The organism is Paenibacillus sp. FSL E2-0201, assembly GCF_037963325.1.
Lineage (GTDB): Bacteria > Bacillota > Bacilli > Paenibacillales > Paenibacillaceae > Paenibacillus_AQ.
Map to the genome: position 1 here is coordinate 5,651,413 of NZ_CP150154.1, position 57,671 is coordinate 5,709,083.

Annotated in this window: 59 protein-coding genes, 2 riboswitches and 1 other annotated feature (2 of these 62 only partly in view); of the genes, 17 read left to right on the forward strand and 42 right to left on the reverse strand. The window is 44.2% G+C overall.

Features of this window, described 5'->3' with window-relative positions; translation table 11 throughout:
• The 3 genes from NSU15_RS25400 to NSU15_RS25410 all read right to left on the reverse strand — a co-directional run.
• Positions 1-739 carry the start of a DEAD/DEAH box helicase gene (locus NSU15_RS25400; protein WP_339287990.1) on the reverse strand. 764 nt of this gene lie to the left of the window's left edge, so only the first 739 of its 1,503 coding nucleotides appear in the window; its start codon is at positions 737-739; the stop codon falls past the left edge of the window.
• A 97-nt stretch (positions 740-836) separates the two neighbouring features.
• Positions 837-1,613, reverse strand: a complete 777-nt coding sequence (locus NSU15_RS25405; protein ID WP_339287991.1) for an SDR family oxidoreductase — start codon at positions 1,611-1,613, stop codon at positions 837-839.
• A gap of 28 nt (positions 1,614-1,641) precedes the next feature.
• Positions 1,642-2,097, reverse strand: coding sequence for a chemotaxis protein CheX (locus tag NSU15_RS25410; protein ID WP_042130872.1), 456 nt, complete (start codon positions 2,095-2,097; stop codon positions 1,642-1,644).
• 253 nt (positions 2,098-2,350) lie between these two features.
• Between NSU15_RS25410 and NSU15_RS25415 the strand changes: the two genes are divergently transcribed.
• Together NSU15_RS25415 and NSU15_RS25420 are read left to right on the forward strand one after the other, a co-directional pair.
• Entirely contained in the window at positions 2,351-3,253 is a 903-nt protein-coding gene (locus NSU15_RS25415) for a LysR family transcriptional regulator (protein WP_042130873.1), read from the forward strand.
• Positions 3,254-3,323: 70 nt separating this feature from the next.
• Complete coding sequence (locus NSU15_RS25420; protein ID WP_339287994.1) at positions 3,324-4,133, forward strand: histidinol-phosphatase; 810 nt, start codon at positions 3,324-3,326, stop codon at positions 4,131-4,133.
• Between the two features lie 98 nt (positions 4,134-4,231).
• Here the strand turns inward: NSU15_RS25420 and NSU15_RS25425 are convergent, their stop codons facing one another.
• The 7 genes from NSU15_RS25425 to NSU15_RS25455 form a co-directional block, all read right to left on the reverse strand.
• Positions 4,232-4,972: an NADPH-dependent oxidoreductase gene (locus NSU15_RS25425; RefSeq protein ID WP_042130875.1), complete on the reverse strand. Its 741-nt coding sequence runs from the start codon at positions 4,970-4,972 to the stop codon at positions 4,232-4,234.
• 175 nt (positions 4,973-5,147) lie between these two features.
• Positions 5,148-5,690 carry a GNAT family N-acetyltransferase gene (locus NSU15_RS25430; protein ID WP_339287996.1) on the reverse strand — a complete coding sequence of 181 codons (543 nt, stop codon included), beginning with the start codon at positions 5,688-5,690 and terminating at the stop codon, positions 5,148-5,150.
• Positions 5,691-5,723: 33 nt separating this feature from the next.
• Entirely contained in the window at positions 5,724-6,668 is a 945-nt protein-coding gene (locus NSU15_RS25435) for a metallophosphoesterase (protein ID WP_339287998.1), read from the reverse strand.
• Between the two features lie 19 nt (positions 6,669-6,687).
• Positions 6,688-7,479: a DUF3891 family protein gene (locus NSU15_RS25440; protein WP_042130876.1), complete on the reverse strand. Its 792-nt coding sequence runs from the start codon at positions 7,477-7,479 to the stop codon at positions 6,688-6,690.
• A 187-nt stretch (positions 7,480-7,666) separates the two neighbouring features.
• Positions 7,667-8,431, reverse strand: a complete 765-nt coding sequence (sdhB, locus tag NSU15_RS25445; RefSeq protein WP_042130877.1) for a succinate dehydrogenase iron-sulfur subunit — start codon at positions 8,429-8,431, stop codon at positions 7,667-7,669.
• 74 nt (positions 8,432-8,505) lie between these two features.
• Positions 8,506-10,248, reverse strand: coding sequence for a succinate dehydrogenase flavoprotein subunit (gene sdhA, locus NSU15_RS25450; RefSeq protein WP_042130878.1), 1,743 nt, complete (start codon positions 10,246-10,248; stop codon positions 8,506-8,508).
• A 67-nt stretch (positions 10,249-10,315) separates the two neighbouring features.
• Positions 10,316-10,981, reverse strand: a complete 666-nt coding sequence (locus NSU15_RS25455; RefSeq protein ID WP_339288002.1) for a succinate dehydrogenase cytochrome b558 subunit — start codon at positions 10,979-10,981, stop codon at positions 10,316-10,318.
• Positions 10,982-11,383: 402 nt separating this feature from the next.
• Here NSU15_RS25455 and NSU15_RS25460 point away from each other — a divergent pair, with 402 nt between their 5' ends.
• Positions 11,384-12,286, forward strand: a complete 903-nt coding sequence (locus NSU15_RS25460) for a LysR family transcriptional regulator (protein ID WP_042130880.1) — start codon at positions 11,384-11,386, stop codon at positions 12,284-12,286.
• A 71-nt stretch (positions 12,287-12,357) separates the two neighbouring features.
• Here NSU15_RS25460 and NSU15_RS25465 read toward each other — a convergent pair whose 3' ends face one another.
• Complete coding sequence (locus NSU15_RS25465) at positions 12,358-13,026, reverse strand: TrkA family potassium uptake protein (RefSeq protein ID WP_339288004.1); 669 nt, start codon at positions 13,024-13,026, stop codon at positions 12,358-12,360.
• Positions 13,027-13,039: 13 nt separating this feature from the next.
• The gene (locus NSU15_RS25470) at positions 13,040-14,335 is read right to left on the reverse strand and encodes a TrkH family potassium uptake protein (RefSeq protein WP_339291462.1); all 1,296 of its coding nucleotides are present in this window, start codon (positions 14,333-14,335) and stop codon (positions 13,040-13,042) included.
• Between the two features lie 136 nt (positions 14,336-14,471).
• Positions 14,472-14,651: riboswitch (cyclic di-AMP (ydaO/yuaA leader) on the reverse strand.
• A 314-nt stretch (positions 14,652-14,965) separates the two neighbouring features.
• Here NSU15_RS25470 and NSU15_RS25475 point away from each other — a divergent pair.
• The gene (locus NSU15_RS25475; RefSeq protein WP_339288006.1) at positions 14,966-16,651 is read left to right on the forward strand and encodes a CPBP family intramembrane glutamic endopeptidase; all 1,686 of its coding nucleotides are present in this window, start codon (positions 14,966-14,968) and stop codon (positions 16,649-16,651) included.
• Positions 16,652-16,740: 89 nt separating this feature from the next.
• On the opposite strand, the gene uvrC is transcribed toward NSU15_RS25475, so the two are convergent.
• The gene (gene uvrC / locus NSU15_RS25480) at positions 16,741-18,693 is read right to left on the reverse strand and encodes an excinuclease ABC subunit UvrC (RefSeq protein ID WP_269321972.1); all 1,953 of its coding nucleotides are present in this window, start codon (positions 18,691-18,693) and stop codon (positions 16,741-16,743) included.
• A gap of 218 nt (positions 18,694-18,911) precedes the next feature.
• Positions 18,912-19,229: a thioredoxin gene (gene trxA / locus NSU15_RS25485; RefSeq protein ID WP_042130884.1), complete on the reverse strand. Its 318-nt coding sequence runs from the start codon at positions 19,227-19,229 to the stop codon at positions 18,912-18,914.
• A gap of 358 nt (positions 19,230-19,587) precedes the next feature.
• On the opposite strand from trxA, the gene NSU15_RS25490 reads away from it, so the two are divergent.
• Positions 19,588-19,743: a YqzM family protein gene (locus NSU15_RS25490; protein ID WP_094871648.1), complete on the forward strand. Its 156-nt coding sequence runs from the start codon at positions 19,588-19,590 to the stop codon at positions 19,741-19,743.
• 169 nt (positions 19,744-19,912) lie between these two features.
• Here the strand turns inward: NSU15_RS25490 and dnaI are convergent, their stop codons facing one another.
• The 3 genes from dnaI to NSU15_RS25505 form a co-directional block, all read right to left on the reverse strand.
• The gene (dnaI, locus tag NSU15_RS25495; protein WP_339288010.1) at positions 19,913-20,869 is read right to left on the reverse strand and encodes a primosomal protein DnaI; all 957 of its coding nucleotides are present in this window, start codon (positions 20,867-20,869) and stop codon (positions 19,913-19,915) included.
• A gap of 18 nt (positions 20,870-20,887) precedes the next feature.
• On the reverse strand, positions 20,888-22,426 hold the full coding sequence (locus NSU15_RS25500; RefSeq protein WP_076119498.1) for a DnaD domain protein: 1,539 nt from the start codon (positions 22,424-22,426) through the stop codon (positions 20,888-20,890).
• Positions 22,427-22,714: 288 nt separating this feature from the next.
• Positions 22,715-23,011: a YuiB family protein gene (locus NSU15_RS25505; protein ID WP_042130887.1), complete on the reverse strand. Its 297-nt coding sequence runs from the start codon at positions 23,009-23,011 to the stop codon at positions 22,715-22,717.
• Between the two features lie 347 nt (positions 23,012-23,358).
• Between NSU15_RS25505 and hemQ the strand changes: the two genes are divergently transcribed.
• Positions 23,359-24,111 (forward strand): hydrogen peroxide-dependent heme synthase, encoded by a 753-nt coding sequence (gene hemQ / locus NSU15_RS25510; protein ID WP_339288012.1) that lies wholly within the window; start codon positions 23,359-23,361, stop codon positions 24,109-24,111.
• 50 nt (positions 24,112-24,161) lie between these two features.
• Here hemQ and NSU15_RS25515 read toward each other — a convergent pair whose 3' ends face one another.
• Both NSU15_RS25515 and NSU15_RS25520 read right to left on the reverse strand, forming a co-directional pair.
• The gene (locus NSU15_RS25515; RefSeq protein WP_042130889.1) at positions 24,162-24,440 is read right to left on the reverse strand and encodes a hypothetical protein; all 279 of its coding nucleotides are present in this window, start codon (positions 24,438-24,440) and stop codon (positions 24,162-24,164) included.
• Position 24,441: 1 nt separating this feature from the next.
• A complete protein-coding gene (locus NSU15_RS25520) occupies positions 24,442-25,635 on the reverse strand; it encodes an NAD(P)/FAD-dependent oxidoreductase (RefSeq protein WP_042130890.1) in 1,194 nt (397 codons plus the stop codon).
• A 304-nt stretch (positions 25,636-25,939) separates the two neighbouring features.
• Between NSU15_RS25520 and NSU15_RS25525 the strand changes: the two genes are divergently transcribed.
• Positions 25,940-26,941, forward strand: coding sequence for an NAD(P)/FAD-dependent oxidoreductase (locus NSU15_RS25525; protein ID WP_042130891.1), 1,002 nt, complete (start codon positions 25,940-25,942; stop codon positions 26,939-26,941).
• Positions 26,942-27,072: 131 nt separating this feature from the next.
• Here the strand turns inward: NSU15_RS25525 and sda are convergent, their stop codons facing one another.
• On the reverse strand, positions 27,073-27,216 hold the full coding sequence (gene sda, locus NSU15_RS25530) for a sporulation histidine kinase inhibitor Sda (RefSeq protein WP_036685584.1): 144 nt from the start codon (positions 27,214-27,216) through the stop codon (positions 27,073-27,075).
• 314 nt (positions 27,217-27,530) lie between these two features.
• A complete protein-coding gene (locus NSU15_RS25535) occupies positions 27,531-28,193 on the reverse strand; it encodes a YheC/YheD family protein (protein WP_076119499.1) in 663 nt (220 codons plus the stop codon).
• A 332-nt stretch (positions 28,194-28,525) separates the two neighbouring features.
• Between NSU15_RS25535 and NSU15_RS25540 the strand changes: the two genes are divergently transcribed.
• The gene (locus NSU15_RS25540) at positions 28,526-28,735 is read left to right on the forward strand and encodes a hypothetical protein (protein WP_042130893.1); all 210 of its coding nucleotides are present in this window, start codon (positions 28,526-28,528) and stop codon (positions 28,733-28,735) included.
• 67 nt (positions 28,736-28,802) lie between these two features.
• Here the strand turns inward: NSU15_RS25540 and NSU15_RS25545 are convergent, their stop codons facing one another.
• A complete protein-coding gene (locus NSU15_RS25545; RefSeq protein ID WP_042130894.1) occupies positions 28,803-29,255 on the reverse strand; it encodes a GNAT family N-acetyltransferase in 453 nt (150 codons plus the stop codon).
• Between the two features lie 104 nt (positions 29,256-29,359).
• Positions 29,360-29,719 carry an iron-sulfur cluster assembly accessory protein gene (locus NSU15_RS25550; RefSeq protein WP_042130895.1) on the reverse strand — a complete coding sequence of 120 codons (360 nt, stop codon included), beginning with the start codon at positions 29,717-29,719 and terminating at the stop codon, positions 29,360-29,362.
• A gap of 372 nt (positions 29,720-30,091) precedes the next feature.
• On the opposite strand from NSU15_RS25550, the gene mqnE reads away from it, so the two are divergent.
• Positions 30,092-31,198 (forward strand): aminofutalosine synthase MqnE, encoded by a 1,107-nt coding sequence (gene mqnE / locus NSU15_RS25555; protein WP_042130896.1) that lies wholly within the window; start codon positions 30,092-30,094, stop codon positions 31,196-31,198.
• 49 nt (positions 31,199-31,247) lie between these two features.
• Positions 31,248-32,309, forward strand: a complete 1,062-nt coding sequence (locus NSU15_RS25560; RefSeq protein WP_042130897.1) for an FAD-dependent oxidoreductase — start codon at positions 31,248-31,250, stop codon at positions 32,307-32,309.
• A gap of 85 nt (positions 32,310-32,394) precedes the next feature.
• Here NSU15_RS25560 and NSU15_RS25565 read toward each other — a convergent pair whose 3' ends face one another.
• The gene (locus tag NSU15_RS25565) at positions 32,395-32,649 is read right to left on the reverse strand and encodes a YuzB family protein (RefSeq protein ID WP_042130898.1); all 255 of its coding nucleotides are present in this window, start codon (positions 32,647-32,649) and stop codon (positions 32,395-32,397) included.
• A gap of 81 nt (positions 32,650-32,730) precedes the next feature.
• Between NSU15_RS25565 and NSU15_RS25570 the strand changes: the two genes are divergently transcribed.
• Positions 32,731-32,979 carry a NifU family protein gene (locus NSU15_RS25570; RefSeq protein ID WP_042130899.1) on the forward strand — a complete coding sequence of 83 codons (249 nt, stop codon included), beginning with the start codon at positions 32,731-32,733 and terminating at the stop codon, positions 32,977-32,979.
• Between the two features lie 156 nt (positions 32,980-33,135).
• Here NSU15_RS25570 and NSU15_RS25575 read toward each other — a convergent pair whose 3' ends face one another.
• The 13 genes from NSU15_RS25575 to NSU15_RS25635 form a co-directional block, all read right to left on the reverse strand.
• The gene (locus NSU15_RS25575; protein ID WP_339288018.1) at positions 33,136-33,993 is read right to left on the reverse strand and encodes a MetQ/NlpA family ABC transporter substrate-binding protein; all 858 of its coding nucleotides are present in this window, start codon (positions 33,991-33,993) and stop codon (positions 33,136-33,138) included.
• 58 nt (positions 33,994-34,051) lie between these two features.
• Positions 34,052-34,711 carry a methionine ABC transporter permease gene (locus NSU15_RS25580; RefSeq protein WP_339288020.1) on the reverse strand — a complete coding sequence of 220 codons (660 nt, stop codon included), beginning with the start codon at positions 34,709-34,711 and terminating at the stop codon, positions 34,052-34,054.
• Complete coding sequence (locus NSU15_RS25585) at positions 34,711-35,727, reverse strand: methionine ABC transporter ATP-binding protein (RefSeq protein ID WP_339288021.1); 1,017 nt, start codon at positions 35,725-35,727, stop codon at positions 34,711-34,713. Before NSU15_RS25585 ends, NSU15_RS25580 begins: the two co-directional genes overlap by 1 nt.
• A 101-nt stretch (positions 35,728-35,828) precedes the next feature.
• Positions 35,829-35,968: riboswitch (SAM riboswitch) on the reverse strand.
• A gap of 99 nt (positions 35,969-36,067) precedes the next feature.
• Positions 36,068-36,802, reverse strand: coding sequence for a Cthe_2314 family HEPN domain-containing protein (locus NSU15_RS25590; protein ID WP_042130903.1), 735 nt, complete (start codon positions 36,800-36,802; stop codon positions 36,068-36,070).
• 108 nt (positions 36,803-36,910) lie between these two features.
• Positions 36,911-37,894, reverse strand: a complete 984-nt coding sequence (locus NSU15_RS25595; protein WP_076119503.1) for a heme A synthase — start codon at positions 37,892-37,894, stop codon at positions 36,911-36,913.
• 91 nt (positions 37,895-37,985) lie between these two features.
• Positions 37,986-38,330, reverse strand: coding sequence for a thioredoxin family protein (locus NSU15_RS25600; RefSeq protein WP_042130904.1), 345 nt, complete (start codon positions 38,328-38,330; stop codon positions 37,986-37,988).
• A gap of 78 nt (positions 38,331-38,408) precedes the next feature.
• Positions 38,409-40,037 carry a polysaccharide biosynthesis protein gene (locus tag NSU15_RS25605; RefSeq protein WP_042130905.1) on the reverse strand — a complete coding sequence of 543 codons (1,629 nt, stop codon included), beginning with the start codon at positions 40,035-40,037 and terminating at the stop codon, positions 38,409-38,411.
• Positions 40,038-40,064: 27 nt separating this feature from the next.
• Positions 40,065-40,550 carry a DUF456 family protein gene (locus NSU15_RS25610; protein WP_042130906.1) on the reverse strand — a complete coding sequence of 162 codons (486 nt, stop codon included), beginning with the start codon at positions 40,548-40,550 and terminating at the stop codon, positions 40,065-40,067.
• A 61-nt stretch (positions 40,551-40,611) separates the two neighbouring features.
• Positions 40,612-41,379, reverse strand: a complete 768-nt coding sequence (locus tag NSU15_RS25615; RefSeq protein ID WP_042130907.1) for a Cof-type HAD-IIB family hydrolase — start codon at positions 41,377-41,379, stop codon at positions 40,612-40,614.
• Between the two features lie 77 nt (positions 41,380-41,456).
• The gene (locus NSU15_RS25620; protein WP_339288024.1) at positions 41,457-43,562 is read right to left on the reverse strand and encodes a penicillin-binding transpeptidase domain-containing protein; all 2,106 of its coding nucleotides are present in this window, start codon (positions 43,560-43,562) and stop codon (positions 41,457-41,459) included.
• A gap of 134 nt (positions 43,563-43,696) precedes the next feature.
• Positions 43,697-45,772: a penicillin-binding transpeptidase domain-containing protein gene (locus NSU15_RS25625; protein ID WP_339288025.1), complete on the reverse strand. Its 2,076-nt coding sequence runs from the start codon at positions 45,770-45,772 to the stop codon at positions 43,697-43,699.
• Positions 45,773-46,038: 266 nt separating this feature from the next.
• Positions 46,039-47,184, reverse strand: coding sequence for a transglutaminase-like domain-containing protein (locus NSU15_RS25630; protein ID WP_339288026.1), 1,146 nt, complete (start codon positions 47,182-47,184; stop codon positions 46,039-46,041).
• A gap of 62 nt (positions 47,185-47,246) precedes the next feature.
• Positions 47,247-47,684: a hypothetical protein gene (locus tag NSU15_RS25635; RefSeq protein ID WP_042130909.1), complete on the reverse strand. Its 438-nt coding sequence runs from the start codon at positions 47,682-47,684 to the stop codon at positions 47,247-47,249.
• Between the two features lie 270 nt (positions 47,685-47,954).
• On the opposite strand from NSU15_RS25635, the gene NSU15_RS25640 reads away from it, so the two are divergent.
• Positions 47,955-49,139 carry an MFS transporter gene (locus NSU15_RS25640; RefSeq protein ID WP_339288028.1) on the forward strand — a complete coding sequence of 395 codons (1,185 nt, stop codon included), beginning with the start codon at positions 47,955-47,957 and terminating at the stop codon, positions 49,137-49,139.
• 131 nt (positions 49,140-49,270) lie between these two features.
• A complete protein-coding gene (locus NSU15_RS25645; protein WP_339291464.1) occupies positions 49,271-49,618 on the forward strand; it encodes a DNA primase in 348 nt (115 codons plus the stop codon).
• A gap of 192 nt (positions 49,619-49,810) precedes the next feature.
• Here NSU15_RS25645 and NSU15_RS25650 read toward each other — a convergent pair whose 3' ends face one another.
• Positions 49,811-50,434 (reverse strand): SCO family protein, encoded by a 624-nt coding sequence (locus NSU15_RS25650; protein ID WP_231573923.1) that lies wholly within the window; start codon positions 50,432-50,434, stop codon positions 49,811-49,813.
• 17 nt (positions 50,435-50,451) lie between these two features.
• Entirely contained in the window at positions 50,452-51,384 is a 933-nt protein-coding gene (gene cyoE, locus NSU15_RS25655; protein ID WP_042130912.1) for a heme o synthase, read from the reverse strand.
• Positions 51,385-51,625: 241 nt separating this feature from the next.
• On the opposite strand from cyoE, the gene NSU15_RS25660 reads away from it, so the two are divergent.
• Both NSU15_RS25660 and NSU15_RS25665 read left to right on the forward strand, forming a co-directional pair.
• Positions 51,626-52,627 (forward strand): metal-dependent hydrolase, encoded by a 1,002-nt coding sequence (locus tag NSU15_RS25660; RefSeq protein ID WP_042130913.1) that lies wholly within the window; start codon positions 51,626-51,628, stop codon positions 52,625-52,627.
• Between the two features lie 108 nt (positions 52,628-52,735).
• Positions 52,736-52,924, forward strand: coding sequence for a hypothetical protein (locus tag NSU15_RS25665; RefSeq protein ID WP_042130914.1), 189 nt, complete (start codon positions 52,736-52,738; stop codon positions 52,922-52,924).
• A gap of 1 nt (position 52,925) precedes the next feature.
• Here NSU15_RS25665 and trpS read toward each other — a convergent pair whose 3' ends face one another.
• Complete coding sequence (gene trpS, locus NSU15_RS25670) at positions 52,926-53,912, reverse strand: tryptophan--tRNA ligase (protein ID WP_076119512.1); 987 nt, start codon at positions 53,910-53,912, stop codon at positions 52,926-52,928.
• A 61-nt stretch (positions 53,913-53,973) separates the two neighbouring features.
• Positions 53,974-54,213 (reverse strand) — a binding site (T-box leader).
• Between the two features lie 134 nt (positions 54,214-54,347).
• On the opposite strand from trpS, the gene NSU15_RS25675 reads away from it, so the two are divergent.
• A complete protein-coding gene (locus NSU15_RS25675; protein ID WP_076119513.1) occupies positions 54,348-55,322 on the forward strand; it encodes an aldose 1-epimerase in 975 nt (324 codons plus the stop codon).
• Between the two features lie 207 nt (positions 55,323-55,529).
• A complete protein-coding gene (locus NSU15_RS25680; RefSeq protein WP_042130917.1) occupies positions 55,530-55,760 on the forward strand; it encodes an alpha/beta-type small acid-soluble spore protein in 231 nt (76 codons plus the stop codon).
• Positions 55,761-55,905: 145 nt separating this feature from the next.
• On the opposite strand, the gene NSU15_RS25685 is transcribed toward NSU15_RS25680, so the two are convergent.
• Positions 55,906-56,316, reverse strand: coding sequence for an O-methyltransferase (locus tag NSU15_RS25685; RefSeq protein ID WP_339288031.1), 411 nt, complete (start codon positions 56,314-56,316; stop codon positions 55,906-55,908).
• Positions 56,317-56,680: 364 nt separating this feature from the next.
• A protein-coding gene (locus NSU15_RS25690) for a M3 family oligoendopeptidase (protein ID WP_339288032.1) crosses the window boundary here: on the reverse strand, positions 56,681-57,671 show its 3' portion. The gene runs 809 nt beyond the window's last position; 991 of the gene's 1,800 nt are visible here — the last part of the coding sequence; its start codon lies off the right edge, out of view — the gene reads right to left on this strand; it ends in the stop codon at positions 56,681-56,683.

Below are 57,671 nucleotides of genomic sequence, written 5' to 3' on the forward strand. Positions count from 1 at the left end.
CAATCGCTTTATCCGGATTGTAATGACGGATGACTCGACGCAGCATGTCTATTTTGTTACGTTCTTCAGCGACAACATAATGATGCTCCAAGCTCTCAGCCGTCATTACACCAGGAGCGATGCCAACTTCTGCCGGGTTCTTCATTTCACGATTAGCCAAGGCCTTCGTCTCCGGTCCAATCGTTGCTGACAGCATCACGAGCTGGCGTGAACGCAGCGCACTGCTAACAATTTTCGTTACCTCACCGGCCCCGCTTAACTGGAACATTTGATCCGCTTCATCTAGAACAATCGTGCTGACTTCATGCATCTTCAGCTTGCGAAGTCCGATCAGCTCCCGGATTCGGCCGGGCGTTCCCACAACAAGCTGTGGATGCTCACGCAGTTTGTCGATCTGGCGTTTGATAGCTGCTCCGCCAATGAGGCCCATCACCCGAATCCCGCGGTGTTCACCATAACGTTCTGCCTCGCGTAAGATTTGCATCGCCAGTTCCTGTGTAGGGGCAAGCACCAGCTTTTGGACCACCTTCTGCTCCGGGTTAATCGTTTGAAGCAGGGGCAACAGATAGGCCAAGGTCTTACCCGTTCCAGTCTGGGAAGCAGCAATAACATCTCTTCCCTCCAGCAGAAGTGGAATTGTCTGCTCTTGTACCGGGGATGGGGCGTTAATGCCGAATTCCGACAATCGGGTAACTAGGTCTTCTTGAATGCCGATAGCCGCAAAAGAAGCTTTATTCATAAGTGTAATTCATCCTTTTCGCTTGAGATAATATCTTCATTATATGCCAAAAAGGCCTCTCCACCAAATGGAAGGCCAATAATGCTGACAATAGGCTCTATTTTCTGTTCATCGCGTTATAAGTAAGCTTGTCCGCCAGACGAGGAAACAGTCCATAAAGCCGAATACCAAACCCCGCTAGACCCGGAAGATCAATCTCTTCTTTGCCAGTTTCCATGACCTTTACGATCTTGGAAGAGACATGTTCTGGTGTCATCATCATCCGAGCTACGCTCTTTTGATAATTGCCGGATGGGTCAGCTATTTTGAAAAAATCAGTCGCAATGGGGCCAGGGTTCACAGCCGAAACGATAATTCCGCTCTTCCGTAGTTCCTGACGGAGTGCATTCGTGAATCCGAGAACAGCATGTTTGGTAGCTGTGTAAGCCACAGATTTGGCTGTGCCGATCTTTCCTGCCATAGAAGCCACATTTACGATTTGGCCGCTTCCCCGCTCTAGCATATGTGGAACAACAGCCTTCGTACAGCGAACAATCCCCATGTAGTTAACATCCATCATCTCATCAAACTCATGAGGCTCCATCTCTGTAAAAGAGGCGAATTTACCGTACCCAGCATTATTTAGCAAAATATCAATTCTGCCGTAAGTCGCCAAAATTTGAGCAAAGGTCTCTTGTACACCGTCGGCATCTGTTACATCGCAAGTATACAGTCCAAAAACGCCCGGAATACCGGCCGCCGTTTCTTTCAGCTTCGCTTCGGAACGTGCCACTAGGATCGGAATTGCCCCCCGCTTACTAAGCATTTGTGCTGTTAATGCACCAATACCGCTTGACGCTCCAGTAATCACAACAACCTTATCTTTGAGTACCATAAAAAGTATTTCAGCTCCTAACTCTTGCCTAAGAGATCATCACCTGAATGTCCATCTCTCCAACCCCATCCATCAACAATGGAATACTAAGTGCTCTGCGAGGCAAAAAAGACATGCTCTCAAGCTTCATAATTTGAGGCGGGCTTATATCCACTGACACTCCCTGATTATAAAGAATCGTACTAGCATTCCCACTGATCATATTGCCAAGCTCTGAAATTGCACTCTGACCCATCTCATCCATCTCCGTAATCACATAGCCACCCATCATAATCGATACCATTCGCAAGGCTACCTGCTCCGCGATACCAAATATAATATTTCCGCTCAGCTGGCCAGTCATTCCCACTTGAATCCATATATGATTATCGATCAGTTCAATTTCTTTAATGCCTAAATTCCCAGTGGAAGGCGAGACCTGAATCACTTGTTCTATAACAGTCCGTGCAGATTCTAAAAACGGATTAATTACTTCTGCTTTCATTAAAGTCCAGTCTCCCCCTATATCGTGCTTTAGTCATATACCAAAAGTCCCAAGTAATATGGATTTATTATACTTTATATATCGGCACAATTCAGCAAAAATTAATGTATATGTCGAATTCCAACCCAAGTTTGTTTATGCAGTAACATTGCTCTGTCGGGTATTATCTCCTATAATTTAAATCAAATGCCAACATGGAACGTAAAATATCACCCCATCACTTTCATATTCGCTTGTCCAAAGGAGGTATTACATGAACATCAGCCAGCTGGAGACACTAATAACGATCTCCAAAACGATGAGCTTTCGCAAGGCCGGAGAACTGCTTAACTTGACCCAACCAGCGGTTTCAGCACAAATCAAGAGCCTTGAAGAAGAGTTCAAAACACAGCTGGTTGACCGGAACCAGCCTGTTACACTAACCGATCGAGGGACTGTATTTCTGGAGCATGCGGAACAAATTGTGACGATTGTCGAGGAGCTTAAACAAAGACTTGCGGACCTTGAAGATAATCCCCAAGGACATATTATTCTCGGCACGACTACCTCAATCGCCATTCAAATTTTACCGCGTATTTTATCCTATTTTAAAGACCAGTTCCCTCATATCAAAACATCCATTTCCTCTATGTCCTCGTCTCAAATTTATCAGCATGTCGAGAGTGGCATTGTCGATGTCGGCATCGGCTATTTGATCGGACGTAGTCCGAGCATGACTACTTCCATTCTTTATTATGATACGTTCGAGTTGGTGGTCTCACCGAGACACCCCCTGGCTCAAGTTAAGACCGCAGGTATAGAAGCCCTAAACAAAATCCCGCTAATTCTGCTCTCTCCAGATACAGTGGGCCGTAAATTTGCCGATGAGGTATTCGCCAAGCATGGCATAGAGCCACAGGTAATTATGGAACTGACCAGCAGTGAGGAAGTGAAACGGATGGTCGAGCTCGATTTAGGTGCAGCCATTATTTCCAAGCAGTCAGTAACCGCTGAGGTTCGAGCCGGTTCCCTCAAAATTGTGCCTATTATTGAATTGGAAGTCACACATCCTGTAGGTGTCATAACGAAGTCTGGGAAATACGTGAACTCTGCCATGAGACAGTTTCTTAGTGATCTCAAAGGTATGCCGGAGACACAATTTATTGGCTCTGAGTAACACACACCCAGAAAGTGGAATCGATACTTCTGAGCGTATTGCATAACCTTGTTTAAAGGAGTTGATCTTGATGAAATTTGACCTGCATACACATCATTTTCGCTGTGGTCATGCCGATGGAACGATTAGAGACTATATCGAAGCTGGAATTTCAGCGGGTCTAGGGGTAATAGGCATTTCTGACCATACCCCCTATTTCGGAAGTCCTTCCGAACAGGCTTTTCCTCAAATTGCTATGGGTAAGTCTGAATTCTCAAATTATGTTGAGGAAGTCCTCTCCCTCAAAAAAGAATACGAAGGTGTAATCGACGTTCTGCTAGGCATCGAATCAGACTATTTCCCTGAGCATGCCGAGCTTTACCGCAAAACATTATCTGCCTACCCTTTTGATTATGTGATTGGATCGGTACATAGTGTTGGCGGCGTTAGTATCTTTAACAAAGGTCGCTGGAAAGGGCTTAGCAAGAATGAACAGATTCGTGTGAAGTCTGATTATTACCGATTGATTGCTGATTCAGCCCGCAGTGGCATGTTCCAAATTCTTGGACACATTGATGCGATGAAAGGGAACTACCCGGCCTTTTCCGATATTCCTGCACCCAAGCCCATTGATGATTGTCTGAAGGTGATTAGTGAATGTGGCGTGGCGATCGAAATTAATACCTCAGGCGGAACCAAGCTGGTTGGCGGCTGGTATCCATCAGAAGAGATACTGGAGCGCGCGCACCATTTTGGCGTAGAGGTTACTTTTGGTTCGGATGCGCATAAGCCATCCCGAGTCGCTGAAGACTTAGATGCGGTAGCCACACAGCTTAAAGCGATAGGCTTTACACATTGGGTTTACTACAAGCAACGCGAGAAAATCAAAGTTTCTCTGTAATACTTTCTTATATTTAAATAAATGCACCAAGTGTTATTGGTTTAGTGGTGGGGTTACCCTCCGTTAAACCAATCTCCGCTTGGTGCATTGTCGTTTATTTATAGGTTATCGCAGGTAAACCCTTGCTGCTTCAGGGTGCGCTTCGCATCTCCGTATTCCGGATTAATATCATAAAAATGAGCAATTGTGCTCGTCCAATCCCTCTCCGTTAATCCCTGCTGCTGCATATATTCACGGTGGGTTTGATTATACGCCTCCAGGAGACCTTCCACATCCGGATTGTATTGCTCCTCATGAAACACTCCTTCCATCGGCAGCCGCGGCTTCTGTGCAATCTCTTCCGCTGGATATCCGACACAGAGGCCGACGATAGGGAATACGTACTCAGGCAGTTTCAACAGATCAATAACACCTGCTGTATTGCGGCGAACACCCCCAATAGGAATAATCCCGAGTCCCATGGATTCTGCCGCTGCAATCGCGTTAGCCAATGAGATACCGACATCTGTAGCGCCAACGAGCAGAGCATCTACATCTTTTACCGCTTCAAAAGACTTACCTTCCAGCTCACTAGCTAATTTTGCCCTATAGAAGTCCATACAGAACACCAGAAAGACGGGTGCTGCTGCTACATGCTTCTGATTGCCGCACAAGACCGAAAGCTGCTCCTTACGCGCAGGATCTTTAATAGCTATAATTGAGACCTGCTGTCCATTTACCCATGAGGGCGCTGCTTGGGCGGATTCGATCATTATCTTTAACTTCTCCGGCTCCACTTGTAAATCAGAATACTGCCGGAAAGAACGGTGATTCATTAACGTCTGGATTACATCATTCAAAATGTTACGCCTCCTTCTCAATTCATTCGACTGTTTGTTAATCATAAACGATCGGATAAGGTCCTGACAAAAAAAATGGACCCGAATCATCGGGTCCCAAAGCATTTATATTTTTAAAAGGGGGTCATGTACTTAGTTTAACCGGACACTGTTAGAGTTTCATAACGGCATTATTTCATTTGTGTAACAATGTGAATACTTTCATTACATCGTCCAAGGACCCTACTCTGGGCAACACTCGCTCCAGCATCATACCGTTCTTAAGCATCACACGTTCGGATCTAATATTATCTCCTCGGCAGCGTCCTTCAATCCGTGTTATCCCAAGCTTATGAACACTGTAATTCAAGAATAAGCCAACCGCCTCTGTCGCCAGTCCGCCTCCCCAGTACGCCGGGTCTAGCATGTATCCTAAAGTGGCCTTTCCCTCACGACGGTTCCAATGCTGTAAAGCAACTATACCAATCAACTTCTGCTGCTCTTTCAAATAGATACCCGCATGTAGTGCACAAGGATCAAATGCAAATAACATCCGGTTCACCAGCTTCTCCACCTGAGCAGGATCTGATCCAGCGCCATTGCGTATTTGAATATGTGCCTGCACTTCTGGATGGGAGAGCAGCTGCTGCAAAGCAAAAGCATCCTCAGGCAGGATCAGCCTCAGGTCGACCGCCATACCTAATTGCGTCTGGAACGATACTGCCTCATAGGTGCTCATACTCTCTCCCCTTCATACAGTTAAAAGTCCAGCCTATTCATCCGATGAATGGTGCAGCGTTAGCACCGTTAATTCAGGTCGACATAAAAAACGAAAAGGCATGACTGTTTCGCCAAAGCCTCTATTCACATATACTGGCATTCGCTTGGCATCTGTATAATACAATCCATTTATGTATTTTTGGGATCCGTAAGGGGTGAATGGCGCACCTACAAACGGCAGGCGAATTTGTCCCCCATGACTGTGTCCGGATAGCTGCAGGTGAAAAGAATGAGTCTCTGCTGTATCAGCATAGTCCGGTTCATGCATCATCAGAAGGGCAAAGGTTCCTGTTGGCACACCACTGAGTGCCTTCACAGGATCAGGCTCGCCATGTAGCAGATCATCCAGTCCCGTCACAGCCATAACGGCTCCGCCTCTTTTTAGAAGATAGGATTCATTCCTTAACACTCGAAAGCCTGCCGACGTAAGCAGATCGATGATCCGCTTCGTATTTTTGTAATCATGATTGCCTAAAACCGCATATTTCCCTAGCGGAGCACTCAGCGATGCCAATACAGGTATGGCGTCTACAAGATCCTCAGGATTGCTGTCTACGATGTCACCGGTAAAGCATATAAGATCTGGTTCTGCCTTAGCTATACGTTCTGCAAGCCGTTCCAAATCACGGGCATCTTTATTAAACCCAAGATGAGTATCACTAAAATGGACAACCTTCATCCCTGAAAAAGCAGAAGGAAGATCTTTGAAAGACAGCTTCAGTTTAGTAACCTCAATCCAGTTTGGCTCCCCTTGCCAAGCGTAACCACTTGTAAGCAAACCAGCGCCGATTACAGTAGCCGCACTTCGAGCCAGGAATTGCCGGCGGGTCATTGTTGTCTTGCCCTTAGATCGCCGTCCAGAGGTGCTAGAATGGGTGTCTTTACCCGAATTAGTATGTCCCTTATTGGGAGAAGCCCCAGACGATTGAATCTTCATGCGGAGTTTCTCCTTCCGTTCAGCTTTCGTTTCGAGCCGTCAGTACAATTCTACATTCTTCTTCCGGTGTATCACTATATGCGGGTGCAATGCCTCTCTTAGCAATTTCTGTTTTTGGGACTCGTTTCATCGTAAATGCTACTTCTACCGTCTTCTTAAATGGAAAAGGATCCAGCACTAACGTTGACTTATCTTTCCACTCCACGGTTATCGTACGACCTGATGTAAAACTGAAATCTTCACTTCCGGAGAACCCTTCACGCCACCATGGATGCTCCTCTGATTTCGGGCTCCCCGGCTCATTTAAGGCCAAATATAGGGATAAATCATCACAGAACTCTAAAAGACGGGCATCATAATAGAGTTCATCTTCACCAATTGGCTTGGATACTTCTAGCTCTCGGTGAATACGGGATCTACGTTCTTCCTCATGCTCTTGATATAAAGTCAGTTCTGGATAATCCAATCCTGAAATCTTAATGAGTCGTTCAAAATGCAAGCTGCACAAAAGCGCTCCATACGGTGTTCGCGCCTCAATCTCGTCAAGTCCTCGCTTATAAAAGGTTAGCTTCGGCACTACAGGAAAATCAATAAAGCTGTAAGGCGCATGCTCCGCATCGTTCCAGAAGGGTGTCTCATCCAAGTCAATCCAGCCCCGGTCATGTTCGGCTACCGCCCAGAGCACCTCATCTCGGCGCCCTTCTTCCGGCACATGCTCTTCCTTGAACCAAATGGCAAGCTCTCCAGCTAACTTCCCGTGATCATGCTGTTTAACCATTACAATTGCTCCATCATGCTCCCGACAAATCACGATTATTCCTCCCTGTTGTTCCACACTAACGTACGTTAACAATGGACATTATAGCATACACTATTCCTTATTCTGAGAAATACCAATTTCCTATTCCCTACCAATTATAAACAAAAAAGCTATCCCCAGCGAATTAAAATCCACCTTTGAGGATAGCTCAATATTAAAGATCTGGCGGTACTACTTATTACACACCTAACCAGCGTTTGAACATATGTTTTGTCGTCTGCTTGTTAATTTCTGCAATGGAGGTAGTAAGAGGGATACCCTTCGGACAAGCGCGTACACAGTTCTGTGAGTTACCACAACCATCAATACCGCCATCTTCCATCAGAGCGTCCAATCTTTCATCAGCATTCATTTCACCCGTAGGATGAGCATTGAATAGGCGTACTTGTGAGATGGCTGCGGGTCCGATAAAATCCGTCTTCTCGTTGACATTCGGACAAGCTTCCAAGCATACGCCGCAAGTCATACACTTAGATAATTCATAAGCCCACTGCCGTTTCTTCTCCGGCATACGTGGTCCCGGCCCAAGGTCATACGTACCATCGATTGGAATCCAGGCCTTTACTCGTTTAAGTGCGTTGAACATCCGAGTACGGTCAATCACTAAGTCACGCACCACCGGAAATGTCTTCATTGGCTCAATGCGTACAGGTTGTTCCAGATTGTCTATAAGCGCTGCGCAGGCTTGGCGAGGTTTGCCGTTGATCACCATCGAGCAAGCTCCGCATACTTCTTCTAGACAGTTGGAATCCCAGCATACCGGAACGGTGCTGTCACCTTTGGCATTCACAGGGTTACGCTGAATTTCCATCAAAGCACTGATTACATTCATACCCGGACGATAAGGGAGCTCAAATTCCTCAACATAAGATGAGCTTTGTGGATCGTCCTGGCGGGTGATGATAAACTTTACGTTTTTGGGAGCTGTAGCAGTTTCCGCCATAATGGTTCCCTCCTCAAATTGCCTAATTTTATTTCATTAAGCTTGCCTCGCAAGCTGTTTCGCTGCTTAAAAAATTAATCCTTCGAGTAATCACGTACCCGTGGAGGGATCAGTGAGACATCGACTTCATCGTAGGAGATTTGTGGACCGTCTGCAGTCCAGGTTGCTTTCGTGGTCTTCAAGAACTCCTCATCATTACGATCCGGGAATTCCGGCTTGTAATGAGCACCGCGGCTTTCATTGCGCATTAGAGCGCCCAATGTCATCGCTTCGGAGAGCTCCAGCATGTTCCACAGCTGGCGGGTGAATGCCACACCTTGGTTATTCCAGCGTGACGTATCATTCATATTGATATTGCCGTAGCGCTCTTTAAGCTCTTTAATTTTGCCAATGGTCGCTTCCAGCTTCGGATTGTGCCGCACAACCGTCATATTGGCGGTCATCCATTCGCCCAGCTCCTTGTGAATCACATAAGCATTCTCTGTACCTGACATCCCTAGCAGAGACTCATATTTGTCTGTCTGCTTTTTGTGGAAGTTATCGTATACCGTTGAAGAGATATCCTGTGATGATTTCTTCAGACCTTTAATGTATTCAACAGCCTTTGGTCCTGCGACCATACCACCGTAAATGGCAGATACCAGAGAGTTAGCGCCTAGACGATTCGCTCCATGATATTGATATTCACATTCGCCTGCAGCAAACAGACCAGGAATATTCGTCATTTGGTTGTAATCAACCCACATACCGCCCATAGAATAATGCACAGCCGGGAAGATTTTCATCGGTATTTTACGAGGGTCATCCCCCATGAATTTTTCATAAATTTCTATAATCCCGCCAAGCTTCACATCCAGCTCTTTTGGGTCCTTGTGAGAGAGGTCCAAATACACCATGTTCTCACCGTTAATGCCCAGCCCTTGATCCACACACACATTAAAAATCTCACGTGTAGCAATATCACGCGGCACCAGGTTACCGTAGGACGGATATTTTTCTTCGAGGAAATACCACGGTTTTCCGTCTTTATAAGTCCAGATACGACCACCCTCGCCACGTGCCGATTCCGACATTAGGCGGAGCTTGTCATCTCCTGGAATAGCTGTTGGGTGAATCTGTATAAATTCTCCGTTGGCATAGTGTACGCCCTGTTGATATACCGCACTTGCAGCTGTCCCCGTATTAATTACGGAGTTTGTCGTTTTACCAAAAATAATACCAGGCCCACCGCTAGCCAAAATAACAGCATCCGCAGGAAAAGTCTCAATCTCCATCGTCTTTAGATTCTGAGCACTGATGCCGCGGCATACGCCTTCGTCGTCGATGATAGCTGAAAGGAACTCCCAGTTCTCCCGTTTGGTTACGAGACCTTCAGATTCCCAGCGACGCACCTGCTCATCCAGCGCGTACAGCAGCTGTTGGCCTGTCGTTGCGCCAGCAAATGCAGTGCGGTGACGCTTCGTTCCTCCGAAACGACGGAAGTCGAGTAGTCCCTCAGGTGTACGGTTGAACATTACGCCCATCCGGTCCATGAGGTGGATGATACCTGGTGCCGCTTCACACATCGCCTTGACCGGTGGCTGATTCGCCAGGAAGTCACCGCCATAAACGGTATCATCGAAATGCTCCCAAGGAGAGTCGCCCTCTCCTTTCGTATTTACAGCGCCGTTGATGCCGCCCTGTGCACAAACGGAGTGTGATCTTTTTACAGGCACTAATGAGAATAATTGAACATGCGCACCGGACTCCGCTGCCTTGATGGTAGCCATCAGGCCGGCCAGACCGCCGCCCACGATAATGATATTTGCTGTTGCCATGATAGTTCACTCCCTTTATCGAAAATATCAGAAAGGATTCTGGAATCTAGTCCTGAGAGGTAATTACTTAGATGAAAGTCTTTATGGACTGAGCTATGGAAGCTGCGGTTTGAAATTCGGTATCACGGAAAGTGACTAACGAAATGAGGAACATGAACGTTACAAGAACAAAAATACCGAGACAAAGGTAAGAGGATACCCGCTGTGAACGAGGTCCTACCGTGATTCCCCAGCTTATCAGGAAAGACCATAGGCCGTTCGAGAAGTGAAAGCATGCTGCAACGATACCGATAATATACAGTGTCAACATCAGTGGTTGAGTCACGATATCATGCATCAGACCGCCCAATTCTTCGTGCTCAACACTACCCACTGCCACCTGAACCCGAGTTTGGAACAAATGCCAGACTATGAAGATAAAGGTGATAATTCCTGTAATACGTTGCAGCGTATAACGCCAGTTTCTTTCAATGTTGAAACGGTTTAAGTTCGGCTTGGATTGATAGGCAATATACAGTCCATATACGCCATGGTATAGCAGAGGAAGCCATATGCCGAACAATTCCAGGAAGAAGACAAGCGGCAGGCTGTTCAGCCAGATCACACTGTCAGTGAAACCGGAAGCGCCACCCTCTACAGCCGCAAAATTCGTCATCATGTGCTCAATGAAGAAGGCTCCAAGCGGGATAACGCCTAGCAAGGAATGAATCTTTCTGGAATAAAATCCTTTCATACAAAGTAACCCCTTTCCGATTAAAACAGCGTTTTCATTAATGTGTATTCACCGCCGGAACTACATTTGACACAGGATAACGTAGACTATGTAATGACAAAATGCCTATATTTACCGCTATCCCCTAGTTTCCCGGACTTTGTTTTCTTTTTCACAAAATGTGAATATCTTGTGTCACTTTTCATGTTACTCCTTTTTCCCTTATAAGGGAATTGCAATCTAATTATTAATCGTTATACAATAAACGCATAAGAATAGATTTTATATGATAATAATTCTCATTTAGAGAAGCAACATTTTCCGACAAATCTTTTATTCCCTTATGGAGCAAGAAGTATTGTCTTCAAGGCTATGAATTTCGTCACTACTGTTTATAGATTGCACTACGAGAGGAACATAAATATGTTTGACGATTTAGATGTTTTTGCAGCGGTTGTGGAGCATTCCAGCTTGAATCGCGCCTCGCGCCAGCTCAATCTGTCCCAACCTGCCCTATCTCGTAAAATCTCCAAGCTGGAAGAACGTCTAGGTGTCGCGCTGTTTAATCGTTATGGCAAACGGCTGGAGTTAACCGAGGTTGGGCGTCTCACTTATTCCTACGCACTTGAACAGCGTCAGCAGCGTTCTAAATTTCTGGAGGCTTTGTCTAAATACAAAGAAGGCGAGCCAAAGCTGGTCACCTTAGGGGCGTCACTCACTTCACTGCAGACCACTCTGCCTCCACTGGTTAACGCATATATGGAGAAGTACCCAACTGCGGAGCTGAAGCTAATCACAGGCCGAACGCATGAGATTGTCTCCTCTGTCAGTGAAGGGAAATCAGATATAGGTCTGATTGCTTCCTCTATTCAAGAGCCTGGACTGCGCTGTATTTCTCTGTTTGAGGATCAGCTTAGGCTGGTTGTTTCTGAGCATCATCCTCTAAATCAGTCTTCCAAACTGACCATGGATGATCTGTCCCGACTGCCAATGATCCTTTTCTCCAAAGGCACCTGGTATCGCCGTCTAACGGACGATCTGTTCCAGCGCTGCGGGATTGATCCAGACGTACGTATGGAAATTGACTCCTTCGAAGCCATCGTGCGGCTGCTGCCGACGGTCAATGTAGCCGCATTACTGCCTAAGTCTTATCTGCGTCCGCAACTGTTAAACGGTGGTGGGCTGGTCTCTCTGCATATTAAAGAGCTGGAGCAGACCCAGCGGACTACCTGTCTGATCTACCGTGACGATGGAACCCTGAGCACAGCGGCCCGCAGCCTGGTGCAGGTTACAGAAGAAATGTTTCTGACAGAACGAGAGAAGTAATCCCTGCCTCTCTCGTGCAACTTAAATTTAAAAAGCCCTCCGTCCAATGAAAGGACGAAGGGCTTAACTATTTAATCTTGGTTTACAACCTCATTCTCAAATCGATCAATACTTTCATTAGAACCAATGAGTACCATTACATCGCCTTCGCTCAAATGATCATGTGCCGTTGGAGCAACGATAATTCCACTTTCCCTGTTCAGGGCAACAATACTGCAGCCATATTTTGCTCTTGTATTTAAATCGGACAAGCTTTTTCCGTTCATGCAGGACGGTACGGTTAGCTCCACGATTTTATAATCTTTTGACAGTTCAATATAATCAAGCAAATTGGGTGTCACCAGCTGATGTGCTACACGAATGCCCATATCCCGCTCCGGAAAAATAACCCGGTCCACGCCTAGCCTGGACAACGCACGACCATGAAGAATCGAGATCGCCTTGGCTACAACTTGCTTCACTCCAATCTCTTTTAACAAAATAGCCGCCAGAATACTTCGCTCCATATTGTCGCCGATCGCTACAATCCCACAGTCAAAGTTCCGTACGCCGAGCGAGCGCATAATTCCTTCATCTGTAGCATCAGCCACTACCGCATGCGTCAGATGATCGCTCATATCCTCCACGCGCTCCTCTTGGTGATCGATGCCGAGCACCTCGTAGCCCATTTCCATCAGCTCAAGCGCGAGACTTGAACCGAAGCGGCCTAAGCCGATTACTACAAATTGCTGTGCTTTCATTTCGGATTAACTCCTATCCAATAATTATTTTACCTTCTGGGTGCTTATACAATGGTTTTCCCTGCTTTGGTCCAAGCGCATACACTAACGTTAATGGACCCAGCCGACCCGCAAACATCGTCAGACAAATCAGAATCTTGCCGATAACAGACAGTTCAGGTGTCAGCCCCATACTTAGTCCAACCGTTGCAAAGGCTGAGGTCGTCTCAAATAGTATTGCTAAGAAATTACTATCCTCTGTTGTGGACAGTAACATCGACACAGAGAGGACCAATAGTAAAGCCAGTAAAGTTAACGTCAACGCTTTATAGATACGCTCCTGCGCCAATCGATAACGGAACAGCACAACATCTTCACGCCCGCGAAGCATCGCGATTACTGCACCAATCATAATCGTAAAGGTCGTAGTCTTGACCCCACCGCCTGTTGAACCCGGTGATGCTCCAATAAACATAAGGATAACCATAAAGAACTGTGAGGCTTGCCGCAGTCCGGCAATATCCACCGTGTTGGCACCAGCGGTTCGGGGCGATACAGACTGAAAGAATGCGGATAATATTTTGCCGCCGAGATTCAGATCACCCAGTGTGCGCTGATTCGTAAATTCAAATATAAAAATAACCAAAGCACCAATAACAATAAGCCCAGCCGTGGTAGAGAGTACAACTTTGCTATGCAAAGACAATTTACGTTTTACACGAAACTCCACCAGATCAGACATGACAATAAAACCAATACCGCCGGAGACAATCAGAAACATCACCACAATATTCACTAGCGGGTCATATACATAGTCGGTTAAACTCCGAAAATCCCCAAAAATATCAAATCCAGCATTATTAAACATGGACACTGCATGAAATATTCCAAAATAAATGGCCTTTCCCAGCGGCATATCAAACGCCCAACGTATGGACAGCAGCACCGCTGCACAACCCTCAATGACTAATGAATAAATAAGTACTCTTCGGATCAGTCGAACAATCCCCTCCATAGAACCTTGGTTCATGGCTTCCTGCAGGATTAACCTGTCCCGCAAAGAGATTTTGCGTTTCATCATCATGGCAAATAAGGTGGCCATTGTCATAAAACCTAAGCCGCCAACCTGGATAAGCACCATAATCACGGTTTTCCCAAAAATGGTGAATGTCGTCCCGGTGTCCAGTACCACGAGTCCTGTCACACAGGTTGCCGATGTAGCAGTAAACAACGCATCAATAAAACTCACTGCATTCTTACTAGTACTCGAAATGGGAAGCATAAGCAGCAAGGCGCCTATCAGAATAATCGATGCAAAACCGAGCACCATAATCTGAGGCGGAGAGAGCTTCAGAAACTTTGATTCAGAAACTCTGCGAAACTGTGAAGCCACTATGCTCACCCTCTTATCTTAATTTAAAGAATTCCAACAAAAAAAGCACTGGAAAACCAATGCTACCCTTGGTTCCTGCAGTAAATTAGCCTACGAGGTTAGCTGACGGATTCGGACTGTGCAGGCTGCCCTATTCGTTCCTAGAACGAAATTCACCCCTGATGAATAAAGTCACCTTTTACGGCGTATACTCATCTTTTCATTACTTCTTATGGTTCCCCCGTTTTCACCTGAAATTCGGCTATATACAATTGCATACAAATTATATCTGTTATTTCGATAAATCACAAAGACACAATTAATGGTGATTCATATGAAAAATGCGGTTTGGAGAGGATGTACCAGAAGGAGTGCCTTTTCTCATCACTTTTCCGTGTTTTCCCTGCAATTGCATCGTTTTTCATGAAAAATGAAGAAATGATCACTTTAAATTCATGGTATATATTCAGTTTCCTATTCTATAATATCTCTATTACCCATAAAAAAAATATACGATGATTTTTGTAACTAACATGGCACTAATACTATAATGGAACATAACATTGTCAGTTTACAAGGAGGCGTTACATGAATCCCGTTGGCCAGCCCTTACAGCAACGTGCCCTCTCCAAGAGGCTCATCATCTCGGGCATTATCGGTCTTATTCTATTTATTATGTTTCAGATTGCCCCCTCGGTGCTAAATAGCCCTGCCGGGGAAGATACTACCGTCATCAGTAAGGCGGAAGCCCGCGACAAAGCGATATCATTTGCGGAACAAAAGTTAAACTATACCAAAGCACCAAACGATCAGTGGAATGTACTTTATGAAACGGATTCTTCCTTTTACGGTTATATGTCCCGCGAGAAGCTTTTGGAGGACTATACAAAAAAGAAATTGGATCAACGATATCCTTTTGACATCTTTCGTGTAACACTTAGTCCTTCAGCGGAACAAGAGCCACTGATCTCCGTTGACCTCAATATGTATACTGGCGCAGTTGTCGCCTTCACACAAGGAGCAGAAGGATCATCTGCAGAATTGCCAAGCAATGTAACCACTGGCGCAAAAGAAGAGGACAAGGGTGCTGACTTGTCTTTGGCACAAAAAGAAAATCTTGCCCGCCCCTGGCTTCAGGAATGGGATGTGAATCCCGCCAAGCTGCAAATTGAATCGAATGCAGGAAACTATGGGCTCGTGTATACTGACCGTTCCGTTCAGATCGGCGAATCCTTGCTTCACTATTATTTCGATTTCGCTGACGAACAGGTATCCAGCTTTAAAGCCGGATTTACTGCTCCAGCTTGGCATACCTCCTACGTGAAGGACCAGACCTCTCTCGCGGAAAAGCTTACTCTATTCGGTTACGGTCTGCCTACCTTAGCTTTAGGAATTTTGGCACTCATCTACAGCATACTTAGAAAAGAACATACCTCCTTTAAGCGCGGAATTTTCCTAAGCTCGGCTTATTTTGTAATCATGATGATCAGCACCTATAATATGCTTCCTGAATCTTCGGGCGAAGGACTCGAGGCTCAGATCACTTCCGTCATTATGTTCATCATTTATGCCTTATATAGCCTGCTAATGTCCTCCCTGCTCTATTTCTCTTTAGTTGGAGGGGACGGCCTTTGGAAAAAAGAAGAGTGGATGAACCCATGGCCTCGTGCTAAAGAGCCTGGCTATGGTAAATACGTGCTGGATAGTATCCGGGCTGGATACATCTGGGCATTCGTGCTACTAGGGGTACAGACCCTTATGTTCATCGTATTATCATTGACTTTGCAGAACTGGTCCACTACTGACGCTACTCAATCTCCTTACAACATGAGATATGCTTGGCTGCTGCCTATCGTTGCATGGCTCGCCGGGTTATCCGAGGAAGCTATTTATCGTTTTTTCGGAATCCCTATGTTGAAAAAGGTGTTCCGGAGCACGTTCATCGCTTGCCTGATCACTACGCTGATATGGGCGTTTGGTCATACACTTTATCCGATCTACCCTATCAGCTCCCGTCCTATTGAGCTTACCGTGATCGGGCTGCTCTTCAGCTATATTTTCCTTCGTTACGGCTTTATTGCCGTCATGTTCAGTCATGTCGTGTTTGACAGCATTCTGATGGGCGCTACGCTGATCTTTATGAAGGAAAGCGTGAATGTCGGAGCAGGTATCTTCGCGATTATCATGCCGTTCATAGTCGCCTACATTGTCTACCGGTTTAATCCACCACAAAAACCTGATCCGAAGCCGGTTGAACCGACATCTATCATTTAAAGAAGTAACGGGTGGATAACCGATAATAAAAAAAGGTGTCACAGCAGAAACCTGCTATGACACCTTTTTTATATTTACGCAATCAGGCCCTATGTCGCCGGCTCTTCATCCTTGAGCGCCTCAAGAATTTGACTAGCCAGCTTTTCGCCAATAGAAAGTGATTTAAAATCCTCTATGGAGGCTTCTTTAATTTTCTTTAGCGATCCGAAATGCTTAAGCAGCGCCTTGCGCCGCTTCTCACCTATACCTGGTATGGAGTCCAGCTTAGAGGTAACCATGGACTTCCCGCGCTGCTCACGGTGGAAGGTGATAGCGAACCTATGCACCTCATCCTGAATCCGTTGTAGCAGGTAAAATTCCTGACTATCCCGAGCTAAAGAGACGGGTTCTGGCGGATCTCCAACCAGAAGCTGAGCCGTCTTATGCTTGTCATCCTTAACGAGACCGCAGACCGGAATGAATAACCCCAGCTCGTTCTCCAGAATATCAATAGCTGAAGAAATCTGCCCTTTACCACCATCGACTACGATAAGATCTGGCATCGGAAGGTTCTCTTTCAGCACCCGTTCATACCGCCGCCGGATGACCTCGCGCATCGTTCCATAATCATCCGCACCCACTACTGTACGAACTTTATATTTACGATACTCTTTTCGCGCGGGCTTGCCATCAATGAAGACAACCATCGCAGAGACTGGATTGGTCCCCTGAATATTCGAGTTATCGAACGCCTCGATCCGGCTTAAGCGTTCGAGCCCCAAGCTCTCGCCTAAGCTCATTGCGGCACCAGAGGTACGTACTTCATCTCGTTCAATAAGCCGGAACTTCTCGTCGATTGCGACTGTAGCATTTTGGCAGGCCATACCGACCATCTGCTTCTTGAGTCCACGTTGTGGCACCAGCACTTTGATACCGAGCCACTCCTGTAGAATAGAGGCGCCACCTGCGGCATCAACAACACCTGCTGCTGATGCTTCCGCAGCGGCGATTTCACGTGCCTCAGCTTCTTCAGGTGATTCGGGGGTATCTTCCCCCTTTTGTAGCTCTTCTTCAGCTGGAGCAGCAATGACAATTGCCGGTTTAGCTTCTTTATCAACCACTGCTTCCTCGTCAAGCACATCCGGTAGAAGAATCTCCTGCGGCAGGGCAGGATTATCACTGTAATACTGCGTCACATAAGACATAAAGTCACTGTAGGCTTCCCCATAGAACGGAAAGACGGAGGAATGGCGCTGGATCATCTTCCCTTGTCTCATGTACAGAATTTGTACACACATCCATCCCTTATCTACGGCATACCCAAATACATCGCGATCCTTAGTATCCGTAGTGTTGATCTTCTGTTTCTCCATCAATGCATCAATATGGATAATTTGATCCCGCAGTTCCTTCGCCCGCTCAAAATATAATTCCTCAGCAGCCTCCTGCATTTTCTGCTGTAAATCCTTCTTAACCGCATCATGCCCTCCGCTTAGAAAAGCAGCGATATCTTGCGTAATCTGCTCATACTCAGATTTCTGCACTTCCTTCTCACAAGGCGCCAAGCATTGGCCCATGTGGTAGTAGAGACAGACCTCCTTCGGCATTACGCCGCATTTACGGAGCGGATACATACGGTCGAGAAGCTTTTTCGTTTGCTGTGCTGCATAACCATTAGGATAAGGACCAAAATATTTTGCTTTATCTTTAATCACCCGGCGTGTAACTTCAAGCCGAGGGTGAGCTTCATTCGTTATTTTGATATAAGGAAATGTCTTATCGTCCTTCAGAAGAACGTTATAACGCGGCATATGCTTCTTAATCAGATTGCACTCGAGAATGAGCGCTTCCATGTTGCTGGACGTAACAATATATTCGAAGTCAGCAATATTAGCGACAAGTCGCTGAGTTTTACCATTATGACTGCCTGTAAAATAAGAGCGAACCCGATTCTTTAGTACCTTCGCCTTGCCCACATAAATAATGGTGCCTTCTTCATTCTTCATCAGATAGCACCCGGGCAGATCGGGTAATAGAGCCAGTTTGTTGCGGATATTGTCCAAATTGATCCCCTCCAGCTAAATTGGACCAAGCTAAAACGCCTTCGGCGTCCTTTTAAGGACGGCAAGTGTTTATGCGAGAATTATAAGGATAAAGTATAGAGAGAAACTTATACTCTTATAATTCCATGATTAGTTGGCTTTTAGCGCACAAAACGCCTCCGGAATGAACCGAAGGCGCTGAGCGGCAGGGCCGAGGCCCGAACAGTAGCATTTAACAATTATTGATGTTTAGCTACGATATTTTTCAGGGATTCTTTGGAGTTCAATCCCACAACTTTATCTACCGGTTGACCGTCTTTGAAGAAGATCAGGGTTGGGATACTCATAACGCCAAAACGGGAAGCCGTTTCCGGATTCTCATCCACATTCAATTTTGCAATCTTCACGCTGTCTCCCAGTTCTGCGGACAATTCGTCCAAGATTGGAGCAATCATCTTACAAGGACCACACCAAGGAGCCCAGAAGTCTACTACTACAGTACCTTGACCTTCCACTTCGTTACTGAAGGTTTGGTCAGACACGTTCACGATAGCCATGATATTGTTCCTCCTCTAAAGTTTTACGAAACATTAATCCATTCTAAACCAAAGCTTAGTTTATGGAAGCTGCTCCGAAAATATAAGTTAATAAATTGTTTCATGTAATATGATAACCAAATTACCACTTACCGACACAATTCCAGTATAACATATCTTTAAGGGATATGTTATATATCACATACAATTATATTGCCCTCAAACTAATTTTATTTACGTTACTCTTTTCTTTACAATCTCCCCAGCCTTTCGGTATACTCTAAGAAAGCGCATTAAATGTCAATGACTTATTTCATAATGATCAACTTAATTTGCATCTTAACAATACAGGCATTGTCCCTGTAAGGAGGCAGAAGCTATGGATGTCAACGCGCAAGTACGGGACCCACGAGAACACATCAACGAAGAACCCCGCAATGATCTAGGCGATTTAATGAATGGATTTTTCGGAATGACTGCATTTATGACCGTTGTCTTTTTCGGCATGGTCATCATTAAGTTCATTTCGGAGTAAGGGAATCATCGTAATATAAAAAGAGGCTGTCTCAAAAATAGCGAATGCTACTTGGGGCGGCTTCTTTTTTTAAAAAAGTAATTTAGAGAAAGAAAACAGAGAACAGCGACCCTCCAATAAACGGAGAATCGCTGCTCTCTCTGAATTTTAAGGTTTTGAATACTCCGGTTTATCTAATTGTCCCCCGTTGATTCTCCCCATGCAGTGGAATAACATCCACAAAAGGAGCAATACGATCCATCAAACGTTGGCCTTTATAGATCTCCTCGCCATCCTTGCTTGTAAAGCTAAGATGTTTCTCCAAACCATCGAGCGGATAATTCGAGGTATAGAAGGTTGGTTTACGGTTCATCCGATAATTTAGAATCGCGCCAAGCACGTGATCACGCGCCCATGGATTTAAGTTCTCTGCACCAATGTCATCAAAGATAAGCAAATCGCAGTTTTTCATCGTATCCACGGTTTCCTTTAACTTCTGGCCGTCCATCATAATCGATTTTAAATCCTCAATAAAATCCGGCATATATACGATAACTCCAGTATAGCCGGCAACAGCAAGCTCATGAAGCAAGTAACACATCAGAAATGTTTTACCTGTTCCAAAGGTTCCGTGTAAATAAATCCCGCGTGAGGTCAGACCTTCATCTTTAACGCTCGTAATATAATCAAATATTTTATTAACCGCCGAGACCCGGCGTGGATCCTTGCCCATAATATCTATTTCATCATAACCGCCATTAAGCACACGCTCGTCCACATAAAAGCTGCGAATACGTTTGCGGATACTATCCTGGCTATCCTGTGCCACTTTAAGACGGCATGGCGTTTTGCGTTCATATAAATCCGTTGAACCATTCACAGTCTCTACCGTAAGTTTACTATAATGCCCCGGAAAATCATTTGGACATTTCTCAAGACCCGGACAGTTCGCGCAGTTGCGACTTTCCTCAACATATTGATACAGACGGCTCATATGAAGCCGCAGTCGCGATTCATCCAGCTCAGGATGTTCGGACTGCAATCCCTTCACAAGTGGATGATTGAATAACCCCTGTTCAAGATCGCGTTGACGCTGCCGTAGAGTTGGATTGTTGATCGAACGAAGTACATCGCCCATAGACTCCATAGTTCCACCTCTCTTTCATTACGGCGCTTGGGAAACGCCTTTTTTCTTGCTGGCTTTAATTTCTGCCGCTTTCTTCATCATCGCCGCGAATTCCTCTTCCGATACCGTTCCGGCACTTCCATCGTCCAGCCCAATCGGTATTTCCGGCTTGGCCGATCTGCCTGTATTTTTAGCATATGAACGTGATCGTGGTCCTGCTGCCGTGTTAGTTGTGGCACCCTTGCCCTTCACTTTGGACTGATCCCTGATATATTTTACAGCCTTCTCGTAGGTGTTCACTTGTTTAACCAGCATATTGGAAGCAATAGCCTCCACAAAATTGCGGTTCATTCGTTGTTCTCCACCTGAGGCTACCATAGTCATTAAATAATGAATAAGTACGTTGATTACTTCACCGCTTAGCTTATAGTTCAAATCTATTTTCTCGAACATATCCATCAAATGACTGGGTACTGCACCTGGGAAAAAGGTTTGAAGCAGCCGCGTATAAGGTTCATTCCGCAGCATCATATTATATTGGTGAATGTCGCATTTGGACAAAAATTGTGGTGGTACTTCTACATAATACTCCATCTCTACAGATTGCTCCGGTGGCGCAATAGAATCATCATTCTCTTCGGAGGCACTGGCTCGGATGGAAACAACCTTGGCAGCTGCAATTTCACGCTTTTCCTGCCGTTTCATATCTTGCCTGAAATGCTGGCTGGCTTTATATTGCAGTGCATCCAGTATTACCTCGCCTTCCGGCGAGAACACGCCATCTTCATCCAGCAGACGACATAAATCCTGTGGACTGAGTTCATACTTATGAGCTACATAGTTAATAACACCCATTTGAGTATGGTCAAAGCGAAGTTTTTCTACATGAGCCCGGTTCACAGACTCCCGTGGAAAACGCAAAATAATATCGCTATATCCAATCGCCTGTTCTCCCGATTCACGCATGCCGGGCTGACGCACAGAGGCCACTTCTGCAAGTGCCTGTTCCAGTTCATAATCAATGACATGTGTATTCAGTTGAAAAATATCATAAAAAGGCACGGAAATATTCTCTTTGCCTATGGATCTGCGACTCCACTCTTCTGGCTCTCGGTTCCAGAATTGTTCCCGTAAGGACAGCACAGCAAACTTGCCGATCTTATCGCGTAATAGCAACGTCAAATGCTGAGTAGCAAAAAAGTCAGCTGGCGATAGCGGCGGCATAAGCTCATATTCATATAAGTAATCATCGGTTTCCGGCACATAGATTCGACAGGTCTGCAACAGACCTACCGCTTCTAACCTGGAAGCCTGATCTATTAAATATTTGCGGCCTTTCTCATTCGGTTCAACGCCTAGCGTCATAAATAATCTGCGCTGTTGCTCCACTCCAGAATAGCCAATGCTATCTGCTGGCACATGTTCAACCAGCAAGCGATAGAAACTGATTGCAAAAGCTCCTACCATAGGTTGATACACAGAGCTAAGCATACGTCCATCTATAACACTAAGACCAAATTCGCGGGAAACGCAGTACCGATGATGTTCGGTGAAATGATGTAAGTTACTCATGCGCATCTACGGATACCCCCTTGTTTTCACGAATTCATACAGGATTCTATTCTATCATAAAAAACGTCGCCGGAAATGTAAATAAACTACCAATTCCGACTCTTTTCGCTATATAATCAGCTTTTTCTTACGATTATCTGCCTCTATTAAACAAGAAGAAACGGCTTCGCTGTCCTCTGAAAGAGGAAGGTTCCGTTTCTCGCTGAATTTCAAAATTGATTCTTAGCGCCTAAAAGCTTATATGTTCAAAAAAACGACTCTCACATCAGAGCCGCAGGTCTTCCAATTAAATCTTTAAAACATCTTGTAACCGCCAAAGCGCAGTTTTTGAATGGTCCATCCACTCAATATAGCACCTGCAAGACCAGCAACACCCGTTAAGTAATCAACAAAGTGGAAACTGGAGAGATGCTCCCAAAGCGACATCGCGCTTCTATCCCAAATGGAATAGACTACGACGGGTAGAATAATAAGAACGAATAGATAAGCGGGAAACCAGGTTGTCTTCATTAACATGTTAAGAATAAATCCAATACCAAACATCATCACAAAGAATAAAACGGTTAGGATAAACACTGGAATAAACCCCATGTTACCGCCACTACCCCTTTCTATAAAGAAGCGCACATCTTATACGAGCTAGTAGTAAGTTTACTAGAAAAAATGTCACGAAGCAATGAACTTTATTCAAATTTAGGCCTAATTCACTTACAACAGATTGTCATCATTTGCTCTAAGCAACTCGATTGCGATACAATGCATATAGATTAATGAATCGTACATAGTCTATGATGCAGGAGCTTCGTAGCAAGTTTTACACGATGTTATTCAGCGAAGCTTAGGCTTCGTAAAACTAAGTGTATGCTTTCGATGTGAGTTTTACGCGACGATATTTCAAGCGGAGCTTATGCTTCGTAAAACTTTTAAGGAGTGAGATCATGAACGAAGCCGCTATGACACTGGAAGGCTGGTATGCATTGCATGACTTCCGCTCACTGAACTGGACCGCATGGACGGCAGCAGATGATGAAGAACGTGCCGTTGCTCTGGAAGAATTACATGCTTTTATGCAGGAGTGGAGCACTGTCGAAGAAGCGAAGGAAGGCAGCTCTGCAGTATATTCCATCGTTGGCCAGAAGGCCGATTTCGTAATGATGTTCTTGCGTGAAAGTTTGGAAGCTCTGAACCAGCTTGAGACAGCCTTTAACAAAATAGCTTTTGCTCAATATACAACTAAAGCCTATTCCTACGTAAGTATTGTTGAATTAAGCAACTACCTTGCGGGGGGCAGCGATGGTAGCGACCCTATGCAGAATCCACATGTCATCGCACGTCTAAAGCCTGTTTTGCCGCAAGCAAAGCATATTTGCTTCTATCCAATGAACAAGAAACGCGAGCTTGCCGATAACTGGTATATGCTTGATATGGATAAACGCCGCGAGCTGATGGCTTCTCACGGATTAATCGGACGAGGTTATGCTGGTAAGGTGAAACAGATTATCACCGGTTCCGTAGGTTTTGATGATTGGGAATGGGGTGTTACCCTGTTCGCTGAAGATCCGCTGCAATTCAAGAAGCTGGTCTACGAAATGCGCTTTGACGAAGTCAGTGCTCGCTACGGTGAATTCGGACCTTTCTATGTCGGCAACCTGCTGACTGAGGATTCTTTTGAGGAAATGCTTAAATTGTAACAAAAAGGGTGAGTCTCCAGATCGTTATGGAGACTCACCCTTTTTGAATGCTATAACGAGGTTCCTGCTTCCTCATCCTCTTCGCTGTCATCTTCATCATCACGCAGACTTTCCAAAAATTCAGCCGTAGCCCGGTCACGCGCTCGCCCTTTTTCCTTTAAGCGTTCAATGCCAGGGAGAATGAGCAGATCAATTTCCTTTTGAACAACATACGCTAGATCGTACTGATTCTGATCCTCCAGATAAGATCCAACCTCAATCAGTCCGTTGTATCGGTCCAATTCTTCTCGGGTCAGCAATCCACGCACCTGCACGCTGCAGTGACGCATCTTATAAGAATCTTCCTTTTTTCAGAACCAGCGGAATCCCACCGATAATGAACAAATAGCGCATATCCACAACTTTTTTCAATTGAGCTGCAGTCCAGCCCTTGTAAGTTTTGCTGCCAACTACAGCAATCCCTTGTCCTTTACCTAGAGAAGCTACTGTTCCTTTATTGCTGAATGCGAATTTCTTCGGTTGTTGATTACGGATCGCAGCCACCAAATTATGTGCACAGCATTCTCCTTGTTGCATAGCAATTTGTGCTGTTGGCGGGTAAGGACGTCCTTCTGGGTTAATCATCAAGGAGCCGTCTCCAATAATGAAGATATTGTCTTGGCCTGGTGCACGTAAATATTCATCTACTTTCACACGACCACGCATAGCTTCAAATCCTGCAGCTTCAATTAGACGATTTCCGCGAATTCCGCCTGTCCAGACAATTGTAGAAGCTTTAATCTCTTCGCCTGATGCCAGAATTACACCGTTTGGTAGACATTCCTTGATCGCAACGCCCATCTTGAATGTAACACCCTTCTTAGTGAGCAGGTTCATTGCATATTCAACAAGTTCTGGAGCAAATCCAGGAAGAGCTGTTGGAGCAGCTTCTATGTTATATATATTTACCATGCTTGGATCAACGTCAAATTCTTTACACAACCCAGGGATGCGGTCCGCTAATTCGGCCACAAATTCAATTCCGCTAAAACCGGCACCACCGACTACGAAATTGATATGCTCCTGAGCATTGTTCTCGTTCTTGTATTTGGCAAATTGATACTCAATATGTTCACGAATCAAACGAACGGAGTTGATGCTCCGGATCGTCAGTGCGTATTTATCAAGTCCTGGGATACCGAAGGTTTCAGGCTCTCCGCCCAAAGCAATGACGAGATAGTCATACGAAAGAGTACCATCCTCCAAAATAATCTTTTTCTGCTGGGTACGAATTTCCTGAACAGATGACTTAACGAGATCGATCTTGAATTCATCGATTAGTTTAGAAATAGACACCCGAGTGTGTTCAATACTATCTGTACCCGCAGCAGGCATATGTAGATGGGTAGTAAAATAGTGGTACTCGTGACGGTTTACGAGCGTGACATCCGCTTCATTATAGTTCAAAGCCTTCTGTAAGCGCTGTGCGGTCAAAATACCCCCATAGCCCGCGCCTAAGATTACGATTTTGGGAATACTACTCATGTTCCGGCTCCTTCCAAGAGGTAAATCTGTCTTTGTATTTTTTATTGAAACAATGTACGGTCCTTTTTGTGAATTTATACACTTATATTTAGAAGAAATTCCAATCAAACTTAAAGGATTTCTAAATTGACCATATCCATTGTAAACCTTAGTGTAGTATTAATCAAACATTAAAATACTAAAAAACGTCACATTCTTATTGTGTTCTAAAGTCTTTCTTTGCAGGTATGTGTCACAATGTTTATAATAAGAAAGAATACAAGTATGGCAAAATGAATATATCAACTCGGAGGTGTAATATCCCGTGACACAAGAGCAATCCGGCGTTCCTATGAGCGACCTTTTAATCATAGGTGGCGGTCCAGCTGGCATGTTTGCCGCATTTTACGGTGGGATGCGTCAGGCATCAGTAACACTTATTGAAAGTATGCCCCAATTGGGAGGACAACTTGCTGCACTTTATCCTGAAAAATACATTTATGATGTAGCAGGTTTCCCAAAAGTAACTGCACAAGAATTGGTTGACAACCTGACACGGCAAATGGATATGTTCCAATCGAATATCCGGCTGGAGGAGAAAGTAATTTCTGTTCAGAAACGGGACGAACGCCATTTTGTAGTTACAACTGATGTAGCAGAATACCACAGTAAGGCTATTATCATCACAGCTGGTGTAGGCGCTTTTGAACCTCGCCGTTTAGAACTGCCAGACGCAGGACGGTTTGAAAAAGCCAACCTCCATTATTTTGTAAATGATTTAAATGCCTTTAAAGATAAAAAAGTTCTGATCAGCGGTGGCGGAGATTCCGCAGTAGACTGGGCGCTAATGCTGGAGCCGATCGCGGAGCAGGTAACCCTGATTCACCGCCGGGATAAATTCCGTGCGCATGAACACAGCGTAGAGAATCTGATGGCTTCCAAAGTTAACGTAATTACACCTACTGAAATTACAGAACTGCATGGTGACGAGTTCATAACTAAGGTTACCTTATCCCATATCAAAACCAAGGAAACACAAGAGATCGAAGTCGACAGTGTAATCGTCAATTTCGGATTTGTTTCCTCGCTAGGACCTATTGCAGAATGGGGTATCGATATTGAAGGGAACTCCATTGTCGTTGACTCACGTATGGAAACAAGTATTCCAGGCATCTTTGCGGCCGGCGATATCACCACATATCCGGGCAAGCTGAAGCTAATTGCTGTAGGATTCGGTGAAGCTCCAACGGCTGTGAATAACGCAAAAGTCTATATCGATCCGGAAGCTAAGCTTTCACCAGGTCACAGCAGTAATATGAAACTCTAATTCTATCTACTACAATAAAAAAGGGTATTCTGATAGGCCTATCAATAGCAGCCTATCAGGATACCCTTTTATGTTTGTGACTCGCGGTTTATTTATATGTAGCCAGCTACAAAGGTATACTTTGCGCTCTTTTAATGAAGAACCGCATGAACTGGAGAGTGTAAGTTTCGTTTGCGAATCTCAACGAGTAGAAGAGCGATGAAATCATGCTCTAGTTGCAATTCTATCGCTCTATGGTAAGAGTCTAGAAGCATCTCATCGGACAATTCAACCATAACGTTCATCTACCTTTCCTGTATTTGGATCTGAATCTATCATATCAAACTATCATTTTTCGAACAAGCGTTCGTGTTATCCACAAGTACATGTGGAAATCCTGTGTATAATATGTGCGTAAGCGTTACAAAGGTGATAACTGCACAGTGGAATATGGGGATAATAGTTATACACAGGATTGAACCACTTGTATACACCTAAAAATATATTTTTATTGTAAATAAATTACAATATAATTTACCCCAAAAGAACGCAACTAAACGCAATTTTATCTCACTACTCTATTATCGTCAATTTAAAAATATTTGTTAATTTACTGAGGTCTTGTATTAACCTCCAAAATCCATATTTTACCTGAATAATCCACAGCATAATCAAAGCCCAGTTCACCTATTCCCGGGAAGTGCCGCTCCATTAGTTCAATACATACAAGTGTTAGTCTACGCATCTCCGCTTTCTTCGCCGATGCTTTCATCCGGGGCAACGATCTGCGAAGTCCTTCACGACAAGAAAGCATCGTACCACCTTTACATAAATTGGTTACGAACAGGCCCGGTCGAGCTAATCTTCCTACCATGGAGCGAAACTCCCATACAGCACCATTTTTCACTACCTTGACCCGATAATCAATAGGACGCCCGCCAATCCTGGCGAGAGAAATCCCCTGTTGAATCAAATATCTGCGTCTGACCTTGACGAAATGGAGCGCCCGTCTCATGGATCTGAAATCCTTGTAAATTCGAGTTCTGTCCATATAAGTAAATCCATAACCTCGGCTATCCCGAAATACTTTGATTACACCGTAACCTCCGCCACCAACTATAGGTTTAATAACAACATTTCCATATCTCCGGAGCATGGCTAACAGTGAGTCAGCCGAATACACCCTCGTCATTGGTATATAATGAGAAACCCTCGCGTCACTGAGCAATGCTTCTGTCTTTAACCATTTACTAGCCAACTGTCTTCCCGACATCGTCCTTTCCCTCCTTTCACATTCCAGCCTACCCTATACATTACTCAGAAGAGGTCCCGCCCTCTTGTATGATTGTCCGTGTAGGAAGAGGCTATTAGCAAAAAGGGCTTAGAGCTTGTATCGACAACAATCTCAGCCATGCATAGTTAGATGGCAGATTTTGAAGAATCTTATCGCTGAGCAATCGACATTTTAATCGCAATGGATGAGTTCACTATAACTAGAATAATCTTCAAAATCGTTGTATTATTAATAGCGGTTACATTTTCAATTCTAACTATATAATTATGTCTCAGAGGTTCTCTAAAAAAACAGCGCGGGGAGGGCTCGGAATGGCTCAGTTTTTCGAGGTATTATATTGGGTGGCCATGCTTGGGATGTCCATCGTATTGGCTGGAACGACTATACTGATCTGCGCTATTGGCTTTAAATTCATTAAAGACAGACGCAGAGCATTGGGTGCTGGCTGTATTGCCTTTTCCCTTGGAGCCGCAGCGCTCATCGTGTTTATGATTAATTACAAGTTCATTATTCCAGCCTAAGTGTACCCTGAAACAAACAGAAGCCCTCTCACGGAATTCCGTCGGAGGGCTTTGGTTTGTATTGTACTCATATATCTAATGAAAGACGGATCATATCTACTACTTTAATCCCATTCTCAACAATCTCTTCACTATAATGTCTGATAAAAAAGTCTTTATCGATTCCGGTAATTCTAAATCCACATTTTTGATAGAGAGCCAGCTGCCCTACACTTGAATTCCCGGTACCCACTTCAATCGTCTTCGCACCAAGCAATCTCGCATTCTCAATCGCATGATAGACCAACCGTTTTCCTATTCCTTTACTTTGCTGCTTCTCATCAACGGCTATATTCACTAGTTCTACTGTCTCAGGCCTCGTTTGTAGCAAAACATAGACACCAATAATGCAATTTTCTATTTCAGCTACAAAACATTGACCTCTTTCTAAATACGCTTCAACAAGACTTTGTGAAGGATCGGCTAATAACAACAGATGCAAAGGGGGTTGTTCTTCTGCGTTTAATTTCCTTATCAGCATGCTTAGAGCTCCTTGTGATGACTTTTGTCATTGAGAATATAAAAAAAGCCTCCAAGCCCGATGTTCTAGAACTCAACATAGGACCTGGAGGCGTGTCGTTGCAATTAGCAAGGCTCTTCGTTCGGTTTCCCTGCATCCGTAGCTGTCCGGAAGCTTGAGCCGCAGCCGCAGGTTGCAGTAGCGTTCGGGTTATTGATGGTGAAGCCACCCGTCATGCCGGATTCTTCAAAGTCGATTTCGAGACCATCAAGGTAACGAAGATTCTCTTTCTCCACGACAACCTTCATTTCTTGGATGTCCATATATACGTCCTGCTCGGTTTCATTATCATCAAAGCCCATAGCGTATGAGAATCCACTGCAACCGCCGGGCGTTACTCCAATACGGAGGAACATGTTCGGCACTTCTTGTTCAGCAAGCATCGCCTTCAGTTGTTCTGCTGCCTTTTCGCTAATATTAATCATGATCATATCCTCCTATAAATTAGATTCACTTCATAAGAAAAACTTATGTTTAAGAGACCTTCCGGTCAAAAGTTGCTTTCTTAAAAATATATACTTAATAAACTCAGTATAACCCACTATTCCATTACCCTCAAGTCACAACTGCCTTATGCTTGACCTATCACCCCAAAATAAACCATCCATATCCAGCTGTTGATCCCCTTATAAGAGAGGTTTATAATAAGAAAGGCAAACATAAGTAAAAATTCGGAAATTTGTCACGGAGGCTAACCCTCCGCTTTATTTTCATGAATGAACAGCTACCGTCTGGGTAAGTCTGGGAATTATCTGCGGGCAATGGACCCCGTAAAACTTTCAGGAGGAATTCATAACATGTCTACTCTTTTCACCCCCCAAACAGACGCCCGAATGATGAACATTATTGAAAAAGTTCGCGGCGGCGAAAGATTGAATTTAGAAGATGGCGTTTATTTATATCAAAGTAACGACCTACTTACCATTGGTCAATTAGCAAATGAAGTTAATCTTGCAAAAAACAACAACAGGGTATATTTTATCGAAAATATGAGTCTATATTTCACCAATGTTTGCGAATCACATTGTGCATTCTGCAATTTCCGCAAAGATGATGGAGAAGAGGGTGCTTATACCCTATCCGGTCAGGAAATGGTGCAATATGTCGAACAGCATATTCATCCAGGTGTACGCGAATTCCATATCGTGGGTGGGCATAATGACAAGGTTCCTTTCCAGTATTATGTGGATTCTTTAAAAGCCTTGAACGAACGTTTCCCTGAGGTAACCTTAAAAGCATACACAGCAGCTGAGATCGATTTTTTCACCCGAATTAGTGGATTGAGTATTCGTGAGGTTCTGGAACAACTGCGTGCGGCAGGTCTTAAAACACTTACCGGTGGTGGCGCAGAAATATTATCCGATCAATACCGTAAAAAAATGCGCGTTGATAAAGCTAATGTGGAAGAGTATCTGGAGGTTCACCGTACAGCACATCAGCTTGGCATGAAGACCCATACAACGATGCTCTACGGCTCCATTGAGTCTCATGAAGACCGTATTCGGCACATGATGCAGATCCGCGATCTGCAAGACGAAACCAATGGTTTTATGGTATTCATTCCATTATCTATGCAGCCTAAGAATAAGAATGCAGGGATTATGCGCCGCAACTCCGCTTATGAGGATCTGAAGACAATTGCGATCAGCAGATTGATGCTCGATAATTTCGATCACATCAAAGCATACTTCATTAATATCGGCCCTCAGCTAACTCAGGTTGCGCTGAACTTCGGTGCTTCTGACGTACATGGCACCATTCTTAAAGAACGTATTAGCCATGCGGCTGGCGCCTTAACACCTGAAGGCCTCACACGCGATGAATTGATTTGGTTAGTAAAAGGGGCTGGACGAATTCCAGTAGAACGCGATACGTTCTACAATCCGATAAAGGTATACGAATAAAAGACTACCTTAGATCCGTTATCCTATATTGAAAGGAAGTTCGGTCAGCATGAGAACACTACTCGTTCTGGGCGGCGGCTATGGCGGCTTGGCCCTCATTCAAGAATTGCTCAATAATCATCTTCCTCAGGATATTGAAATTATCTTAATTGACCGAATGCCTTATCAAGGAATCAAAACGGAATATTATGCACTTGCCGCAGGTACAGTAACGGACTATCACTTGCGGATTCAATTTCCGGTTCATCCCCGTCTTACCATCCGTTACGGGGAGGTGAGTTCCATTGATTTGGATAGCAAAATCGTTACAATGGAGCCTGACGAAACGGTGTCTTATGACATTCTAGCCATTGCGCTAGGCTGTACTGACAATTACCATAACATCCCTGGGGCTGATCAATACACTTGCAGTATCCAGACCTTTGCAGGGACTCGGGAGACTTATCAACGCTTAAACGATGTGAAGCCTTATGGAACGATAAACATTGTTGGCGGTGGACTAAGTGGAGTGGAATTGGCGGCAGAGCTTCGGGAGAGCCGACCAGATCTTAATATTGCTATTCTGGATCGCGGTGAACGTGTCTTGTCTGCTTTTCCGGCAAAGCTGTCACAGTACGTGGAAGAATGGTTTCATCACCATCAAGTACAGACGCTGGGACGTGTCTCTGTATCCCACGTTGAGAAAGATGCGCTTTTTAACGGTACAGAAGAAATTCTTTCAGATGTTACGGTATGGACAGCAGGGATTCAACCCGTGAAGGTTGTTCAGGAATTAACAGTACCGAAGGATCGTGGAGGACGGATCATTCTGGACGAGTATTATCGTATACCTGATTATCCGGAAGTGTATGTGATTGGCGACTGTGCCAGCCTGCCATTCGCTCCAAGCGCACAAGCTGCAGGAGCGCAGGGTGAGCAGGTTGCTCAGGTAATTCAAGCCTTATGGCGCGGCGAGACCCCTAAGCTTCATGCTATTCGTCTGAAGGGTACCTTAGGCTCACTAGGCAAGAAAGCTGGATTTGGTCTGATGGGCCAACGCTCCGTTAAAGGACGGGTTCCACGTATTCTCAAGAGCGGTGTGCTCTGGATGTCGAAACGCACTTTAGGATAAACCTAAGGGCTGCTCTTTTCCGTATTTATAACGGAAAAGAGCAGCCCTTTATTTTTAAAAAATAAATTATATGTTGCGCGACTACTTAGTCAAGGTCTATATTGAACCAAGCCTCTAGCTCTTTGATTTTGGCAGAAATCTTTTCTTCTAGCTCGTCAACAGTATCTGCTGCAACGATGTCTCCTTCGACCATGGCGAAAGGTGTTAAATAACATTCCCCACAATTGTTCAGGCATCCGTATTCGATTACATCGTAATCGGGATTTTCCTCCAGCTTATGCATTAGTTTGTCTGTTCCGTGACCCATGTTACTGGCACAAAATTCAATAATTGGTCTCATGATGATCTCCCTGTTCCGCCTAACCATTTTATTTTTTAACTTTTTGTACTATAATGAACTTACGAAAGGAGTGATTGAGAAATGAGTGAGAATGCACAAAGCACCGAAATGTATGATGAAGTATTGGAAGTGCTGGATAAGCTTCGTCCGTTCCTACAACGCGATGGCGGCGACGTTGAACTAGTTGATGTAGAAGACGGCATCGTTAAGTTGAAACTTATGGGTGCCTGCGGCAGCTGCCCAAGCTCCACGATCACCTTGAAAGCCGGGATTGAACGCGCTCTTCTTGAAGAAGTAGAAGGCGTACAAGAAGTTATGCAAGTATTCTAATCCCATTCAATATCATTCCCGATCTTCCTCTTCAGGAGATCGGGATTTTCTTATTATAGTGGATTTACCCTTCTCCTACAACATACAGCATAAAACCCGCATGCCATTAGGCAGCGGGTTTTATGCTGTAATTAGAGAGTAAGCTAGCTCTCTGTCTTAAAATGCTGGAATGATCGAGCCTTTGTACTGCTCTTCAATGAACGCTTTCGCTTCTGGAGAATTCAGTGCAGCGGCAAGCTTTTTGATTGCATCGGAATCTTTATTGTCAGGACGAGCTACCAGGATGTTAGCATAAGGAGAATCCGTACCCTCGATGAACAAAGCATCTTTAGTAGGAACCAGGTCAGCTTCTAAAGCATAGTTAGTGTTAATCAATGCAAGATCCACTTCATCTAATTGACGACCTAACATTGCAGCATCTAGCTCGATGATTTTAAGGTTTTTCTTATTTTCAGTAATATCCGCTTGGGTAGATGTGATGTTGGTATCATCTTTTAATGTAATCAGACCATTTTTAGCAAGCAAGATTAGTGCACGACCACCGTTTGTAGCATCATTCGGGATGGCAATTTTCGCACCGTCTGCCAGTTCGTCGATGGATTTGATTTTTTTAGAATAAGCACCAAAAGGTTCAACATGAACAGCTGTTACGGATACTAGATCCGAACCGTTCTTTTGATTCTGGTCATCTAGGTAAGGCTGATGTTGGAAGAAGTTAGCATCCAGGTTCTTCTCTGAAAGCTGAACGTTTGGTTGAACATAGTCAGTAAATTCTTTGATTTCCAAAGTAATTCCTTGAGCTTCAAGCAATGGAGCAATAGCTTTTAGAATCTCTGCGTGTGGAACAGGTGAAGCACCGACCACCAATTTCACTGGTTCTGTAGTTGACCCGTTTGCAGCACCGTTGTCTGGCGCACTAGTGGCAGCCGAGTTAGAAGCATTATTGTTATTGCCGCAAGCAGCTAGCACCACAACCAGTGTCAGACTAAAAAAAGTAAGTAGTAATTTTTTCATTTTAAATCCCCCTCTTATCCTTGGTATTTGTATGAATAAGGCTATATATGGACGTACCTTATTTCCGTGTGAAATGCCGTACTAGTCGATCACCGGCCATTTGTAGCAATTGCACCAGTATGACCATCAAGACTACTGAGATAATCATAACTTCCTTCTCATAACGGTAATATCCGTAACGGATTGCTAGATCCCCTAGACCACCGCCGCCTACCATCCCGGACATTGCCGTATAGGAAACCAGTGTGACCAGTGTGATCGTAACTCCAGCGAGTAGACCTGGACGAGCCTCTGGCAAAAGAACGCGCATAACGATCTGATTCGTGGATGCTCCCATCCCTTGCGCCGCTTCGATTACTCCGCGATCTACTTCTCTTAACGCCGTTTCCACCAAGCGAGCAAAGAATGGAGCTGCACCAATCACCAGCGGTGGGATCGTACCGAGTACTCCGATAGAAGTTCCAACAACGGCTTTGCTAAATGGAATTAATGCTACCATCAAAATGATAAACGGTACGGATCGTAAGATGTTTACAACGAATGATAAGACCGTGTAAATTACTCTGATTACTATACTATTCGATCTTCCCCATAAATACAATAGAATTCCGAGTGGTAAACCAAGAATAATTGTGAACAATCCGGAAAATATTAACATTTGCAAGGTAGCAACTGTAGCATCCATCATTTCTTGCCAGTTTAAATCTGCGAAATTCATTACGAAATCACCTCCACTTCAAGACCTTGAGCGGTTAGTTCGGCTATTGTCACAGCAATCGCTTCAGCTGGACCCTCGAACCTTACAATCATTTGTCCATAAGGTACGTCTTTAATCGTTGAAATGGTGCCGTGCAAAATGGCAAAGCTAACACCTGTTTCTCGTACTACATTGGAAAGTGCGGAGCCGTAGGTCTTTTCTCCGAAAAAAGTAATTTTGACGGCCTGAGAGTTGTCCCCAGCAGCAGCGTCAAGCGCCGTACGAAGGGGTCCCTCATTCTGTGACTCACTACGGATGAAATCGCGAGTAACTTCATGCTGCGGCTTTAAGAATACCTCCGTAACTTTACCTTGCTCAACGATACCACCACCATGAATAACCGCAACACGATCGCAGATACTCTGAATCACGTGCATTTCGTGAGTGATCAGCACAATAGTCAGATGGAACCGTTTATTAATATCGAGCAATAGCTTAAGGATAGAGTCTGTCGTTTGTGGATCAAGCGCAGAGGTTGCCTCATCACATAGCAGCACATCAGGATCGCTGGCAAGTGCCCTCGCGATGCCGACCCGTTGCTTTTGCCCTCCTGATAACTGAGAGGGATACTTATCCCGGTGTTCTTCTAGCCCAACTAAGGCAAGCAAGTCTTTTACTTTTGTATCAATATCTGCTCTCGAAGTACCTGTGAGTCGCAGAGGAAAAGCAATATTATCGTACACTGTCGCAGATGATAGCAGATTGAAATGTTGAAAAATCATCCCAATTTTGCGCCGCTGTTCCTGCAGCTGACCTTGAGTAAGCTTGGTTAGTTCAATGCCATCTACCCAAACTTCCCCTTCTGTCGGACGCTCCAACAAATTAATGCAACGGATCAATGTACTTTTTCCCGCTCCAGAATGGCCAATAACTCCGAATATTTCACCTTTTTCGATAGACAGATTCAATCCGGAAAGTGCTGTGGCCGCTTGGGTGCCTTTTCCATATACCTTTGTTATTCCTTTTAGATTAATCAACGATCATCGCCCCCTTTATATTTCACTTATTCCATACAAAAAAAACCTCCGACGATCGATGCAGATCGCAAGAGGCTCTGTGTGTTTATTTAGACAATGCCTTCTCATCTGCCAACGACCACAAACCTTGCGCCATTGTAGGAATTAGCACCATGACATTTGTACATAACGCTTATCGCGCTGTATACAAATCGGTTGCCGGGCTTCATCGGGCCTATCCCTCCGCCACTCTCGATAAGATATAGAGTATAAAATTTATGTTTGAATTCGTACAGACTTTAATGCAAGCATAAGTATAGTAAGTTTCTTGTTTTTTGTCAAAAGGAAATATATTGAACGCTTATGATTTTACCCGATTTGGCTTGCTTATTTCCTTACGCAACTGCTCATTGCTGTAGCTATATGCTGCGATTAACGTCTTACAGTTCATTTCGAGGGATTGCTTTAAATCCTCTAGATGGCTATCTAAATCCTCAAGCTGAATTTTGTCATGCAAGCCTTGATGTCGCTGCCATAAATCATCCTGCATTTCGGAATTCATATAATGAATTTCAGCATTTCTGCGCTTGCGTAGATTCTCTAGTGGATCACGATAAGAGTTCTTGATCTGTTCCAGTTGATCCGCTAATGCTGGATGTACATTCAATAGTTGAAGTTGACGCAGCACTGTAAAATAAGAAAAGTGCGTTTTTAATTTGGAGGTTTTGAGGTCATAAAAATGATTCAGTACCGTTCCAAGCTTGTCCAGAAGAGAGAACACACGAATAAATCCATCTTTATAAAAATAAACATACCGCGCATAATCGCCTTGTTCCACTGGTGACATATCGTCCATATAACCAGCGATTACCGATTTCCGGTAAAAAGCAGCTGCGAACCAGCTTTGCTCCAATTCATCCAATGAGGAGATCAGTCCACGTGTCCAAATCTCCAGCTTGCGGTATTCATGGTCATTATCCTCATGGGCGTTCATTTCCTTGCGCAGTAAAGCTGCAAAAGTAGCCATATTCTCCATCGCATCAGCCAATACACCGCTGTTCTTTCGAGGCGGCTCTCCAAGTATAACCCGCAGCATATCCCAGTCCTCCTAAAGTTTTGTCCAGCACCACGATATACCGATTTCCACTTTATTATTCCGCAGGTAAAGCGACTCTATCCACGGTGGGAACTTTCTACCAAGGGGTTACAACGGTGTCATATGATTCTTCGGATTTTTTTCATTAACGATATTTCTCGTCCTACTCAGCTGCCAGACTCTTACACTCATATAGCACAGAACACCAAACAAACAAGCAATCAACAAAATATGAGCCAAGGCGGCAAATATGTATAATCTTTCATTATCTAAGGTGTAAACAACAGCAGCTCCACTAAACACCTGCATCAGGCACAGCAGAACAGCAGCTACGCCAAGAGCTCTTAGCTCGGGGTAATCCTTATGTTTCCAAAAAGCTAAATGTCCAAGCACCGCGGTAAGAATAAATAAGATCAAAGCCGCAATCCGGTGTGTAAAAACAATACCCACTCCCCCGGAAAGCTCAGGCACCCATTCACCGTTGCAGAGTGGCCAGCCAGAACATCCACCGCGTGAATCCGTATGACTAACAAAGGCTCCAATATAAACGACAACATAGGAATATAAGGCCGTAAAACAGGTTAAATTGCGGAAAGCTTTGCTAACGGGTTTCTTCTGAATCTCCATCTTTTGATCGTAATCATAATCGCCTGCTTCATGCCGTCTTTTTGTTCCAAGTGCAAGCATCAGAGAACTAGAAAAAGCGATTAAGGAAAAACCCATATGCAGTGCCATCACAGCAGCAGATTGGGATTTAATTACTGCAAGCGCTCCCATACCACCTTGTACAATTACAAACAACAAAGTCATAAATGCATAGACTAACAAGTCCCGACGATTTCGCGCATAACGCCAAAAAGCAAACATCGAAGCAAGTGACAATAACCCAGCCAATCCGCTAAACAAACGATGAGTGTATTCAATCATCGAACCTACAGTATAAGCAGGAATTAATTTGCCATGACAGAGAGGCCATTCATTTCCGCATTCCAATCCCGATCCAGTCTTCGTTACTACTGCTCCCCCTAGTACGGCTAGGAACATGATAAGGCAAGTAAGATAACTAAGCCATTTCAACTGATTTGTCGTCAAAAAATATCACCCGCAGTTTTTAGTAATGAAGAAGCATTTTAAAAAAACCACCGCTTTTGCTCAAACAGGCGAAAGCGGTGGTTTTCCGGAATTACTGTTGAAGACTTTGATGCACTTGAACCGCTTTATCCAGGAAATTCTCAATTTCCTCGCGGGATTTACGTAATTTATTAACGAACCTAACCAATTCACGTCCATCGGAATAAGCGACGAAGCTTGGAATCCCCATAATATTTTGTTCCTGACTAACATCACCTACAGCATCAACGTCAACCTCAACCAACGTTAAACGATCGGCATAGGCTTGCTCTACCTCAGGGATAAAAGGATCGATAAACTTACAATCCGAGCACCAGTCCGCCTTGAAGATGGCTACTGTTAAGCGTGGAGATTGAATGGCTACCTGAAATTCACCAGGAGAACTTATTTTGTCCATAGTTTGTTCCGTCCTTTCTTCCATATCTGTCAAATTTCTATTCTTTAAGTGAAGCAAATTGTCATGCAGAAGTCAAACCTATTCTCTCATACGAACACGCGCAGGCTGCAATTTCATCAGCGGATTCAACAATTTTTGCAGTGCACGCGGATAACTGGAGATTTCCTGTTTAGTAAGCACACCCAGTACAATTAGCAATACCAGGTAAATAACAACAACTGCAGCCCCTACAACAAGACAAGTGATCAGAAACGCCAGGCGTGCAGGCATTAGATCCGTTAACAGAATTCCAGCTTGGTTCAAACCAAAACCAATACCTCCGGACACAAGAACCGCAATTCCAAAGCCGCCCCACCGTTTACCCATAATTTCGAAAGGTACAATGGATTTTAGCATTCGTAAATTAAGAATAGTAATGACTACGAAACAAAGTGCTGTTGCGCCGATAATCCCGTATATCCCAAATACCTTACTTAGTAAGAAGCTTGCTACTAATTTAACAATAATACCCACTAGCACATAATACATTGAAATGCGTGATTTGCCCATACCGAGCAAGATGGAGTTCGTTGTCATCATGGTAATCTGAAAGATCGTTCCAATCGTAAGCATCGCCACAATTCCGCTTCCGTCCAAGCTGCTGAACAATAACCCGTTTACAGAATAGGCTGCTGCCACAAGTGCCAACACAATTGGCATTCCTGTCAGGATAGAAATCCGCAAAGCAAGTGTAATTTGCTTCTTCAAGTGTCCCTCATCACGACGGGCATAAGCAGCTGAAATGATCGGAATCAGCGAGGTACCTAGCGCAATGGCTAGAACCGGTGGAATTCCGGCCACACTTTGAGCACGCGTGGTTAGTATACCCAAAGCTGCTGTTGCACTCTCTCTACCCATCTGATCAATAAGCAGCGGTACAGCCAAAGAAGTATCAATTACATTCACTACTGGAATCGTAAGTGAGGAGAGCACGATCGGAATCGATAGTGTGAAAATATCTTTGTAAATTCCCCAAATCGGCAATTTTTGAGTGGTATTGTAATTTAATCCTTGCTGTTTATCCTCTCGGCGCAGCTTGATTGCAAAATAAATCATGACACCAAATGCTGCAATACTACCAATTACGCTACCGAAGGATGCTCCCGCAGCTATAGTTGTATTGTTATATCCCTGCTGTAATAGAATATAAGCTAGTAAAATAGCGACTAGTACGCGAGCGAACTGCTCTACAATCTGTGAAATACCACCAGCCATCATATTGTTACGCCCTTGAAAATATCCACGCATCATGGCAATTGCCGGAAAAAGTAAAAGCGCAGGTGCAATAGCCCTAACTGCCATCGCTGATTCAGGTACATCAGCAATATGTGTTGCATAGAACGGAGCGCCTATGTACAGCAAGGCAGTCATGATTACCCCTGCTGCTACTGAAAACAGCAATGCTGCATGATACACTTGTCTCGCCTCTTCAGGACGATTCAGAGCGTACCGCTCGGAGACCATTTTACTGAGCGTACTTGGAATACCTGCTGTAGCCACGGTGAGCAGCATTAAATAGATATTGTTCGATACCCCAAATGATGCTCTCCCCACATCATCAAAAATATGATCCAGCGGCACCCGCTGAACAAGCCCGAGTACCCTTGCCACCAAAGCTGCAGCAGCAAGGATAAGCGTGCCTTTTACGAAAGACTCTTTCTTGGACAAACCATTTCCCCTTCTTCACTGTTAAAATTAAAACCGGACGACCCAAATAAAAAAGAGGACGACCATAATAATTTGTAGCACAATTTTGACAACAGTACTACTAAACAACCCAAGTATTGATCCTACACTTACTTTGGCAGCTTTAGCTGGTGAAGAACCCACGATCAATTCTCCTATAAAGGCACCCAAAAACGGACCAATAATAAGTCCAAAGGCTGGAATTACAAATGGACCAAGGATTAGCCCAATCGTACTCCCGATAATGGATGAACGTGAGCCGCCAAATTTCTTAACGCCCCACGCCCCTACAACATAATCAGCAATAAATAGTACTACAACGATCAGCGTTTGAATGATCCAGAACCAAACACCAAAAGGCTCGAAAGAGAAGAACCAGCCATATACGAAAAAGCCAAGATAAATCGCTAGTGCACCCGGCAATATCGGATACACAGCCCCAGCCAGTCCTACGGCGAATAAAGCAATAATAAGAATCCAACCCAGGATCGTCAATACTTAACCCCCTAATAGCAAATATGCTCTATGGATTCACTTCGAATATAGCAATTCTTTATTATTGGCTGCCTAAAGAGGTTACCACTTCATTAAAAATATACTTTTGGACAACTTCAGCGATACCATCATTATTATTAGAAGCCACCACAGCGTCAGCCTCTTCTTTAACCGTCTCCTGAGCGTTGCCCATAGCGACCCCAAGCCCTGCCTGCTGAATCGCCGCAAGGTCGTTGAGGCTATCGCCAACTGCTATAACTTGGGACATTTCTAGCCCGAGCAGCTTACAGACTTCCTTGATTCCGGTCGCCTTATTCACACCTAGAGGATTAATCTCTAGATTATGCGGGGAGGAGTTCGTAATCTCCAGTCCACCCATATCTTGAAGGCGAAGCAGCAGCTTATGACGAAGCTCATCATCTTCGGTGTGATAACCGAATTTAAGCCATTCTCTGCCCGTTACATCCCCATCCCAGTTATCCTGTTTATGAACCTTTTCCGTAGAATAGGCCCAGAACCAAATGTCATCTTCCTTCGCAAGTTCATACATCTGTTTTACTAGCATAGGGTCCATCAGCGACCGGCGATAAATTTCGTGCGGCGCTCGCCACACCTCACTGCCATTCACAGTAATCATTGGTGTTCCAAGTCCAAGCTGCTCCGCATATGGAAATGCACTTGTAAAAGCTCGGCCTGTCGACAGACAGACATGAACGCCTGCGTCGACCGCCTTTTGAAGCCATTCCACCGTTGTTGGTGTAATAATTTGTTCATCATTCAGTAAGGTTCCATCCATATCCAAAGCAAGCAGGCGGTATTTGGCAGTCATTGCCACCCCTCCATTCTTGTATGCTCTCTAAAGAGCAGCTGTTTATTTTTTATTCCATATTCACCTTAGGGTCAGAGTTATTCGGTACCTGTAGCCGTTCCCTCCTTAGCAGGGTCATTAACATTATTACCTGACTGAAGGCTCTTCTTCGGAACACCATCAAGTCCGTATTCCCAATCATAAGCATCGAAAATTTTGCGTGCTACAGGCGCAGCACTTTGGGAACCAAAGCCACCCTCAGGAATGACTACGGCTACTGCCAGCTTAGGGTTATTACGTGGAGCATAAGCAATAAATACACCATTATCTCGAATTTGACCCTTAGCCACTTGCTGTGATGTTCCTGTCTTACGAGCAAAATCATAAGGGAAATCAGAAAAAGCACTAACTTCACTTCGCATACCCTGTTGTATTTCTTTCCAATAGGATTTATCGAAGGCTGTTACTTCATCCAGCACCTCACGACCGAACTCCTTGACTACTTTTCCATCAGCATCTGTAATCTTGCTAACGAGTTGAGGTTTGATCCGCTGTCCTTCGTTAGCAAGTGTAGCTACGTATTGCGCAAGCTGCAACACTGTATAACTACCTTGTTGACCGAAAGAAGCATATACAAGTGCCGCTTGTGCACTACCCGCAGCCTCTATATTGGTATAGTTAATCTGTCCTAAGAATTCATTTGGCAGACCACTTCCCGTGGATACACCAAGACCAAACTCTTTCATATACCTATCCCAGACATCTATCCCCTTACTCTTATACTTCTCATATAATCTTTTACCGACCATATCAACCATGAACGCATTCGAGGACTTCTCAATCGCTCTTGCAGGGTCCATAGAACCGTAGACATGTCCTCCAGAGTTTCTTACCTTGGTTTCATGACCTGTTTTACCAAAAGTCGCAAAGCCTTTATCTGGGTAGTAGGTTGAAGGTGTAAATAGACCTTCATTCAGACCCACGAGTACACTTAACGGTTTAATAGTTGAACCTAGAAGCAGCACCGATCTTAGTCCATTCCCTGAAGTTCCTGAAGAAATCGGGTTAATGGTACCGTTCTGGTAGTTGTCCATAATACTGTTCCAGACATCTGTAGATAAGGAGCCTGATGTCCAAATATTCGTATCGTAGTCCGGCATACTCGCCATACTGACGATATTTCCCGTATCGACTTCCATCGCCACAGCGTAACCCGTTAATGCATTAGGATGCGTTTTACCCTGTACAGGATTGGAATGCAGCCACTTAATCTGATCCATAATGGCCTGCTCTGTCTTCATCTGGATATTCTTATTAATCGTTGTCCAAACGTCGTTACCTTTCACAGGAGGGACAACTCGTTCGACTTTCTCAGCCATATTCTGTGGATTTACAGAAATTTCTTGATACCCATTTTGTCCCCGAAGCTCTCTCTGATACTGTAGCTCCAGACCGTCAAATCCGACAAATTCATCATCTTTGTACGTTAGTCCTGGCTCTGGATTGTTCTTCATAGCATTTAAGATATTCTTATAAATATTAAGGCTGTTTGCTGATTTAAAAGGCTTGATATACCCTATTGTCTGTACGGCAACCGTATCTTTATCGTAATGACGAATGCTTTCCTCGACAATTTCAAGACCTGGATATTCACCCTTATGTTCCATGAAATAGGCTACTTCCTGAGTAGTCAGATCAGCCTTAATCCGCCGTGCCATAAAGCCGAGTGATTTGCGGAAATATAAATCCAGCGCTTCAATAACATCTTCTTCTGTCATCTTTTCAGCATTTGGATCGCCATATTTATTGAAATCAGCTACCAGCTTCGCCGCCAATGCATCTGACTTGGCTTTAGCTTCCGGGGTCAGCGTAGTTTTACCGGTAATTTTATCTGTTTGTTTTGCGGTATACTCCTTATTGAGCGTAATATACAGCGATTGTACCGGCGTAGAGTACGCTAACTTCTCACCTTCAGCAGCATAAATTACACCTCGCATGGATGCAAGAGGTACATTTTTGGTATCTCTGCTTGTCTCCACTTCAGTTAAAGTCGGGCCTTCCACGAACTGCAACACAGCCAGGCGTATAATAATTACGCAAAATATAACGAACGTGCTAAAGAAAAACACGTTGAGTCGCAGGCCTATGGAACTTTTACTGCTGGTCTCATCTGGAGGTGAGGCCTGCTTACGGAAAAAACTCACAGTATATTTCTCTCCTTTTTCTCTAAAATATAAGAAACTATAAGTTTCACGTTATACATTATCCTTATATTTTTCGCATAAACGCTTACCGTCCTTTAGGGACGCCGAAGGCGTGTTTATTTGAAATAAGCCTGTTATTCTTGAATGGGTTCTGTCACAGGAGTTACATTCTTTTTTGGCACACCATCGAGCCCGTACTCCCAATCGTAGGCGTCAAAAATCTTTCGAGCCACCGGAGCAGCGCTGTTGGAGCCAAAGCCGCCTTCAGGTATAACAACCGCTACGGCCAGCTTCGGATTTTCTCGCGGGGCAAAGGCAATAAACACCCCATTATCGCGGTTTATATTTTTTCTGTCTGTTTTTTCAGAGGTACCTGTCTTACGTGCAAAATCATAAGGAAAATCATCAAAGGCACTAACTTTACTACTCATCCCCTGTTTGATCTCTTTCCAGTAGGATTTGTTAAACGTTACCTTATTAAGCACTTCTCTTTGAAATTCCTTAACCACCTTACCTTGCGCATCCGTAATCTTACTAACGAGCTGAGGCTTAATACGTACCCCTTCATTAGCAAGGGTAGCTGCATACTGGGCAAGCTGTAGTGTAGTATAGCTGCCTTGTTGACCAAAAGAAGCATAGATCAGAGCAGCCTGCGAACTGCCTGCGGCCTTAAGATCAGTATAGTTAATCTGGCCCGGTGATTCACCTGGGAGTCCACTTTTCGTAGATACACCCAATCCGAACTCTTTCATATATTCGTCCCAAACCTCAATGCCTTTATCCCCCGGATATTTCTTGTAAAGCTGTTTGCCCACCATATCGACCATAAATACGTTAGAGGAATCTGTAATCGCCTTTGCTGGACGTAGTGAACCATATACGTGACCCGATGAATTTCTTACGGAAGATTTATTATCCTTACCGAAATAGGTAATGCCCACATCTGTGTAAGTTGTTGATGTATTAAAAAAACCTTCGTTCAAACCAATTAACACACTTAATGGCTTAATCGTAGATCCCATAAACACAAGTGAACTAAAATCATGACCTGATCTACCAGACGAATTTGAAGTAATTGTACCATTCAGATGGTTATTCATGATTTTATTCCAAACAGTAGTTGGTAAGGAATCTTTGGTCCACACATTCGAATCGTAATCCGGCATGCTTGCCATAGCGACGATATTTCCAGTCTCCACTTCCATTGCTACGGCGTATCCTGTTAAAGCATCCGGATGTGTCTCACCTTGAACAGCATTGGCATGTAGCCATTTGATCTGATCCAATATAGCTTGTTCTGTCTTCATCTGAATCTTCTTATTAATGGTCATCCAAATATTATTACCTTTTACAGGAGCAACGTTCTGTTCAACCTTCTCAGCCATATTCTGAGGGGTTACCGAAATGACCTGATAACCATTTTCTCCTCGCAGCTCTCGTTGATACTGCATTTCCAGACCGTCAAATCCCACGTATTCTTCTGCTTTATACATAAGGCCAGGCGAAGCATCTTTTTTCATAGCACTACGAATATTCTTGTATAGCGCTATGTCTTCAGTCGATTTGAAAGGCTTCCCAAAGCCGACCGTTTGAACCGCCACCGTGTCTTTATCGTAGTGACGAAGACTTTCCTCCACGATGCTAAGTCCCGGATAATCGTCCTTATGCTCCATGAAATAGGCTATTTCTTTTGGAACTAATCCAGTCTTAATTCGCCGCGGTACATACCCTAAATATTTCTTGAAATCTAAATCTAATAAATCCAAGATATCTTTCTGAGTAAGCTTAGGTGCATTGGGATCTCCATATTCAGCAAAATCAGCCGCAAGTCTTGCCGCAAGCGCATTAGACTTGTTCTTCGCCTTCTCCGTAAATGAGGATTCCCCTGTTACTTTATCTGTTGTTCTAGCTGTGTAATCCTTAGTTAATGTAAGGTAAAGTGATTCCGTAGGTGTTGAAAAGGCAATCTGCTCTCCTTCGGCAGCAAAAATAATCCCACGCAACGCTGCGAGCGGAACAATTTTCGTTTCCCGATTCGTTTCTTCTTCAGACAACAGTGCTCCCTCAGTAAATTGCAAACCTGCAAGACGAACAATAATAATGCAAAAAACAAAAAAAGTGCCAAAGAAAAAAATATTCAGTCTCAGACCTACAGAATTTCTTGAAGATATCCCGTCCTTAGGCGGGGGCAGCTTACCAAACAAGCTCACCAGCTTTCTCCCCTTCTACAAGCATAAACGCCTTCTTCATCTTTATAAGGATGGTAAGTGTTTAAGCGAGAAATATAAGACATAAAGTATAGCGTAAACCTTATACTTTCTTATATTTAATGTCTGACACACCGTTACCTGCGACATTGCTCTCATGATGAAGGTGATTTCTAAGCTGCTTATTGTAAGCGTAGCACTCGCATTTAAGGTAGAGCTGTTGTAACTTGAGTTTATTGTACCACACCCAAGGAGTTCAGCGCCCTCACTCAGAGGGCGTTCTCCCTTATATGAGTTTCATCAAAGTCCTTCGGATTGAACCAATCTCCACTGCTCGCCCAAGTCGGATCCAATGGGATCCACGCTTGCCGATCACTTATATATACTTCATTCCAAGCATGTGCACCATAACCGCCACGTCCGTCATACCCTTGGCCTGTTACAACCCGTACTTGTAAGCCCTGTGAACGGGCCATCACTGCGTACAATCGGGCATAGTCTATACACACCCCTTGCCGAGTGTCGAATGTATCCTGTGGTGTCTGTTCATGCCAGACCTTGTTTTGCAAATAATTATCAGCTTTGGCATAATCGTAAGTTACACGCGAACCTACCCAATCATAGAGAAGTCTGGCTTTTTTTTCTTCGCCCTGTGCTTGTCCAGCAATGTCTTCTGCTGCTCCTATAATATCCTGAGGAATTTCGTGATCGATAACCTCATATTTTCTGCGAAGAATATCATTCATCTCAGCTGCAACGGTCTTCGTCAGGATAGGGAGCTTCTTCTGCACGGTCTCCCCAACAATAGGTTCAAATACAGCGGCAGCACTTTGACTATAGATTGGAGATGACTCCACATAACGGCTAAACCCACTCTCTGGATTTAATCCGACACAGATAAAAAGAGCAAGAACAATTACCAGGCTACGAGTTAAGCCGATAATTAATCCAACAATTGCTCCTCCCATTCGGCTTACTTGCGTAATCTTTCTATCTTTAAATTTCTTAGTACGCCGTAATTGCGGAAAAGGAAGCAACATGGATAACAATCCCAGGAGCATACGAATCAACATATAAGAAATCAGGAGTAACAGCAGAAACCGAACTAGCGGGGATTCCGATAGCACAGACACTGCCGTATAATAAATTTGCTGCCACTGGGTAAGCTTCGTATCAGGCAAACTAATCCCTGACGCCCAATTCTCTACATAAGGATTCAGGTAAGCCGCAGCTGGGATAGCTAGTACTAAAGATACTATAGTAAATAATCCTGTTCCCAGCAGTCCAAATAATCTTCCGGTGGCACTTGAGAAGCCTCTGCTCCAGCCTTGCAATAGTGAGAAGACTACAACCAGCAGGAGGGCGATGGAGATGATATTAGCATCACTCACACTAGCCATCCATCCGTTTATCATATCCGCTCACTCCTTTCGATCGCCTGCTTGCTCGGCTGTTATATTTTTTGAGTTCAAGCCTATCACTTATGTTTTTGGGCTTCCTCGATAAATGTTTTTGTCGTATCTGTAACACTCCACTTCCCAAGACTAACGCCACGGAAAGTAACCTCTACTTTATCTTCACCCGCTGCGCCCTTCACTTCAATATTTGGGGTTGTGATCGTAAATGTCCCATCTCCATTTGAAGTATACTTCGCATCCTGCGCTTCTTTAAGCATAACCTCTTGCGCTTCCTTCTTTAGCGTACTTACTGTTCCATCCGCCACCTTATTCACAGCGTTACCAATTTGGTCCATTGTAACACCACTATAGATGAATAAACCTACAACGATAACAATGACAATCGCCCATTTCAGAACGGTTTTGACCAAATTAACAACCGCAAACAGCAGGACAAGCGCAATAACAATAACTAGCCAATTTTCCCTTATAAACTGTGACCACACCTCTGGATCCATCAACCTCACAACACCCCTATCACCTAATTTCGTCCTAAGGATTCTCACTTCCCATAGACATAACGCCAATATTAATTATTATACATGAATGCCCATCATAATTCATGGTTCCACCCTCCGCGAAAGGTATACCCTACTAAACGATTTAAAAAAGCGGTATAAGCCCTCTCTGTCCCACGTAAAGTACAAGTAGTGCTTTAATTTTGTTCTTCATTATTAAGCCGTCCTGCGTTAACTTGTGCTGTAGGTGGCTCTTGGAGGTGTTTCCCTGTGAAAACTGCGCTGTGGCTATACTTATTTCTCTTTCTGGCTTTCTTCGATTTACATGCTCAGTATCCTGTCCTTACACCCTTTGCCATCTCTCTTGGTGCGGGACCCACCTTTATTGGCTGGATGATGGGCATGTACTCATTGACCCACCTTCCCGGCAATCTGCTTGCAGGCGTACTCGTCGATCGTAACGGCTCCCGCCGCTACATCGTCTTCAGCCTTGTCGCTGCGGGAGCTATTTTACTGCTGCAGGCTCATGTGCAGCTTCCATGGCATCTGCTAATGCTAAGAGCAGCGAGTGGATTCGTCCTCGCCTTCCTTTCTCCAGCATGCATGACACTGCTGGCTTCATTGTCATCGGATGCCACAGAGCAAGGTAAATATATGTCCGGACATGGTATCGTTCATACTTTAGCTTCAGTTGTATCCCCTGCAGCGGGAGCTTTTATTGTAGCAAAAGCCGGCTACTCTGGCACCTTCACCACACTTGGATGGCTGCTTATCGCAACAGGAGTCATGGCTTTTTTCAGTGTACCTGCGCCTTCAAGACGTACATTAAGCCCGCTAAGCACAGCTCAGTCACCAAAAATCCCTGCTAAGCCTTCTATTCCGCCGAAAGATGATGATCTCGTATCCAAACGTTATTACCTGTTACCTTTTTTCGTTTCCTGTTCACAAGGCGTGCTCTTTTTCGAGCTCCCACTGTCTCAAACAGGCAGTAACAGCATTCTTTCCACAGGCATCCTACTGTCACTCCTTAGTTTAGGTGCTTTGGTAACGCTCAGCATGCTCTTCCTGAACCGTCTTTCTCCGGGAGGAAGAATTGCAGCGGCATTACTGGGAATGGCCATCTGCTTCTTTGCACTCGCTTCATTCCACACCATTCCGACTGCCGCTATTCTCTTTATGCTTGGTGCGGCTAAAGGAGTGTTATTCCCTGCAATGGCATCACTTTTCATTAGTCTAGGCGGCCCTGGTCGAATGGGTCGGACCTTCTCCTTGCAGTCGATTGCCATGTCACTTGGTGCATTCGCTGGACCCGTAGCCGCCGGACAGCTAAGGGGATTCGTTTCTCCTTACTTCATAGCCTTTCTACTGCTCATGGTCGCGTTGCTTCTGCTCCCGCCTAAGAATACAGGGAAACTATCTGACCTCACTTCCAAATGGAACGGGCGAGCCGCATGATTCTTTGTTTTTACGACATTTCCCGGGGAATGAAGACTTTCCTGCACAAACGGTTGTTAAAAATGACGATCCTTCGGTAAACTATAATGAGTCTGAAGCTTGGGCCCATTTCCGGAGGTGATTTTCAGTTAATGTCCATTACGATTATTGTCGAAGGCAAAAACGATCGTAGCAGATTACGGCGTGTGCTGGTACCGGAAGTAGAAATCCTATGTACCTTTGGCACATTAAATACACTTAAATTAGAGTCCCTTCGGCAACAAGTAGGGGATGGAGAAGTGTACCTTTATCTGGATAACGACTCTTCTGGCAAAAAAATACGCAGTGTTCTCCGTGATGCTTTCCCCGATGCCGGTCACATCTATACTCGTCGCGGATATGCTGGGGTGGAGGGTACGCCCGATGAATACAATATCACTCAGCTTGAGAAAGCTGGATTGGAAGATTTCATCGTCTATCCTGAACCCCTTCCTTTTTAAGCTGAAACAAGCATAAACGCTTATCGTCCTTATAAGGACGATAAGCGTTTATGTGAGAAATATAAGGATACTATATAGCGTGAAACTTATATTTTCTTATATTTTCTTATATTTTATTTTAAAAAACGCCTTCTTCGTTATCCCTTCCAAAAAGGGGTATTCGAAAAAGGCGTCTTTGGTGATCGGTATGTTCTATTCCCGAGCCAATTCCTTCAGCTGAGCCGCAAGAAATTCAGGGGTTACGGTCTCCGTATCACCTGCGTCATACAATGCACGAAGACGATTGTCTCGGTCAACTAACGCTATACGGTTGGCATGTACGAAATTTTCTTTGGAATTCCCCGCGATTAGTACCTTAAAAGAATCAGTCGCCAGCTTACGAACTTCTTCCTGATCTCCCCGCAAGAAATACCATCCATCATAATTCGCCTGAAAACGGTCCGCAAACGTCTTAATAGCTTCCCGAGTATCATTCTTCGGATCAAAAGAGATAGAGACAAACTCCGTATCTTTACCAAAGCTGCCATCCTCAACCAAAATCTTCTGAGTCTGAGATAACAAAAACGTAGTTATAGGACATACATCCGGACACTGAGTAAAAAAGAAGTATACCAACCGTGCTTTACCTTGTGTATCAGCCAGAGTAATCTGGTCTCCATTCACATTTTCAAGAGAAAAGTCCTGTACTTCTCCGATTACTGGCAGTTTTTCTTTTCCTAAATTCAAAGAGTTAACTGCCAGATAACCAGCCATAATCAAAGCAAGTAATAGCAGAAGCCAAGTCCATTTATAACGCTTAAAGGTCTGCACGGACACGTATACCCTCCCTCTTCTTAACCGTGAATCGTATTTAATACAAGTACGATCAAACTAACTGTCAGGTAGTTAATGGAGAAGAGGAAGTTCTTCTTCGCCCAGACTTCATCATCTTTAGCCTTAAAGCCCATCAAGGTCAATACTAACCAAGCCAAGGACAACGCTGTTGAAATGATTAGATAAAATATGCCTGCGTAATCGTAGGCGTACATTAACACTGGAATAGGCAGCAAAAGGGCTACATAAGGAATCATCTGAAATTTCGTACGCCGCGTTCCTTTAACTACAGGTAGCAATGGAAATCCTGCCGCTCTATATTCTTCTTTACGTCTTATACCCAAAGCCCAGAAGTGAGGAGGCTGCCATAAAAACAACATGGCAAAAATCAGCCAAGCGCCTAGATCAACGCTTCCTGAAACCGCGACATAACCAATTACCGGAGGCATCGCCCCAGAAATTGCACCTACTGAGGTGCTCCATGTTGATGTCCGCTTCAACCAAAGCGTGTATACTACAACGTAAACGAACATGCCAACAATTCCAAACAGACCGGCAAGCATACCCGAAAAAGCAAACAGTACGATCAAACCTGCAATACCAAGCCCAATGGCGTATAATAATACAATGTTTGGTTTCAGTCGTCCTGTAGGAAGCCCCCTTTCACGGGTTCTTTCCATCTTCATGTCCAGGTCACGGTCGAAATAGTTATTAAAAACACAGGCCGAAGCCATAACCAGCATTGTTCCTAGCAGAGTTAGAACTAACCTGCCGTAATTAACATCCCAACCTGAGGCAAGCCAATATCCCGCAAAGGCCGCAATGAGGTTAGATCGGATAATACCGGGTTTTGTTACGGTAATGAAATCACGCCAGCCAGCACCTTCCGGTGGAGATTTTGCAGACATAGCTGCTGAGTCGGAAGAAGCTTGAAATGTTATATGATTGTCCACACCTAATGATCCTCCTTCTAAACGAACATCTAACGTTCTAGCCGAAGCATTTAAAACTTCGCTGTTAACTTTATCATAACAAACCCGTGAAGACTTTGACAGTCATGGGGCAGTAAGTTCATGAATTCGACAATTACGTGACAATAATTATTTTATATTTATTGCAATCCCCTTAATAACCTGAGCTGTATTTGGGTAATTATTAATAGAGAACTTCCGAACAACAAAGGAGAACTGACCAATGGATACTGCTACACATTTAGTTATGGGCCTAGGCTTAGCTGGGCTTTCCTTCGTTGATCCCATCGTTGCTTCTGATCCGAAACTGGCCGGAGCTGTTATGCTGGCAACGGTTCTCGCCTCTCAGGCTCCTGATGCTGATACTGCGCTGCGACTGAAGGACAATGCATTGTATATTCGTAACCACCGAGGAATCACACATTCCCTACCCTTTCTAATTCTATGGCCCGCCCTGATTTCCTTCGTGTTAGGGCCCTTATTCGGCTTTACTGATTTACAAGCCCTAAGCCATATTGCGCTATGGAGCTTCATTGGTGTAGGTGTTCACGTATTTTCTGATCTATTTAATACCTATGGAACTCAGGCTGCTCGTCCATTCACGGAGAAATGGATTGCCTGGAACATCATCCATATTTTTGATCCGTTTATATTTGGTAGCCATATCGCTGCCATCCTTCTCTGGATCACCGGTATCGTTCCACCGCAACCTTTATTTATTACGCTTTATGCCTGTACTATTCTTTACTATATTTGGAGAACCGTCGTTCACGCTCGCCTTACGCGTAATATCAAGCTTAAGGATTTACATCATAATGTCGGCGAACGTTATATTGTAATCCCTACAATTTCACTAAAGCGCTGGAACGTAGTAAAAGTAAAACAAGATGGCAGCTATAATGTTGGGCAGTTAGTGAATAACCGTCTGGAATGGTTCAAACATGCTGTTTGCTCGAATCATCCCGCTGTGGAGATATCCAAGTCGCACCCTGATATTCAGTCTTTTCTATACTTCACCTCTTATGCAGTAGCCGAAGTGGAGGAACTTCCTTCAGGATATATGGTGCGCTGGGGGGACGTGCGTTATTTACACCGCAAACAATACCCATTTGTGGCTGTATTAGTGATGGACAATCAATATCGACCTTTAAATACGTATGTAGGTTGGCTTAGCAGCGAGAAGCTCGATAAACGATTTTCCATTGATCCCGGTTCTTTACGATGAAACTGTAGACTTACGCAGAGATCTATTCTATAATCACAAAAAATCCCGGAGTATGGTTATCATACTCCGGGATTCATTTTAGTAGACATAGAAAGGAAGGCTCTCCTAATGGGTAAAGGACTTTCACTTTGGTTCGCTTGTTCTTCTATTCTTATTCTTACAGCCGCTTCAATCGCGATCAGCTATAGCTTTTGGTTGGCACTTCTGCTCGGGTTTCTCTGTGTTATGAATATTGGCTGGGGATTTATCCTCAAAGCCAAGATCAGACGCAAACAGGAAAGCCTAAGCGCTGATTAGATTAACGAGCTGGCAGAAATCCCATCCGCTCTTTAACTCCATTCAGCGTCTCTGTTGCAACAATACGTGCGCGACCAGCTCCTTCAGCAAGAATATCTGTGATCGCACCCGAGCTACGAATTTCATTATATCTTTGTTGTAAAGGCTCAAGCGTGGAAACAACCACTTCAGCAAGATCCTTCTTAAAGCCGCCATACATTTGTCCTTCATAACGATCGGCAATTTGCTGAAGTGTCATTCCAGAACACTCAGAATAAATACTCATCAAATTACTGATTTCTGGCTTATTAGCCGGATCAAAGATCACTTCACGTCCAGAATCAGTCGTTGCACGGCTGATTTTTTTACGAATTACGTCCGGTGAATCTAACAGAGCAATATAGCTTCCAGCGTTTGGATTGCTCTTGCTCATTTTTTTGGTGCCATCATCTAGAGACATAATTCGTGCGCCAACCTCTGGGATAAATGGCTCAGGAATGGTAAAGAATTCGCCAAAACGATTATTGAAGCGCCCAGCTAAATCACGAGTCAACTCCAAATGCTGCTTCTGATCTTCTCCTACCGGCACAAGATCCGCATTATAAACTAGAATATCTGCTGCCATCAGGGAAGGATAGACGAAAAGACCAGCGCCGACAGAATCCTTACCTGATGATTTATCTTTAAACTGGGTCATACGCTCCAGCTCGCCCATCGCTGTAAGTGTCGTCATAATCCAGCCTAGTTCAGCGTGCTGCGGCACATGCGACTGCATATAAACATTAGAACGTGCAGGATCAATTCCTGCTGCAATAAATAGAGCCGCTACAGACTCTGATTGCTCACGTAGCGCCGCTGGATCTTGAGCTACAGTGATCGCATGCATATCGACAACCATAAAGAAACATTGATGATCATCTTGCAGCTTCACAAAATTTTTCAGTGCTCCTATATAGTTCCCCAGTGTAAGTGAACCGCTCGGCTGAATGCCTGACATTACTTTTTTCATAATAGAGACCTCCGTTTGATGTAATTTCTAAGTTTCCGAGAACGCAAAAAAAGCCTCATCCGCAAGGGACGTGAGACCGTGGTGCCACCCTTATTCGCTGCTTAATCTTGTTAAGACAAGAAGAAAACAGCCTTCGTCTTCCGTTAACGGAGAAGATCCGGCCGGTCTACTAGGGCATCTAGCTCCCGTTCAAGCTCGGCGCTCAGGGGTCCATTCATCAGGAGTGTCCTACCGGTTCGCATCAACCACCGGCTTTCTGAAGGTACAATACCTGCCTACTTATCCCCGTCATCACATTATCATCATGAATTAATGCCTTCATCATAGAACCATAAAGAGAAGTTGTCAAATCACTTAACCACTACGGTATAAATCTGTTATGATAAGGTTATCCATGTTCTATTCGATTACAGTTACGATAAAGGAGCATATCTCATGAAACAGGTGACCAAAGGGCAGTGGGGCGGTTATGATACTTATATTTTGCACAGCCGTGAACTGGAAGTCACGCTTTTGCCGCGACTAGGAAATAACGTGATTTCATTGTTTGATGTTAAGAAACAACGGGAAATTCTACGGCGGCCTGATGAAAGCGATCAAGCTTTCTTTATGCAAAAACCTTACCATTTTGGCATGCCGCTATTAATTCCACCCGGAAGAATTCGTAAGGGCCAATTTCAGTTCGACGGTACAAGTTATCAATTTGACCAGAATACCGCTAATGACAATCATATTCATGGTCTACACCGAACTCAGGCCTGGTGTGTCAGCGATATTGAAGAAGATGAGGATGGTTGCGCGGTCACTACTGAATTCCGAACGGAAGATGATCCACATTGGATGGAACAATTCCCTATCCCACTTAAATTCGAAATGACATTTAGGCTTCAGGAAGCCCGATTTACCCAAACTTTAAAGGTTACAAATCTCGGAGATCATCGAATTCCTTTTGGGATCGGTTATCACACCTGGTTTATGATTGATGGAGAACCTGAGCGCTGGAATCTTAAACTCCCAGTAAATAGTATTTATGAACTGAACGATGAACTGCTCCCTAGCGGCAATCTAATTCCACTTGGTGATCTGGAAGCCTTGAACACCGGAATGAACATGCAGGGAACTAATTTTGATACTGCTCTTCGCATTGGAGAGAAACAGCCTGTAGAAGCCCTATTATTACGCGATGATGGTTATGGCCTCCGTTATACCGCTGACGAGAATCTATTCCGTCACTGGGTGCTATATACCAAAGGACCAGCAGATCAATTTCTGTGCATTGAACCCTATACATGGCTCGCAAATGCACCGAATGTATCCGATGACGCTTCCTTCACAGGCCTCTTAACGATAGAACCCGGACAGAGTCAGAATCTGACCACCTTGCTGGAAATGATTTATCCTGAGATTTAAAGCAGATATACATTATATCGGTCTTGCCTTGCGATTACGTAAGGAAAGACCGATTTTTTTGTATGATACCTAGCAACAAAGAATTTCTATCCTATCCTCACTTTTATTTCACTAATAATTACCAGCCTTAAAACCTTTCGAAGGGATGCATGAATTAACCTCTTAGCGCTCATACTATCTTCACAACGGGCGAAGGAGGTGACACACATGGGTCAAGCAGGTCAAGGTCGTAGCAGCCGTTCCAATAACCTGGTCGTTCCTCAAGCAACTGCGGCATTGCAACAGTTGAAATATGAAGCAGCACAGGAGCTTGGAGTAACGATCCCAGCTGACGGTTATTACGGGAACTACACTTCTCGCGAAACTGGTTCTCTGGGCGGTTACATCACTAAACGTCTAGTACAACTGGCAGAACAACAACTGTCCGGTCGTCAGTAACAACGTTATCTTAAGTGTTTTATCCGGCTAGGGCATATTAAAAAAGCCTAAAACCGAGTAGCTTTTGAGCCCTCTCACACTTCTTTCTGAAGCTGTGGGAGGGTTTTTGATTTTCACAAATGTTGAAAGTTTATGTAAATAACGCTTAACCAAAAAATTGTTCGGAACTTTCAGCGTAGGCATTACGAGGAGTACGAATCATCAAGTTGGCCATATTGTAATTGGACTCCAGCGTAGCATCTACAATCACCATACCCTTTCTAATGGCAAATTCATAAGAAATCTCACCATGTGTCCAACGACGCTTGTACTTCAGGCTTTCCAGCGCCATTAGTCGAAAAGAAGATTGCTGTCCATCTGTCATCCCTTCTTTCACATCAGTGAACCCCCCACTTCGCCCAGAAAGAGGATTATGCCGTATACCGAATTTGCCAATCATGTTATTTCGTATTTGCACAAATACCGTACCAGAAGATAATCCTGATAATTCTTCCTGAAGCTCCTTAAATACCATGTCCATCTGTCTTGCTAATGATAGCTGTTCTGTCTTAAGCATACTTTTCCTCCTAAAAGTTTTGTGAGACTTTGTTTCATCCGAATTCACTTCGTATAAAACTGTTTTTGTAAGCGTTTACTCTGTTTTGTGAGCTAGCTGAGTGATTTTTCTAGTTTCGCCTTATATAAGGCTTAAGACTCATTATAGGTTACTAATAAAAGGTAAACAACATTATTCGGCAAAATTGGGTTATTATCCCTATATATGCGCGAAATCCATAGAATTATTGTATATTAGTTTTTATAAACCGTGTTTTTTCGACATTTTGCCCTTAAAAAAAGCCCCTGCATCAGGGGCTTTTGCGTATTCATACTGAAATTCCGTTGTTTTTTCTACCGTAAAATATGTCTTAGTTTTGACTTTTTCAAACTAAGTGCTCCGTCATTTCCAAGAACTCATTAATGTCAGCTACAATCAGATCTGTAGCACCTTGCCAGAAGTCCGGCTTCGTCAGATCCACACCCAGATGCTTAAGTACCAGATTCTCTAAAGTCATCACACCAGTATCTTGCAGCAAGCTATCGTATTTATCCGCAAAGGAAGCTCCTTCTTGCAGGGCCAGTCGATACAAGCCTGTGCTGAACATGTAACCTACGGTGTAAGGGAAGTTATAGAACGGCACATCCGTGATATAAAAATGCAGTTTAGAAGCCCAGAAATGAGGATGGTATTCTGAAAGCACCCCACAGAAAGCTTCCTTCTGTGCTTCCACCATCAATTCAGACAGCTCTTCAGCATTTACGAGGCCTTCCTTACGTTTCTCATAAAAACGAGTCTCGAACAAGAATCGAGCGTGAATGTTCATAAAGAAAGCAACGCTGTTCTGAATCTTCGTTTCAAGCAGCGCCAGCTTCTCTTCAGCATTGCTAGCGGCTTTAACCTGAGCGTCAGACACAATGACCTCTGCGAAGGTTGAAGCAGTCTCTGCAACGTTCATAGCGTAGTTCTGATTAAATACAGGTTGATCATCCAGCAAATAAGAATGATAAGCATGCCCCAGCTCATGCGCCAAGGTTGAAACATTGGAGGTTGTGCCGCTATAGGTCATGAATATCCGTGATTCCTTGCTCTCAGGGAAGGATGTACAGAATCCTCCAGGACGTTTCCCCGGACGATCCTCAACCTCGATCCAGTTGTTATCAAAAGCACGCTCTGCAAACTCGGCCATCTTCGGACTAAATTTGCGGAACTGGGTAACGATATCTTTAGCAGCCTGATCATATGGGATTTTACCTGAAGATTTGCCCACAGGTGCTTCGACATCTACCCACGAGAGAGCATCCAGCCCAAGCAGCTTTGCTTTACGCTGAAGATAGCCCACGAGTGCAGGCTTGCTATTCGTAATCACGTCCCAC

What these genes read in the sequence shown, in the direction of transcription:
- NSU15_RS25405 (WP_339287991.1), bottom strand. Translation starts at nt 1,613, where the DNA reads ATGGTACTCAAAGATAAGGTTGTTGTGATTACTGGAGCGTCAAGCGGT.
- NSU15_RS25410 (WP_042130872.1), bottom strand. Translation starts at nt 2,097, where the DNA reads ATGAAAGCAGAAGTAATTAATCCGTTTTTAGAATCTGCACGGACTGTT.
- NSU15_RS25415 (WP_042130873.1), top strand. Translation starts at nt 2,351, where the DNA reads ATGAACATCAGCCAGCTGGAGACACTAATAACGATCTCCAAAACGATG.
- NSU15_RS25420 (WP_339287994.1), top strand. Translation starts at nt 3,324, where the DNA reads ATGAAATTTGACCTGCATACACATCATTTTCGCTGTGGTCATGCCGAT.
- NSU15_RS25430 (WP_339287996.1), bottom strand. Translation starts at nt 5,690, where the DNA reads ATGAGCACCTATGAGGCAGTATCGTTCCAGACGCAATTAGGTATGGCG.
- NSU15_RS25435 (WP_339287998.1), bottom strand. Translation starts at nt 6,668, where the DNA reads ATGAAGATTCAATCGTCTGGGGCTTCTCCCAATAAGGGACATACTAAT.
- sdhB (WP_042130877.1), bottom strand. Translation starts at nt 8,431, where the DNA reads ATGGCGGAAACTGCTACAGCTCCCAAAAACGTAAAGTTTATCATCACC.
- sdhA (WP_042130878.1), bottom strand. Translation starts at nt 10,248, where the DNA reads ATGGCAACAGCAAATATCATTATCGTGGGCGGCGGTCTGGCCGGCCTG.
- NSU15_RS25455 (WP_339288002.1), bottom strand. Translation starts at nt 10,981, where the DNA reads ATGAAAGGATTTTATTCCAGAAAGATTCATTCCTTGCTAGGCGTTATC.
- NSU15_RS25460 (WP_042130880.1), top strand. Translation starts at nt 11,384, where the DNA reads ATGTTTGACGATTTAGATGTTTTTGCAGCGGTTGTGGAGCATTCCAGC.
- NSU15_RS25465 (WP_339288004.1), bottom strand. Translation starts at nt 13,026, where the DNA reads ATGAAAGCACAGCAATTTGTAGTAATCGGCTTAGGCCGCTTCGGTTCA.
- NSU15_RS25470 (WP_339291462.1), bottom strand. Translation starts at nt 14,335, where the DNA reads ATGGTGCTCGGTTTTGCATCGATTATTCTGATAGGCGCCTTGCTGCTT.
- NSU15_RS25475 (WP_339288006.1), top strand. Translation starts at nt 14,966, where the DNA reads ATGAATCCCGTTGGCCAGCCCTTACAGCAACGTGCCCTCTCCAAGAGG.
- trxA (WP_042130884.1), bottom strand. Translation starts at nt 19,229, where the DNA reads ATGGCTATCGTGAACGTGTCTGACCAAACCTTCAGTAACGAAGTGGAA.
- NSU15_RS25490 (WP_094871648.1), top strand. Translation starts at nt 19,588, where the DNA reads ATGGATGTCAACGCGCAAGTACGGGACCCACGAGAACACATCAACGAA.
- dnaI (WP_339288010.1), bottom strand. Translation starts at nt 20,869, where the DNA reads ATGGAGTCTATGGGCGATGTACTTCGTTCGATCAACAATCCAACTCTA.
- NSU15_RS25500 (WP_076119498.1), bottom strand. Translation starts at nt 22,426, where the DNA reads ATGCGCATGAGTAACTTACATCATTTCACCGAACATCATCGGTACTGC.
- NSU15_RS25505 (WP_042130887.1), bottom strand. Translation starts at nt 23,011, where the DNA reads ATGGGGTTTATTCCAGTGTTTATCCTAACCGTTTTATTCTTTGTGATG.
- hemQ (WP_339288012.1), top strand. Translation starts at nt 23,359, where the DNA reads ATGAACGAAGCCGCTATGACACTGGAAGGCTGGTATGCATTGCATGAC.
- NSU15_RS25515 (WP_042130889.1), bottom strand. Translation starts at nt 24,440, where the DNA reads ATGCGTCACTGCAGCGTGCAGGTGCGTGGATTGCTGACCCGAGAAGAA.
- NSU15_RS25520 (WP_042130890.1), bottom strand. Translation starts at nt 25,635, where the DNA reads ATGAGTAGTATTCCCAAAATCGTAATCTTAGGCGCGGGCTATGGGGGT.
- sda (WP_036685584.1), bottom strand. Translation starts at nt 27,216, where the DNA reads ATGGTTGAATTGTCCGATGAGATGCTTCTAGACTCTTACCATAGAGCG.
- NSU15_RS25535 (WP_076119499.1), bottom strand. Translation starts at nt 28,193, where the DNA reads ATGTCGGGAAGACAGTTGGCTAGTAAATGGTTAAAGACAGAAGCATTG.
- NSU15_RS25540 (WP_042130893.1), top strand. Translation starts at nt 28,526, where the DNA reads ATGGCTCAGTTTTTCGAGGTATTATATTGGGTGGCCATGCTTGGGATG.
- NSU15_RS25545 (WP_042130894.1), bottom strand. Translation starts at nt 29,255, where the DNA reads ATGCTGATAAGGAAATTAAACGCAGAAGAACAACCCCCTTTGCATCTG.
- NSU15_RS25550 (WP_042130895.1), bottom strand. Translation starts at nt 29,719, where the DNA reads ATGATTAATATTAGCGAAAAGGCAGCAGAACAACTGAAGGCGATGCTT.
- mqnE (WP_042130896.1), top strand. Translation starts at nt 30,092, where the DNA reads ATGTCTACTCTTTTCACCCCCCAAACAGACGCCCGAATGATGAACATT.
- NSU15_RS25560 (WP_042130897.1), top strand. Translation starts at nt 31,248, where the DNA reads ATGAGAACACTACTCGTTCTGGGCGGCGGCTATGGCGGCTTGGCCCTC.
- NSU15_RS25565 (WP_042130898.1), bottom strand. Translation starts at nt 32,649, where the DNA reads ATGAGACCAATTATTGAATTTTGTGCCAGTAACATGGGTCACGGAACA.
- NSU15_RS25570 (WP_042130899.1), top strand. Translation starts at nt 32,731, where the DNA reads ATGAGTGAGAATGCACAAAGCACCGAAATGTATGATGAAGTATTGGAA.
- NSU15_RS25575 (WP_339288018.1), bottom strand. Translation starts at nt 33,993, where the DNA reads ATGAAAAAATTACTACTTACTTTTTTTAGTCTGACACTGGTTGTGGTG.
- NSU15_RS25580 (WP_339288020.1), bottom strand. Translation starts at nt 34,711, where the DNA reads ATGAATTTCGCAGATTTAAACTGGCAAGAAATGATGGATGCTACAGTT.
- NSU15_RS25590 (WP_042130903.1), bottom strand. Translation starts at nt 36,802, where the DNA reads ATGCTGCGGGTTATACTTGGAGAGCCGCCTCGAAAGAACAGCGGTGTA.
- NSU15_RS25600 (WP_042130904.1), bottom strand. Translation starts at nt 38,330, where the DNA reads ATGGACAAAATAAGTTCTCCTGGTGAATTTCAGGTAGCCATTCAATCT.
- NSU15_RS25615 (WP_042130907.1), bottom strand. Translation starts at nt 41,379, where the DNA reads ATGACTGCCAAATACCGCCTGCTTGCTTTGGATATGGATGGAACCTTA.
- NSU15_RS25630 (WP_339288026.1), bottom strand. Translation starts at nt 47,184, where the DNA reads ATGATAAACGGATGGATGGCTAGTGTGAGTGATGCTAATATCATCTCC.
- NSU15_RS25635 (WP_042130909.1), bottom strand. Translation starts at nt 47,684, where the DNA reads ATGGATCCAGAGGTGTGGTCACAGTTTATAAGGGAAAATTGGCTAGTT.
- NSU15_RS25645 (WP_339291464.1), top strand. Translation starts at nt 49,271, where the DNA reads ATGTCCATTACGATTATTGTCGAAGGCAAAAACGATCGTAGCAGATTA.
- NSU15_RS25660 (WP_042130913.1), top strand. Translation starts at nt 51,626, where the DNA reads ATGGATACTGCTACACATTTAGTTATGGGCCTAGGCTTAGCTGGGCTT.
- NSU15_RS25665 (WP_042130914.1), top strand. Translation starts at nt 52,736, where the DNA reads ATGGGTAAAGGACTTTCACTTTGGTTCGCTTGTTCTTCTATTCTTATT.
- trpS (WP_076119512.1), bottom strand. Translation starts at nt 53,912, where the DNA reads ATGAAAAAAGTAATGTCAGGCATTCAGCCGAGCGGTTCACTTACACTG.
- NSU15_RS25675 (WP_076119513.1), top strand. Translation starts at nt 54,348, where the DNA reads ATGAAACAGGTGACCAAAGGGCAGTGGGGCGGTTATGATACTTATATT.
- NSU15_RS25680 (WP_042130917.1), top strand. Translation starts at nt 55,530, where the DNA reads ATGGGTCAAGCAGGTCAAGGTCGTAGCAGCCGTTCCAATAACCTGGTC.
- NSU15_RS25685 (WP_339288031.1), bottom strand. Translation starts at nt 56,316, where the DNA reads ATGCTTAAGACAGAACAGCTATCATTAGCAAGACAGATGGACATGGTA.